General features: G+C 67.7%; 56 protein-coding genes (2 of these 56 running past the window's edge). 24 read left to right on the top strand and 32 right to left on the bottom strand.

The window, feature by feature from the left end:
- Window positions 1-785: the 5' end (the start) of a single-stranded-DNA-specific exonuclease RecJ gene (gene recJ / locus KUG43_RS10905; protein WP_216908885.1), read on the bottom strand. 1132 nt of this gene lie to the left of the window's left edge; the window shows 785 of its 1917 coding nt (coding positions 1-785); it begins with the start codon at window positions 783-785; its stop codon lies off the left edge, out of view.
- An 88-nt stretch (window positions 786-873) separates the two neighbouring features.
- Between recJ and KUG43_RS10910 the strand changes: the two genes are divergently transcribed.
- The 3 genes from KUG43_RS10910 to KUG43_RS10920 are packed head-to-tail and all read left to right on the top strand — an operon-like array spanning window position 874 to window position 2907.
- Window positions 874-1635 (top strand): HAD-IA family hydrolase, encoded by a 762-nt coding sequence (locus KUG43_RS10910; protein ID WP_216908887.1) that lies wholly within the window; start codon window positions 874-876, stop codon window positions 1633-1635.
- Window positions 1632-1979 carry a DUF565 domain-containing protein gene (locus tag KUG43_RS10915; protein ID WP_216908889.1) on the top strand — a complete coding sequence of 116 codons (348 nt, stop codon included), beginning with the start codon at window positions 1632-1634 and terminating at the stop codon, window positions 1977-1979. The genes KUG43_RS10910 and KUG43_RS10915 overlap by 4 nt, the downstream gene beginning before the upstream one ends.
- Complete coding sequence (locus KUG43_RS10920; RefSeq protein ID WP_216908891.1) at window positions 1969-2907, top strand: hypothetical protein; 939 nt, start codon at window positions 1969-1971, stop codon at window positions 2905-2907. Before KUG43_RS10915 ends, KUG43_RS10920 begins: the two co-directional genes overlap by 11 nt.
- Here KUG43_RS10920 and rpmF read toward each other — a convergent pair.
- A complete protein-coding gene (gene rpmF / locus KUG43_RS10925) occupies window positions 2865-3047 on the bottom strand; it encodes a 50S ribosomal protein L32 (RefSeq protein ID WP_216908893.1) in 183 nt (60 codons plus the stop codon). The genes KUG43_RS10920 and rpmF overlap by 43 nt on opposite strands.
- A gap of 137 nt (window positions 3048-3184) precedes the next feature.
- On the opposite strand from rpmF, the gene ftsH reads away from it, so the two are divergent.
- A complete protein-coding gene (gene ftsH, locus KUG43_RS10930; protein ID WP_216909089.1) occupies window positions 3185-5011 on the top strand; it encodes an ATP-dependent zinc metalloprotease FtsH in 1827 nt (608 codons plus the stop codon).
- On the opposite strand, the gene KUG43_RS10935 is transcribed toward ftsH, so the two are convergent.
- From KUG43_RS10935 to thrC, 3 genes are all read right to left on the bottom strand, one after another.
- Window positions 4949-5947, bottom strand: a complete 999-nt coding sequence (locus tag KUG43_RS10935; protein WP_216908894.1) for a cupin domain-containing protein — start codon at window positions 5945-5947, stop codon at window positions 4949-4951. The genes ftsH and KUG43_RS10935 overlap by 63 nt on opposite strands.
- Window positions 5948-6034: 87 nt before the next feature.
- Complete coding sequence (locus KUG43_RS10940; protein WP_216908895.1) at window positions 6035-6310, bottom strand: MoaD/ThiS family protein; 276 nt, start codon at window positions 6308-6310, stop codon at window positions 6035-6037.
- Between the two features lie 43 nt (window positions 6311-6353).
- On the bottom strand, window positions 6354-7634 hold the full coding sequence (gene thrC / locus KUG43_RS10945; protein WP_216908896.1) for a threonine synthase: 1281 nt from the start codon (window positions 7632-7634) through the stop codon (window positions 6354-6356).
- A 175-nt stretch (window positions 7635-7809) separates the two neighbouring features.
- Between thrC and KUG43_RS10950 the strand changes: the two genes are divergently transcribed.
- On the top strand, window positions 7810-10698 hold the full coding sequence (locus KUG43_RS10950; protein ID WP_216908897.1) for a UPF0182 family protein: 2889 nt from the start codon (window positions 7810-7812) through the stop codon (window positions 10696-10698).
- Window positions 10699-10765: 67 nt separating this feature from the next.
- Here KUG43_RS10950 and fba read toward each other — a convergent pair whose 3' ends face one another.
- The 10 genes from fba to KUG43_RS11000 form a co-directional block, all read right to left on the bottom strand.
- On the bottom strand, window positions 10766-11839 hold the full coding sequence (fba, locus tag KUG43_RS10955) for a class II fructose-bisphosphate aldolase (protein WP_216908898.1): 1074 nt from the start codon (window positions 11837-11839) through the stop codon (window positions 10766-10768).
- A gap of 105 nt (window positions 11840-11944) precedes the next feature.
- Window positions 11945-13027, bottom strand: coding sequence for a Gfo/Idh/MocA family protein (locus KUG43_RS10960; protein WP_216908899.1), 1083 nt, complete (start codon window positions 13025-13027; stop codon window positions 11945-11947).
- Window positions 13014-13436, bottom strand: a complete 423-nt coding sequence (locus KUG43_RS10965) for a hypothetical protein (RefSeq protein ID WP_216908900.1) — start codon at window positions 13434-13436, stop codon at window positions 13014-13016. The genes KUG43_RS10960 and KUG43_RS10965 overlap by 14 nt, the downstream gene beginning before the upstream one ends.
- The gene (accD, locus tag KUG43_RS10970) at window positions 13433-14323 is read right to left on the bottom strand and encodes an acetyl-CoA carboxylase, carboxyltransferase subunit beta (protein WP_216908901.1); all 891 of its coding nucleotides are present in this window, start codon (window positions 14321-14323) and stop codon (window positions 13433-13435) included. Before accD ends, KUG43_RS10965 begins: the two co-directional genes overlap by 4 nt.
- Before the next feature lie 36 nt (window positions 14324-14359).
- On the bottom strand, window positions 14360-15211 hold the full coding sequence (locus KUG43_RS10975) for a prepilin peptidase (protein WP_216908903.1): 852 nt from the start codon (window positions 15209-15211) through the stop codon (window positions 14360-14362).
- Window positions 15208-15570 (bottom strand): hypothetical protein, encoded by a 363-nt coding sequence (locus KUG43_RS10980; RefSeq protein ID WP_353618005.1) that lies wholly within the window; start codon window positions 15568-15570, stop codon window positions 15208-15210. Before KUG43_RS10980 ends, KUG43_RS10975 begins: the two co-directional genes overlap by 4 nt.
- Window positions 15571-15622: 52 nt before the next feature.
- Entirely contained in the window at window positions 15623-16525 is a 903-nt protein-coding gene (locus KUG43_RS10985; protein WP_216908904.1) for a phosphoribulokinase, read from the bottom strand.
- Between the two features lie 79 nt (window positions 16526-16604).
- The gene (gene leuB / locus KUG43_RS10990) at window positions 16605-17687 is read right to left on the bottom strand and encodes a 3-isopropylmalate dehydrogenase (RefSeq protein WP_216908905.1); all 1083 of its coding nucleotides are present in this window, start codon (window positions 17685-17687) and stop codon (window positions 16605-16607) included.
- Between the two features lie 29 nt (window positions 17688-17716).
- Complete coding sequence (lpxD, locus tag KUG43_RS10995) at window positions 17717-18745, bottom strand: UDP-3-O-(3-hydroxymyristoyl)glucosamine N-acyltransferase (protein ID WP_216908906.1); 1029 nt, start codon at window positions 18743-18745, stop codon at window positions 17717-17719.
- A 57-nt stretch (window positions 18746-18802) separates the two neighbouring features.
- Window positions 18803-19525 carry a polysaccharide deacetylase family protein gene (locus tag KUG43_RS11000; protein WP_216908907.1) on the bottom strand — a complete coding sequence of 241 codons (723 nt, stop codon included), beginning with the start codon at window positions 19523-19525 and terminating at the stop codon, window positions 18803-18805.
- Window positions 19526-19629: 104 nt separating this feature from the next.
- On the opposite strand from KUG43_RS11000, the gene KUG43_RS11005 reads away from it, so the two are divergent.
- The 6 genes from KUG43_RS11005 to KUG43_RS11025 all read left to right on the top strand — a co-directional run bounded on the left by KUG43_RS11005 (window position 19630) and on the right by KUG43_RS11025 (window position 26695).
- Window positions 19630-21981: a S8 family peptidase gene (locus KUG43_RS11005; RefSeq protein ID WP_216908908.1), complete on the top strand. Its 2352-nt coding sequence runs from the start codon at window positions 19630-19632 to the stop codon at window positions 21979-21981.
- 216 nt (window positions 21982-22197) lie between these two features.
- Complete coding sequence (locus KUG43_RS11010) at window positions 22198-22596, top strand: cupin domain-containing protein (protein WP_216908909.1); 399 nt, start codon at window positions 22198-22200, stop codon at window positions 22594-22596.
- A gap of 1249 nt (window positions 22597-23845) precedes the next feature.
- Window positions 23846-24130 carry a sunset domain-containing protein gene (locus KUG43_RS17475; RefSeq protein ID WP_502988603.1) on the top strand — a complete coding sequence of 95 codons (285 nt, stop codon included), beginning with the start codon at window positions 23846-23848 and terminating at the stop codon, window positions 24128-24130.
- Window positions 24131-24278: 148 nt separating this feature from the next.
- Window positions 24279-24896, top strand: coding sequence for a hypothetical protein (locus KUG43_RS11015; RefSeq protein ID WP_216908910.1), 618 nt, complete (start codon window positions 24279-24281; stop codon window positions 24894-24896).
- 117 nt (window positions 24897-25013) lie between these two features.
- Window positions 25014-25430, top strand: coding sequence for an ester cyclase (locus KUG43_RS11020; protein WP_216908911.1), 417 nt, complete (start codon window positions 25014-25016; stop codon window positions 25428-25430).
- Between the two features lie 53 nt (window positions 25431-25483).
- Window positions 25484-26695 (top strand): cytochrome P450, encoded by a 1212-nt coding sequence (locus KUG43_RS11025; protein WP_216908913.1) that lies wholly within the window; start codon window positions 25484-25486, stop codon window positions 26693-26695.
- A gap of 4 nt (window positions 26696-26699) precedes the next feature.
- Here KUG43_RS11025 and KUG43_RS11030 read toward each other — a convergent pair whose 3' ends face one another.
- Window positions 26700-28124 (bottom strand): mechanosensitive ion channel domain-containing protein, encoded by a 1425-nt coding sequence (locus KUG43_RS11030; protein WP_216908915.1) that lies wholly within the window; start codon window positions 28122-28124, stop codon window positions 26700-26702.
- 125 nt (window positions 28125-28249) lie between these two features.
- Here KUG43_RS11030 and KUG43_RS11035 point away from each other — a divergent pair, with 125 nt between their 5' ends.
- Window positions 28250-28645 (top strand): hypothetical protein, encoded by a 396-nt coding sequence (locus tag KUG43_RS11035; RefSeq protein ID WP_216908917.1) that lies wholly within the window; start codon window positions 28250-28252, stop codon window positions 28643-28645.
- Between the two features lie 35 nt (window positions 28646-28680).
- On the opposite strand, the gene KUG43_RS11040 is transcribed toward KUG43_RS11035, so the two are convergent.
- The 3 genes from KUG43_RS11040 to KUG43_RS11050 are packed head-to-tail and all read right to left on the bottom strand — an operon-like array spanning window position 28681 to window position 33461.
- Window positions 28681-29526: a hypothetical protein gene (locus KUG43_RS11040; protein ID WP_216908919.1), complete on the bottom strand. Its 846-nt coding sequence runs from the start codon at window positions 29524-29526 to the stop codon at window positions 28681-28683.
- A 16-nt stretch (window positions 29527-29542) separates the two neighbouring features.
- Window positions 29543-30364 carry a hypothetical protein gene (locus tag KUG43_RS11045; RefSeq protein WP_216908921.1) on the bottom strand — a complete coding sequence of 274 codons (822 nt, stop codon included), beginning with the start codon at window positions 30362-30364 and terminating at the stop codon, window positions 29543-29545.
- A gap of 58 nt (window positions 30365-30422) precedes the next feature.
- Complete coding sequence (locus KUG43_RS11050; RefSeq protein WP_216908923.1) at window positions 30423-33461, bottom strand: CHAT domain-containing tetratricopeptide repeat protein; 3039 nt, start codon at window positions 33459-33461, stop codon at window positions 30423-30425.
- A 79-nt stretch (window positions 33462-33540) separates the two neighbouring features.
- Here KUG43_RS11050 and KUG43_RS11055 point away from each other — a divergent pair, with 79 nt between their 5' ends.
- From KUG43_RS11055 to KUG43_RS11080, 6 genes are all read left to right on the top strand, one after another.
- A complete protein-coding gene (locus tag KUG43_RS11055) occupies window positions 33541-34257 on the top strand; it encodes an SDR family NAD(P)-dependent oxidoreductase (protein WP_216908925.1) in 717 nt (238 codons plus the stop codon).
- Between the two features lie 50 nt (window positions 34258-34307).
- A complete protein-coding gene (locus KUG43_RS11060; RefSeq protein ID WP_216908927.1) occupies window positions 34308-35069 on the top strand; it encodes a phosphatase PAP2 family protein in 762 nt (253 codons plus the stop codon).
- Window positions 35066-36292: a hypothetical protein gene (locus KUG43_RS11065; protein ID WP_216908929.1), complete on the top strand. Its 1227-nt coding sequence runs from the start codon at window positions 35066-35068 to the stop codon at window positions 36290-36292. Before KUG43_RS11060 ends, KUG43_RS11065 begins: the two co-directional genes overlap by 4 nt.
- Window positions 36292-37164, top strand: a complete 873-nt coding sequence (gene bla, locus KUG43_RS11070) for a class A beta-lactamase (protein WP_502988604.1) — start codon at window positions 36292-36294, stop codon at window positions 37162-37164. The genes KUG43_RS11065 and bla overlap by 1 nt, the downstream gene beginning before the upstream one ends.
- Window positions 37165-37667: 503 nt before the next feature.
- Window positions 37668-37970 (top strand): sll1863 family stress response protein, encoded by a 303-nt coding sequence (locus tag KUG43_RS11075; protein ID WP_216908933.1) that lies wholly within the window; start codon window positions 37668-37670, stop codon window positions 37968-37970.
- 74 nt (window positions 37971-38044) lie between these two features.
- Window positions 38045-39118, top strand: coding sequence for a PfkB family carbohydrate kinase (locus KUG43_RS11080; protein WP_216908935.1), 1074 nt, complete (start codon window positions 38045-38047; stop codon window positions 39116-39118).
- Window positions 39119-39200: 82 nt separating this feature from the next.
- Here the strand turns inward: KUG43_RS11080 and proB are convergent, their stop codons facing one another.
- The 6 genes from proB to KUG43_RS11110 form a co-directional block, all read right to left on the bottom strand.
- A complete protein-coding gene (proB, locus tag KUG43_RS11085; RefSeq protein WP_216908937.1) occupies window positions 39201-40340 on the bottom strand; it encodes a glutamate 5-kinase in 1140 nt (379 codons plus the stop codon).
- The gene (locus KUG43_RS11090) at window positions 40340-40849 is read right to left on the bottom strand and encodes a YqeG family HAD IIIA-type phosphatase (RefSeq protein ID WP_216908939.1); all 510 of its coding nucleotides are present in this window, start codon (window positions 40847-40849) and stop codon (window positions 40340-40342) included. The genes proB and KUG43_RS11090 overlap by 1 nt, the downstream gene beginning before the upstream one ends.
- Window positions 40849-41397 (bottom strand): DUF3727 domain-containing protein, encoded by a 549-nt coding sequence (locus KUG43_RS11095; RefSeq protein ID WP_216909093.1) that lies wholly within the window; start codon window positions 41395-41397, stop codon window positions 40849-40851. The genes KUG43_RS11090 and KUG43_RS11095 overlap by 1 nt, the downstream gene beginning before the upstream one ends.
- A gap of 19 nt (window positions 41398-41416) precedes the next feature.
- Entirely contained in the window at window positions 41417-41935 is a 519-nt protein-coding gene (gene ruvX, locus KUG43_RS11100; RefSeq protein ID WP_216908941.1) for a Holliday junction resolvase RuvX, read from the bottom strand.
- Window positions 41936-43042, bottom strand: a complete 1107-nt coding sequence (locus KUG43_RS11105; protein WP_353618006.1) for a hypothetical protein — start codon at window positions 43040-43042, stop codon at window positions 41936-41938.
- A 97-nt stretch (window positions 43043-43139) separates the two neighbouring features.
- Window positions 43140-44318, bottom strand: coding sequence for a F420-0:Gamma-glutamyl ligase (locus KUG43_RS11110; protein ID WP_216908943.1), 1179 nt, complete (start codon window positions 44316-44318; stop codon window positions 43140-43142).
- A gap of 85 nt (window positions 44319-44403) precedes the next feature.
- Between KUG43_RS11110 and KUG43_RS11115 the strand changes: the two genes are divergently transcribed.
- Window positions 44404-45783 (top strand): PhoH family protein, encoded by a 1380-nt coding sequence (locus KUG43_RS11115; protein ID WP_216908945.1) that lies wholly within the window; start codon window positions 44404-44406, stop codon window positions 45781-45783.
- A 422-nt stretch (window positions 45784-46205) separates the two neighbouring features.
- Here the strand turns inward: KUG43_RS11115 and KUG43_RS17345 are convergent, their stop codons facing one another.
- From KUG43_RS17345 to hisA, 6 genes are all read right to left on the bottom strand, one after another.
- Window positions 46206-46637, bottom strand: coding sequence for a prepilin-type N-terminal cleavage/methylation domain-containing protein (locus tag KUG43_RS17345; RefSeq protein ID WP_353618011.1), 432 nt, complete (start codon window positions 46635-46637; stop codon window positions 46206-46208).
- 233 nt (window positions 46638-46870) lie between these two features.
- Complete coding sequence (gene fumC, locus KUG43_RS11125) at window positions 46871-48253, bottom strand: class II fumarate hydratase (RefSeq protein WP_216909097.1); 1383 nt, start codon at window positions 48251-48253, stop codon at window positions 46871-46873.
- A complete protein-coding gene (locus KUG43_RS11130) occupies window positions 48250-48843 on the bottom strand; it encodes a thylakoid membrane photosystem I accumulation factor (RefSeq protein ID WP_216908949.1) in 594 nt (197 codons plus the stop codon). Before KUG43_RS11130 ends, fumC begins: the two co-directional genes overlap by 4 nt.
- A gap of 22 nt (window positions 48844-48865) precedes the next feature.
- Window positions 48866-50545 carry a DUF3685 domain-containing protein gene (locus KUG43_RS11135; protein ID WP_216908951.1) on the bottom strand — a complete coding sequence of 560 codons (1680 nt, stop codon included), beginning with the start codon at window positions 50543-50545 and terminating at the stop codon, window positions 48866-48868.
- Window positions 50546-50571: 26 nt separating this feature from the next.
- On the bottom strand, window positions 50572-50961 hold the full coding sequence (locus tag KUG43_RS11140) for a Fur family transcriptional regulator (RefSeq protein WP_216909099.1): 390 nt from the start codon (window positions 50959-50961) through the stop codon (window positions 50572-50574).
- A gap of 212 nt (window positions 50962-51173) precedes the next feature.
- Complete coding sequence (hisA, locus tag KUG43_RS11145) at window positions 51174-51935, bottom strand: 1-(5-phosphoribosyl)-5-[(5-phosphoribosylamino)methylideneamino]imidazole-4-carboxamide isomerase (protein ID WP_216908953.1); 762 nt, start codon at window positions 51933-51935, stop codon at window positions 51174-51176.
- Window positions 51936-52001: 66 nt separating this feature from the next.
- Between hisA and KUG43_RS11150 the strand changes: the two genes are divergently transcribed.
- The 4 genes from KUG43_RS11150 (at window position 52002) to KUG43_RS11165 (ending at window position 54965) form a co-directional block, all read left to right on the top strand.
- Window positions 52002-52235 (top strand): hypothetical protein, encoded by a 234-nt coding sequence (locus KUG43_RS11150; RefSeq protein WP_216908955.1) that lies wholly within the window; start codon window positions 52002-52004, stop codon window positions 52233-52235.
- A gap of 89 nt (window positions 52236-52324) precedes the next feature.
- A complete protein-coding gene (locus KUG43_RS11155; protein WP_216908959.1) occupies window positions 52325-53074 on the top strand; it encodes a COG3650 family protein in 750 nt (249 codons plus the stop codon).
- 44 nt (window positions 53075-53118) lie between these two features.
- Window positions 53119-54036, top strand: coding sequence for an NAD-dependent epimerase/dehydratase family protein (locus KUG43_RS11160; protein WP_216908961.1), 918 nt, complete (start codon window positions 53119-53121; stop codon window positions 54034-54036).
- A gap of 236 nt (window positions 54037-54272) precedes the next feature.
- Window positions 54273-54965 carry a VanW family protein gene (locus tag KUG43_RS11165; protein WP_216909101.1) on the top strand — a complete coding sequence of 231 codons (693 nt, stop codon included), beginning with the start codon at window positions 54273-54275 and terminating at the stop codon, window positions 54963-54965.
- Window positions 54966-55015: 50 nt separating this feature from the next.
- Here the strand turns inward: KUG43_RS11165 and KUG43_RS11170 are convergent, their stop codons facing one another.
- Window positions 55016-55567, bottom strand: a complete 552-nt coding sequence (locus KUG43_RS11170) for a CDP-alcohol phosphatidyltransferase family protein (protein ID WP_216909103.1) — start codon at window positions 55565-55567, stop codon at window positions 55016-55018.
- 30 nt (window positions 55568-55597) lie between these two features.
- Between KUG43_RS11170 and KUG43_RS11175 the strand changes: the two genes are divergently transcribed.
- A protein-coding gene (locus KUG43_RS11175) for a CBS domain-containing protein (protein ID WP_216908963.1) crosses the window boundary here: on the top strand, window positions 55598-55690 show its 5' portion. The gene runs 375 nt beyond the window's last position; only the first 93 of its 468 coding nucleotides appear in the window; the start codon lies at window positions 55598-55600; its stop codon lies off the right edge, out of view.

Genomic DNA, 55690 nt, shown 5'->3' on the forward strand with positions numbered 1-55690 from the left:
AGGGGGCTGCAGCCGAGATGGGGCAGGCCATCCAACAGCCAGCGGCGGTTCACCCCCTGCAGGGGCGCCATGTCGGCAATGGTGCCGATGCAGAACAGGTTCAGGGCGATCTCCAGCCCCTGGCGGTTCTTCAGCCTCCGGCAGAGGGCGGTGGCCAGCACGTGGGCCAGCCCGACGCCCGCCAGGCCGCGGTAGGGGGAGCCTTCCGGAGTGACGGCCGGGTGCAGCAGGGCCAGGTGCGGCGGCAGTTGGGGCGGCAGGGTGTGGTGGTCGGTGAGGATCACCTCCACCTCCAGGGCGGCGGCGCGCTCGAGGGCCTCGGTGGCGGCCACCCCGTTATCCACGGTGATCAGCAGCCTTACCCCCTCGGCCGCCAGCCGCTCCACCATCGCCGCGTTGAGGCCGTAACCCTCCTCCATGCGGCTCGGGATGGCGGCGCGGGGCCGGGCGCCGAGGCGCCCCAGCACCCCCACCAGCAGGGCGGTGCTGGTCATGCCGTCGGCGTCGTAGTCGCCGCAGATGGCCACCGACTCGGCCGTCTGGCAGCACCGCACCAGCCGCTCGACCGCCAGCTCCAGACTGGGAAAATGGGCCTCTGGCTCGGGGGCAACCTCGGGGTCGAGCAGCTCACGCACTGCCGCCGTCGTCAGCAGGCCGCGACGCCGCAGGATCGCCAGCAGTTCCTCGGGCAGCTCGCCGCCGGCCTCCCAGCCGGTCGCCGCCGGGTCATCGCCGTCCAGCGGAGTGGGCAGCAACCAGCGGCGCTCGTCGACGGCAGGCAGCAACGAACGACGGGCGGGGCCTTCGCATTGTGGGAGGCGGGGCAGCACGACGCACCCCTTAGCCTTCCGAAGGCAACACGTGTGGCATCCGATGGCCCCGGCCCTGACGGCCCTGCTCTGGGACGTGGATGGCACCCTGGCCGAAACGGAGTTCGAGGGCCACAGGGTGGCGTTCAACCGCAGCTTCGCGGCCGCCGGTCTCCCCTGGCGATGGGACCAGCCCACCTACGCCCGGCTGCTGACGGTGAGTGGCGGCCACGAACGGATCACCCATTTTCTGGAGCAGGCAGAAGGCCGCGCCCCCGAGCCAGAGCGGGTGGCGGAGCTGCAACGCCACAAGCAGGCCCTGTACACCGATCTGGTGCGCCAGGGCGGTCTGGCCCTCAGGCCGGGGGTGGCCCGCCTGGTGATGGCGGCCGCGGCGGCGGGCCTGCGGCAGGCGATCGTCACCACCAGTGGCCGCCGTGCCGTGACCTCCCTGCTCGAAGGCGCGCCGCCCGGGGTGGCCGGAGCCTTCGAGTTCTGGATCTGCGGCGAGGACGTGGAACGCAAGAAGCCTGACCCGGAGGCCTACCGGCTCGCGCTGGAACGCCTGGAGGCCGGTGATCAGGGGGTGCTGGTCCTGGAGGATTCCCCGGCCGGCCTGGCAGCCGCCAGCGGCGCCGGCCTGCCCTGCCTGGTCTGCCTGAGTGTGGCGACCCGGGAGCAACCGGCCAGCGCCTTCAGGGCCGCCCGGGCCGTGGTCGAGAGCCTGGAGGAAAGCGAGGGGGCGGTGGTGGTGCACCAGGGCCCGGCTTGCCCCGGCCATCAGGTGACGCTGTCGTGGCTGCAGCGCCTGCTCGATCAGCCATGACCCGCCTCCCCGTACAGCGCACCCGTTTCCAGGGCTTGATCAGCCACCTGGGGACAAGGGTCGCCGGCCAGGTGCGGCGCAGCTGGCGGACCGGCAGCCTGGCCGCCCTGGCCCTGCTAGTGGGATTCTTCTCCGGTCAAAACCTCACCAGCTTCCTGCTGTTCGCCTCTCCGGGGGGGAGGCCGGCCGTGGTGCTCGGCCTGCTGCTGGTGATGGAAGCACTGGTGCGGTTGCGAAGCCGCCTGGTGCGGGGCGAGCCCCCCCTGGGCTGGGTGATCGTCGACAACCTGCGCATCGGCGTCACGTACTCGATCGTGCTGGAGGCCTTCAAGGTTGGGACCTGAGCCGGCGGCCGCCTGGGAACGGCGGTTGGAGCGGGCCGGCGACCTCGGCCCGGTGCACCCCAGCCTGCTGCGGCACCTGGCCGTGCCGCTGCTGCGGCGTCTCGAGGACGGTCTGGGCTGCGGAACCGACCAGCGGCGACCGGTCCTGGCCCTGAATGGGCCGGTGGGTGCCGGCAAGACCAGCCTGGGCCGCGCCCTGGAGCGCCTCGCCGACCTGGGCGGCCTGCGGCTGGTGGTGGCCTCGATCGACGACCTGTACCTGCCCGCCGAGCAACGGCGCCAGGTGCTGGCGGGCAATCCCTTCGGCGTCAGCCGGGTGCCGCCTGGCAGCCACGACCTGCCGCTGCTGCTGGCGGCGCTGGCGGCCTGGCGTGCCGGGGGTCCGCTGCGGCTGCCCCGCTTCGACAAGACCCTGGCCGGAGGCGAAGGGGAACGTTCCGGCTGGCGGGAACAGCCCGCGGACGCCCTGGTCATCGAGGGCTGGCTGATGGGATGCCGAGCTCTTGGTCCAGAGGCCCTGGAGGCATGCCTGCAGAGCGGGGCTGGTCTCGAGGAGCTGACGGCCGACGAACGGCGGTGGCTGCCCATCTGGGACCACCATCTGGCGGGCTACGGGGACCTCTGGGACGCCTGTGATGGGCTCTGGCTGCTGCGTCCACAGTGCTGGAGCCTGCCGCGCCGCTGGCGCTTTCAGGCCGAAGCCAGACAACGGCGAAGAGGTGGCGGCTGGCTCACGGCCGACAAGCTCGATGGCTTGGTGCGGGCCACGGTCCGCTCGGTTCCACCGGCGCTCTACCAGGACCCGCTGCTCAAGCAGCAGCAAGCTCTGGAACTGGAAGGCGGTGTGATCCTCGATGGCAGGAGGCGTTGCCGCCCCCTGGGGACTCAGCTCTCTTCGCTGGCTTCGGCGTCTTCGGCGATCGGGTAGACGAAGCCCTGGGCGCGACCGCTCAGGACGGCCTTGCCCAGCGACATGGCCTTCTGGGCCGCCACACCGGCCTTGGCCTTCCAGTGGGCGTGGCGCTGGTTGCGCTTGCCTTTGGAGGTTTTCTTCTTGGGTACGGCCATCCGGCTATCTCGTTGCCAAACGATGATCCTGCGCCGCCGACTCGCCTTTCGTCAAATGGCTACAGTCCATTTCTGATAAGGATGCCAGGCCTGTGAGCAGCAGTTCTCCTCCGGAGCCGGCCAAACCAGCCCCACCGGTGCAACCGGGCTTCAGTTTCGGGGGCCAGACGGCCGCTGCGCCCTCCTACAGCCAGCTGCTGCGGGACATCGAAGCCGGAAAGGTGAAGAGCCTGGAACTCTCTCCCACCCAACGGGTGGTGACGGCCACGTTCGCCGACGGCCGCAGCCGCCAGGTGGCGGTTTTCAGCGACAACCAGCAGCTGTTGCGCACCGCCGAACAGGCCAGGGTGCCCCTGGCGGTGCGGGATGAACGGCGCGACGACGCCATGGCCGGGCTGGTCACCAACGGCCTGCTGGTGGCTCTGCTGATCGCCGGCCTGGTTCTGCTGGTGCGGCGCTCCGCCCAGGTGGCCAACAAGGCGATGGGATTCGGCCGCAGCCAGCCCCGTCTGCAGGAAGAAGGGGCGATCACGGTGCGCTTCGAGGACGTGGCCGGCATCGCCGAGGCCAAAGAGGAGCTGCAGGAGGTGGTGACCTTCCTCAAGACCCCGGAACGGTTCACCTCCATCGGCGCCCGCATCCCCAAGGGGGTGCTGCTGGTCGGTCCCCCAGGCACCGGCAAGACGCTGCTGGCCAGGGCCATCGCCGGGGAAGCCGGCGTGCCCTTCTTCTCGATGGCCGCCACCGAATTCGTGGAGATGTTCGTGGGCGTGGGTGCCAGCCGGGTGCGGGATCTGTTCCGCCAGGCCAAGGCCAAGGCCCCTTGCATCATTTTCATCGACGAGATCGATGCCGTGGGACGCCAGCGGGGGGCGGGGATCGGCGGCGGCAACGACGAACGGGAGCAGACCCTCAACCAGTTGCTGACGGAGATGGACGGCTTCGAGGACAACTCGGGGGTGATCCTGCTGGCCGCCACCAACCGCCTCGACGTGCTGGACACGGCCCTGCTGCGTCCCGGTCGCTTCGATCGCCGCATCAGCGTCGATCTCCCGGACCGCTCCGGGCGCGAGGAGATCCTCTCGGTCCACGCCCGCACCAGGCCCCTGGCCGAGGAGGTGTCGATGGCCGACTGGGCCCGCCGCACCCCCGGTTTCTCCGGTGCCGACCTGGCCAACCTGCTCAACGAGGCGGCCATCCTCACGGCCCGGCGCCAGAAGAGTCAGGTGGATGACCAGGCCATCGGCGACGCGCTCGAACGCATCACCATGGGGCTGACCGCCGCCCCGCTGCAGGACAGCGCCAAGAAGCGTCTGATCGCCTACCACGAGATCGGCCACGCCCTGCTCACCACCCTGGTGCCCCACGCCGACAAGCTCGACAAGGTGACCCTGCTGCCCAGGGCCGGCGGCGTCGGCGGTTTCGCCCGCACCATGCCCGATGAGGACATCCTCGATTCCGGGCTGATCAGCAAGGCCTACCTGCGGGCCCGTCTTGTTGTGGCCCTCGGCGGCCGGGCCGCCGAACTGGTGGTGTTCGGCCCCAGCGAGGTGACCCAGGGGGCCAGCAGCGACCTGCAACTGGTGCGGCGCATCTGCCGCGACATGGTGATGCGCTACGGCTTTTCCAGCCTCGGCAGCTTCGCCCTTGAGGAAGAGGGGGAGGAGGTGTTCCTCGGCCGCGACTGGATCCGCTCCAGCCCCCACACCTCGGTGCGCACCGGCAACCGCATCGACGAGCAGGTGCGTCAGCTCGCCTGCGAGGCCCTGGAGAGGGCCATCGCGGTGCTCACGCCCCGCCGTGAACTGATCGATGAGCTGGTCAACCGGCTGATCGAGCTGGAAACCATCGACGGCGACAGCTTCCGCGCCCTGGTGGAGGCCTATGAAACGTCTGGCGGTTCAGCCCTCGCCGCCCAGGCCGGAGGCAAAGCGGATGTCGAGGCTGCGCAGGTGGGTGTGTAGGCCGGCGTCCTGAATCGGCAGCAGCCGTGCCATGCGGCCACTTTCATTGCCATGGGAATGCCAGTGGCCGGGCGGCGTGATAAAGGCGCCCCCGGGCTCCCAGTCGATACGGGTGGGATTGAGGATGGTGCCGTCGGCGCGGAGCTCGGTGCCCACCAGGCTGTAGCAGCCGGGGTCGCAGTCGATGATCAGATCGAGGGCCACCGACTGGTGCCGGTGGGGCGGCTGGACGGCACCATCGGGCACCACCCCGAGCATGGCCCAGAGGGTGTGGCTCACGGTGCGGGTGGCGGGCAGATCGGCGTGGGCCAGCAGGATGCTCAGCCGGTTGGACCGGGCGGCGCTGGGGTCGGCCAGCAGCTGCTGCAGGGCCTCCTCCTGGCGGGCGGCCGGGTAGTGGACGGCCGTGAAGCGGGGGGCGGCGGGCAGCACCCCCAGGTAGCGCAGCAGGGGGGCGTCATGCACCCAGTACAGAACGCTCTCTTCGGTGGCGTGCAAAAGCGGATCGGCGCCGGCGGGCAGCACGAACAGATCGCCCCGGGCCCAGCTGAGGCTGAGCGGGGCGCCGAGGGCATCCGCCGGACGCTCCAGCGTGCCGGCGCCACGCAGCACGTAAAACAACGAGCTGGTGGCGGCGGCCGCCGCCTTGAGCCCCTCTCCGGCCAACAGGCGCAGGAAGTGGGCCGCCAGGCCAGGGCTGGTGGCGGGACCTTCGCAACCAAGGGCACCGCTCAGATCGAGGGGCAACACCGCCGTCGGCCCCTGGCCATGGAGCTCGGCGCCCCACTGGTGGTAGCGAATCGGCTCGGTCAGCCCCGGCCGCACCGGATTGGCAGCCTGGCGGTAGTCGTAATAGAGGCCGGCCGACAGCCAGTCGTGGGGGGGACCGCTGCTTCCGGCAGAAACCGTGGGGCTGGAGGCCTGGATCGGTTCCATGAGGAGGAAGCGGATGGGTACAAAAGCTTATGGACATCCGAAGCCCATCGGCGAGCCCCTTCCCCTTGCTGGGGCCCGACTCCGGACTCAGCCGCCGGCAACCGCCGGAACGATGCTCACCTCGTCGCCATCGCTGAGAACCGTTGCCTGGTTGTCCAGGAAGCGGATGTCCTCGCTGTTCACGTAGAGGTTGAGGAAGCGGCGCAGCTTGCCGTTCTCATCACACAGGCGGGCCTGGATGCCGGGGTAGCGACCTTCGAGGGCCTGGAGCAGGCCGTCGATGCTGGCGGCCTCGAGGTTGACGCTGGCCTCGTCGTTGGTGAACTTCTGCAGCGGGGTGGGAATCAGAACCTGGATGGCCATGGAATGCGTCGGTGGGGCAGGAATGGATGGGAAACGGGCGACTTCAGGCCGGCGCGGCCTTGCTCCCATGGGAGGCCTGGGACTGGGCCCAGGCAGCATTGAAGCTGGCAAGCTGCGGCTCGATGGTGTACGGCGCACCGATGCAGGAGGCGATCGCTTCGGTGGTCTTGAGGCCGTTTCCGGTGATGTAGGCGACGGTGGTTTCCGAGGGGTCGATCTTGCCCTGTTCCACCAGCTTCTTGAGCACGGCGATCGTGGTGCCACCGGCGGTCTCGGTGAACACCCCCTCCATCTCGGCCAGCAGCTTGATGCCATCGATGATCTCCTCATCGGTGACCGCCGCGATGGTGCCGCCGGTACGGTTGGCGATGTCGATGGCGTAGGGGCCGTCGGCGGGGTTGCCGATGGCGATCGACTTGGCGATGGTGTTCGGCTTCACCGGGGTGATGAAATCGCGGCCGGCGGCAAACGCCTGGGCGATGGGCGAGCAGCCTTCGGCCTGGGCACCGCTGAAGCGCACGGGCTTCTCCTCGACCAGGCCCACCTTGATGAACTCGTCGAAGCCCTTGCGGATCTTGGTGAACAGGGAGCCGGAGGCCAGGGGGGCGACGATGTGGTCGGGAAGCTGCCAGCCCAGCTGCTCGATCACCTCGTAGCCGAGGGTCTTGGAGCCTTCGGAGTAATAGGGGCGCAAGTTGATGTTGACGAAGCCCCAGCCATAGGTGTTGGCCACCTCGGAGCAGAGCCGGTTGACCTGGTCGTAGTTGCCCTTCACCGCCATCAGGGTGGGGTTGTAGACGAGGGTGCCCAGCACCTTGCCGAGTTCGAGATCACTGGGGATGAAGACGCAGCACTCCAGGCCGGCGTGGGCGGCGATGGCCGCGGTGGAGTTGGCCAGGTTGCCGGTGGAGGCACAGCTGACGGTGGTGAAGCCCAGCTCCCGGGCGCGGGTGAGGGCCACCGAGACGACGCGGTCCTTGAAGGACAGCGTCGGCATGTTGACGCCGTCGTTCTTGATGTAGAGCGAGGACAGGCCGAGACGCCTGGCCAGACGGTCGGCCTTGAGCAGGGGGGTGAAGCCGGTGCCGACGTCGATGGGGTCACCTTCGACGGGCAGAAATTCGCGGTAACGCCAGATGGAGGTGGGACCGGCCTCGATGGTGGCACGGCTGACCCGGCTGCGGATGGCGTCGTAGTCGTAGACCACCTCAAGCGGGCCGAAGCAGACGTCTTCGCAGACGTGGCGCGCCCCAGCTTCATAGGGATGACCGCATTCCTTGCAGCGCAGGCCCGTGAAGGTGGAGCGGGAAAGGGTGGCGGTCAAGTCGGTCCCGGTCACTGGGAACAACGCTAACAGCGGCGGCCAGCGCCTGCCTCTAAAGCCGACATCCGAGATCGGGTATGAAGTTGGCCGTCCGGATCCGGCCGTTACCGCGGCGGAAGGCGATGGCCTGGAGGCGGCACCTTGTCGCCAGCAGGGTTCTGCCTACGCTCCGCTTGTGCCCGATTCCTCCCCCCAGCCGGCCCGCGTGGGGCCACGCCTTGCCGCCGGCCTCGCCATTGCCTTCGGGCTGCTGCTGGCCCTGTGGGCCGCGGCCCGGCTGGGCATCGAATGGCTCTGGTTCGCCCAGTTCGACTTCCAGGGAATCCTGCTGCGGCGCTGGATGCTGCAGATCTCGGCCTTCACGTTGGTCTTCGGCCTCGGTTCAGCGCTGCAGCTGGCCCAACTGCAGCGCTGCTGGCGCCTGCGGCAGCAGGGTGCCGAGGCGCCCCGGCCGGGGGAGCCCCTGCTGCGGCTGGGGAACGGCGCCCTGGTGGTGGTGCTGATCGGCCTGGTGCTGCTGCTGGCCGGTGGCCTGAGCTACCTGCTGGTGCAGGCCCGGGGACTGATCGCCAACCCCTTCAATGGCGATGTGATCACAGGCTTCTCCGTGCTGCGCGATCTGCCGCCCCTGCTGGTGGCCGGCCTGGCGGGGGGCCTGCTGCTGCCGCTGCTGCTCTGGCCCCTCACCACCCTGCGGATCACCCTGGCGGCCTCCCTCGCGGGCTCGGCCACGGCGGTGGCGCGGGGCTGGAGCCTGTGGCTGCCGGCCCTGCTGGCCACGCCCTTCGGCGAGGGGGATCCGATCACCGGTTTCGATCTCTCCTTCACCGTGCTGCGGCTGCCAGCCCTGCGGCTGCTGCTGAGCGTGCTGCTGGCCCAGGGGGTGGTGGGGCTGGCGGCCTGCCTGCTGCTCACGATCGGCAAGAGCCGCATCCTGTCGGATCTGCGCTTCGACGGGCTCAGCAAGGCCCAGCAACGGGTGCTGCAGCCCCAGGTGGCCGCCCTGGCCGTGGTGATGGCCCTCAGCAATGCCCTGGCCCCCTTCGATCTGATGGTGCAGGGCAGCGGCGTGGCCTCAGGGGCGGGCTACGTGGATCTGCACGTGCGCCTGCCCCTGCGGCTGCTGTTCGCGGTGCTGCTCCTGCTCACGGCCTGTGCCCTGCTGGTGCCCCTGCCCCGGGGCTGGGTGCGCCGCGGCGCCCTGCTGCCCCTGGCCGGCACGGCCCTGCTGGTGCCGATCAGCGAATGGGTGATCACGCCCCTGGCCCAGCGCTTCTGGGTGCAGCCGCGGGAGCTGGCGGTGGAGGCCCCGTACCTGGAGCGCAGCATCCGGGCCACCCGCCGCGCCTTCGGCCTCGAGAATGTGCGAACGCTGCGGCTCGAACCCAACCAGGCTCTGACGAAGGCGGATCTGGCCAGCGCCCCCGGCACCCTCGACAACATCCGCCTCTGGGACAGCCAGCCCCTGCTGGCCGCCAACCGTCAGCTGCAGCAGTTGCGGCTCTACTACACCTTCCCTTCGGCGGCGGTGGATCGCTATCCGCTGCAGGGCAAGGCGGCCCGCAACGGCTCCCAGCAGGTGCTGATCTCGGCCCGGGAGCTGGACAGCAGCGCCCTCCCCCCCGGCTCGCGCACCTGGCTGAACCGCCATCTGGTGTTCACCAACGGTCACGGCTTCACCGTCTCGCCGGTGAACGCCTTCGGCGCCGACGGCCTGCCCCTGTTCTTCGTCAAGGACCTTGGCAGCAGCGGCCGGGTGCAGGGGATCCCCAAGCTGGGCATCACCGACCAGGAGGCCCGGGCGGCCCTGCCGGTGGGCAGCCCGAGCCTGTACTTCGCCTCCGGGCCCTCCCCCTACGCCATCGCCCCCACCAAGGTGAAGGAGTTCTCCTATCCGGAGGGCGAACTGAACGTCTACACCCATTACACCGGCACCCGGGGCATCTCCCTTGCCCATCCCCTCAACAGGCTGGGCGCGGCGATCTACCTTCGGGAGCCGCGGCTGCTGTTCACCGGCTCCTTCACCGACCGGTCGCTGCTGCTGCTGCGGCGGCAGGTGAACCAACGCCTGACGGCCCTGGCGCCGTTCCTGCGTTTTGAAAGCCAGCCCTACCTGGTCACGGCGCGGGTGGCCGGCAGTGCAGGCTACCGGCCGGAGCAATACCAGTACTGGCTGCTGGATGGCTTCACCACCAGCCGCTCCTATCCCTACAGCGATCCCAATCCCCAGGGACTGCGCTATTTCCGCAACCCGGTGAAGGCGGTGGTGGATGCCCACGACGGCCGGATCTGGTTCTACGTGAATGACGCCAGGGATCCGGTGCTGCGCACCTGGATCCGCGCCTTTCCCGAACTGTTCCGGCCGCTCTCGGCCATGCCGAAGGCCCTGCTCGCCCACATCCGGGTGCCGAAAAGCCAGTTCGACATCCAGGCGGAGCGGCTGCTGCGGTACCACGTCACCGACGTGCGCACCTTCTACAACGGCGACGACGTCTGGGCGGTGCCCACCGAGATCTACGGCGAAAGCAGCGTGCCGGTGTCGCCGTACCACCTCACGATGCAACTGCCCGGGCAGCAGCGCTCCGAGTTCGTGCTGCTGCTGCCCTTCACCCCCCTGCGGCGCTCCAACCTGGTGGGCTGGCTGGCGGCCCGCAACGATCCACCCCACTACGGGGAGCTGATGCTGGTGCGCTTCCCCCAGCAGCGGCTGCTGCTCGGCCCCCAGCAGATCACCGCCCTGATTGATCAGGACCCGACGATCAGTTTCCAGTTCGGTCTCTGGAACCGGCTCGGCTCGCGGTTGTTCCGCGGCAATTTGCTGGTGTTGCCAGTGGGCGAGGGTCTGCTCTACGTGGAGCCGATCTACCTGCAGTCAAAGAGCAACGATCTGCCCACCCTGGTGCGGGTGGTGGTCACCGACGGCCGGCGCTTCGTGATGGAGCGAAGCCTGCGCCGGGCCCTCGACCGACTGGTGGACGAGGCACCCACCGGCAAGGAGGCCGGTGACGCCAGCAAGCCCCTGCCCCTGCCGGCTGGAGCGCCGGTGCCCCTGCCCCTGCCCTGAGCGCCATGAAAAAGGGCCCCTGAGGGGCCCGGAAGGATCGTTGGAGATCGTTGGACGCAGACGCCGATCAGGCGGCCACGGCGGTCTTGGGGTCCAGGGCGCCTTTGGCGTAGAGGGCGGCGTAGTAGTTGATGTCGCGCTGCTTGATCTTGCTGGCGTTGCCGGCGCACCAGAACTGCTGATAACGGTCGAGGCAGACCTTCTTCATGTAGGCCCGGGCAGGCTTGTTGAAGTGGCGGGGATCGAAGTTGGCGGGATCCTTGGCGGCGGCTTCCCGCACAGCAGCGGTGAAGGCGAGGCGGTTGTCGGTGTCGATGTTCACCTTGCGCACGCCATTGCGGATGCCTTCCTGGATCTCCTCAACGGGAACCCCGTAGGTTTCGGGGATGGCACCGCCGTACTTGTTGATCATGTCCAGCCATTCCTGGGGAACGGAGCTGGAGCCGTGCATCACCAGGTGGGTGTTGGGGATGGCCTTGTGGATCTCGGCGATCCGGGAGATGGCCAGCACTTCGCCGGTGGGCTTACGGGTGAACTTGTAAGCGCCGTGGCTGGTGCCGATGGCGATGGCCAGGGCATCCACCTTGGTCTTGGCGACGAAGTCGGCCGCCTCGGCGGGGTCGGTGAGGAGCTGGGAATGGTCGAGGGAGCCCTCGAAACCATGGCCATCCTCGGCTTCACCCTTGCCGGTTTCCAGGGAACCCAGACAACCCAGTTCGCCTTCCACACTCACGCCGATGGCGTGGGCCACGTCCACCACTTCCTTGGTGACGGCCACGTTGTAGTCGTAGCTGGCGGGGGTCTTGGCGTCGGCCTCGAGGGAGCCGTCCATCATCACCGAGGTGAATCCGTTGGCGGCGGCGCCGTAGCAGGTGGCGGGGCTGTTGCCGTGGTCCTGGTGCATCACCACCGGGATGTCGGGATAGGTTTCCACCGCGGCCAGGATCAGGTGGCGCAGGAAGCTTTCGCCGGCGTACTGACGGGCGCCCCGGGAGGCCTGCAGGATCACCGGGCTGTCGGTTTCGTAGGCAGCCTCCATGATCGACTGCACCTGCTCCAGGTTGTTGACGTTGAAGGCAGGAATGCCGTAGCCGTTTTCTGCGGCGTGATCGAGCAGCAGACGAAGCGGTACGAGCGCCATGGGAAATCTCGCGGTTTTTGGGTGGGTACGGTTGGGGAGAACCGTGGTCGGAGGACGGCTGGCGGGGTCGTCCCGCCGGGTCTGACGGGGAGTCTAGGGGATGCCCTACGGGCCTTCTGTTCCCAGGCGGGCCCAGTCGCAGCAGCGCTGGCTGGTCACGGCCTCAGCGAGCCCCGGCACCATTGGCCGGCGCTCCCGAACCGCCTGCGACCACCAGCCCAGCAACCGCCGCACCGGGGCGATGCGGCCGTCCTCCCAGGTGCGGCCATAGGCCAGGGCCGGATCGGCCGGGACGGGGCGCAGGGCTTCGCCCGGACGGGCCATCCAAAGCTGCATGCCGTGCACATAGTCGGCCTGGTTGCTGGAGCCCAGCACCAGCGTGGCCTCGCTGCCATAGAGCTCGATCCAGAAGCCCCGTCCCGCCCTGGCCACCGAGGAGAGGGTCAGCTGGGCGGGAACGGCCCGGCCCCGGACGTCTTCGAGATCGAGCTGGATCAGGGCGCTGTCCTCGGCATCCACCAATCCCATGGCGCCGGAGCCGGGGATGGGGCGCTCGCCGATGGCGGTGCTCAGCCGGGCGCTGAGGCCGCGGCTGGGGCCGACCAGCCAGTGCAGGGTGTCGAAGGCGTGGGTGCCGAGGGCACCGAGCACGCCGCCGCCGGCCGCCGCCTGGGAGTACCAGGTGTGGGGCCGGCGGGGATCGGCGCGGCTGCTCATCAGCCAGTCGAACGTCACCAGCCAGGGATCTCCCAGCACCCCCTGGCCGACCAGGGCCGCCAGCTGCTGGACATGGGGCACGGCCCGGTATTCGAAGTCGACCGCCACCACCAGGCCCCGTTCGATGGCAAGACGCTGCAGCTCCTCCACCTGCTCGACGTTCAGCGCCACCGGCTTTTCCAGCAGCAGGTGCTTGCCGGCCTCGAGGGCCGCCCTGGCCAGGGCGAAGCGGGGCTCGGGGGGGGTGGCGATCACCACCGCCTCCACGGCCGGATCGGCCAGCAGGGCCGCGAAGTCGTCGAAGGCGGGCAGCTCGGCCGCCTGGCCGGCGGCGGCGGCCCGCTCGGGGCGGGGATGCCAGAGGGCCACCGGTTCGGTGATCGGGCAGTCGCGCAGGGCCGGCAGGATCACCTTCTCGCCGAAGCCGAGGCCGGCGACGGCAACCCGCAGGGGTGGATCAGGCCGTCGCATCGCTCTCCTGGGACAGGCGGGCGGCCGCGCAGGCGGCGTGCAGCACCCGGATCGTGAGGTTGTCACCGGCGGCGGTTTGCCAGGTGGCGCCCCAGCGGGGCAGGCCGTTGACGGCCGTGTCGCGGTAGAGCTCCTCGTCGCAATCGAGCTGCATCACATACAGCTGGCCGACGGGGGGGCTGGCATCTTCGGCCGCATCGGCGGCGGCGGCGGGCTGGAAGCGGCTGAGCACCGAGAGGCGGCCCTCGCGATCGAAGCGGAGGCTGCCGGAATCCCACCACTGCCGGCCCTCAGGGCTGGCCTCCACCTCCTGCCAGTCGACCGGACCGGCCCAGACGGCAGCGGGCGCAGCCAGCCAGAGGCCGAGCACCAGCAGGGCCGCCAGCAGCCGGCCCACAACGCTTCTCATGGTGCGACCGACAGGGGTGTGCGCACGCTGCCATGCAGGCGCAACAGGGTGGCCAGGGTGCCGCGCAGCTCGGGCCGGGAGACGATCGTGTCCACGAAGCCGTGATCCTGGAGGTACTCGGCGGTCTGGAAGCCATCGGGCAGCTTCTCACCCAGGGTCTGCTCGATCACGCGCCTGCCGGCGAAGGCGATCATCGCCTTGGGCTCCGCCAGAATCAGATCGCCGAGCATGGCGAAGCTGGCCGTGACCCCACCGGTGGTGGGATGGGTGAGCAGGGGCAGGTAGAGCAGTTCGGCGCTGCGGTGGCGCTGCAGGGCACCGGACACCTTGGCCATCTGCATCAGGCTGAGCATTCCCTCCTGCATGCGGGCGCCACCGGAGGCGCAGACGATCAGCAACGGGTAGCGGCGGGCGGTGGCCAGTTCCACCAGCCGGGTGAGCTTCTCGCCCACCACCGAGCCCATCGAACCGCCCATGAAACGGAAGTCCATCACCCCCAGGGCCAGTGGCATGCCCTCCAGGCGGCAGAGGCCGGTGACCACCGCATCACGCAGGCCCGTGGCCCGCTGGGTGTCCCGCAGCCGGTCGGCATAGCTGCGGCGGTCCTTGAAGGCGAGGGGATCGGTGGGAGCCAGATCGGCATCGATCGGCTCGAAGCTGCCCTCGTCAGCGATCAGACGGATGCGCTCACTGCTGTCGATGCGGTGATGGTGGCCGCAACCCTTGCAGACGCTGGCATTGGCGATCAGATCCTTGCGGTAGACCACCAAGCCGCATTCGGCGCACTTGCTCCAGAGGCCATCCCCCTCGTCGGCTTCAGGCCCCTTGCTGGCCCGCACGGCCGGGGCGTTCTTGCGGCGATCGGCGAACCAGTCGAACAGGGACATGGGGCGACGGAAGCAAGGGTGACGGCTGACCAGTCATTAAAGACCCAGGCCCCACAGCCGCAGCCAGGGGGCGTGACCACCGATCCAGACGGCCAGGGCACCGGCGGCGAGAAAGGGGCCGAAGGGAAAGGGCTGCTGGCGGCCGAGCCGACCGGTGAGCCGGGCCAGCCCGCCGATCAGGGCGCCACCGAGAACGGACAGGCTGACGGCCAGGCCCAGACCCAGCGGTCCGAGCCAGGCCCCCATCAGGGCGGCCAGCTTGGCGTCCCCCAACCCCAGGGCCGGCCGGCCCATGGCCTTCTCGGCCAGGGCGCTGAGGGCCTCGAAGCCCAGCAGGCCAGCGGCCACGGCCAGAAGATGGGAGAACAGCAGGGTGCGGCCCACGTCGGCCCCCTGCTGGAAGCCGACGGCGGCGGTGACCGCCAGGCCGAGCAGCACCCCCCAGCGGCAGAGGGGTTCCGGCAGCCAGAGGCTGTCGAGGTCGATCAGGGCCAGGGGCAGCAGCCAGCTGGCCAGCAGCCAACCCGCCACCAGCAGCAGCCAGGGGCTGGGATCGGGGCCCATGGCAGCAGGACGGGCGAAAAGCATCGCCACCCAGAGACCAGCGGTGAGCAGCTCCACGAGGGGGTAGCGGATGGCAATGGCGGCGTGGCAGTGGCGGCAGCGGCCACGCAGCAGCAGCCAGCTGAGCAGGGGCAGGTTCTCGAACCAGGCCAGGGAGGCGCCACAGCGGGGGCAATGGCTGCCGGGGAAGACAAGCGACTCCTCCCGCGGCAACCGCCACACCACCACGTTCAGGAAGCTGCCGATGCAGGCGCCGGCCAGGGCCACGAAGGGGGCCAGCAGGGCCGGAGGGATAACCAGGGTGAAGATGAGGTCGGTGCTCATGGCAGTGGACGATTGGGTCCCCCCCGACCAGCACGAGGCCGTGTTGGCCTGGGCCGCAGCAGGTCGAGTGGCACGAATTGTTCGTCCGGCAGGAGGATCGGCGCTTCGAACACCACCCGTCCCTGGGGGCCGGCGCCGAGAAGCACCACCCCCAGCGGCTCAGGAGCGGTGGGGCAGGACTCCAGGAAACGGAAATAGACGCGGCGCCCGTGGCGCAGCAGCTCGGCGCTGTTGATGCGATCGAGGCGCAGGGAGCTCTGGTACGGGGTTGCCGAGGACTCCCCGCCGCGGATCTGGAAGGAGGGACTGCCGGATCCGGACGGGGTGATGGTGGGGGGCTGGGCGGTGATGGGATTCACCGGTTCCTTTCGGGCGATCTTAGGGCCGAAAGGAAGATCAAGAGACTGATCTTCAGCTGAGTTTCTTCTGCTCCTCGATCATCTTGTGGATGATCGGAGTGAGGATGATCTCCATCGCGAATCCCATCTTGCCGCCGTTCACCACGATGCTTGTGGGGCTCGACATGAAGGAGCCGTTGATCATGCGCAGCAGGTAGGAGAAGTCGATACCCCACTTCTCGCGAGCGCCCTTGCGGAAGTGAATGATGACGAAGCTCTCGTCCGGGGTGGGGATGTTGCGGCAGATGAACGGGTTGGAGGTGTCCACCGTGGGCACCCGCTGGAAGTTGATGTCGGTGAGGCTGAACTGGGGGCAGATGTGGTTGATGTAGTCGGGCATGCGGCGCAGGATCGTGTCGACGATCGCTTCGGCCGAGTAGCCGCGCTCGGCGTTGTCGCGGGAGATCTTCTGGATCCATTCCAGGTTGGCGATCGGCACCACACCGATCAGCAGATCCACCATCGAGGCCACGTCATAGCCGTCGCCCACCACGCCGCCGTGCAGGCCTTCATAGAAAAGGAGCTGGGTGTCGGAGGGGATGGGCTCCCAGGGGGTGAACTGGCCGGGCTCCAGGTTGGTGCCCAGGCGGGCGTTGTGCTCAGCCGCCTCCTCCACCGAGTGGAGGTAGTAGCGGCGGTCGCCGCTGCCGGTTTCGCTGTAGGTGCGGAACAGCTCTTCGAGCTTGTCGAAGATGTTGGCCTCGGGGCCGAAGTGGGAGAAGTTCTCGCCGCGGGCCTGGGCCTCGGCCATCGCCTGCTTCATCGGGCCGCGCTCGAAGCGGTGGAAGCTGTCGCCTTCCACCACCGCCGGGATGATGCCCTCGCGGGAGAAGATGTGCTCGAAGGCCCGTTTGACGGTGCTGGTTCCCGCTCCCGAGGAACCGGTGACTGCCACGACCGGGTGACGCTTCGACATCGACGCAGGGGGGTTCAGAGGGTGTGAGTTTGGCAGGTCGCCGGTCCGCACCCCCCGCCGCCGTTACCTGACGGGGACTTCAGGCGGGCAGGGCCGCCAGCAGCTGCTCGCCCATCGCCTGGCAACCCACCCGGGTGCAGCCCTCACCCATCAGCAGGTCGCCGGTGCGGTAGCCGGCAGCCAGCACCCGGTCGACGGCGGTCTCGAGGTCGGCGGCGGCGGCCTCCTGCTGCAGGCCCACCCGCAGCAGCATGGCGGCCGACAGCACCATGGCGATCGGGTTGGCCAGGTCCTGGCCGGCGATGTCGGGGGCGGAGCCGTGCACCGGCTCGAACAGGCCTGGGCCGTCAGAACCGAGGGAAGCCGAGGGCAGCATGCCGATCGAGCCGGTGAGCATGGCGGCCTCGTCCGAAAGGATGTCGCCGAAAAGGTTGCTGGTCAGCAGCACGTCGAACTGGCGCGGTTCGCGCACCAGCTGCATGGCGGCGTTGTCGACGTACATGTGGCTGAGCTCAACCGCGGGGAACTCGGCGTGGATCGCCTCCACCCGGTCGCGCCACAGCTGGCTGACATCGAGCACGTTGGCCTTGTCGACCGAGCAGAGCCGGCCGCGGCGGCCTGCCGCCAGACGGAAGCCCACCCGGGCGATCCGGTCGACCTCATGGTCGCTGTAAACCATGGTGTTGAAAGCCCGCACGCCGCCATCCACCGCGATGCGCCCCTTGGGGGTGCCGAAGTAGATGCCGCCGATGAGTTCGCGCACCACCAGCAGATCCACCCCTTCGATCACCTCGGGCCGCAGGCTGCTGGCACCGGCCAGGGCCGGGATGATCTTCACGGGCCGCAGGTTGGCGAACAGGCCAAGGCCGGAGCGCAGGGCCAGCAGGCCGCTCTCGGGGCGCTGCTCCCGGGGCAGGGCATCGAAGCGGGGGGCACCGATGGCGGCGAGCAGCACCGCATCGGCGGCCCGGCAGGCCTCCAGGGTGGTGGCGGGCAGGGGCTCACCGGTCGCGTCGATGGCGGCACCGCCGACGGGCTGTGGCTCAAACGCGAGGCTGAAGCCATGGCGGCCGCTCACCGCCTCGAGCAGGGTGCGGGCCACCGCGGTGATCTCCGGACCGATGCCGTCCCCCGCGAGCAGGGTGATCCTGTAGCTGGTCATCGCGAGGGGGGGCCGCTCAGCAGGCGAGGCTACTTCTGCAGCTGCCGCAGGGTGCGGGCCATGTCGGGCAGCTTGTTGAAGACGGCGGAGCAGCGCAGCCAGAGCCGGTTGGGGATGGCGGGGTAGCCGCTGACCACCTCGCCGGCGGCGATCTCGCCGTGGATGCCGGACTTGGAGGAGGCGATGGCCCGGTCGCCGATCACGGCCCGGTTGGCCACGCCCACCTGGCCGGCGAGGATCACGCCGTTGCCGAGCACGGCGCCGCCGGCGATGCCCACCTGGGCGGCCAGGGCACAGCCTTTCCCTGTGACCACGCCATGGCCGACGTGCACCAGGTTGTCGATCTTGGTGCCGGCGCCGATGCGGGTCTCACCGACGGCGGGGCGATCGATGGTGGAGCCGCAGCCCACCTCGACGCCGTCCTCGAGCACCACCCGGCCGGTCTGGGGCATCTTCACCCACCCCGAAGCGGTGGGCACGAAGCCGAAACCCTCGGCGCCGATCACCGCCTGGGACTGGACAACGCACCCCTTCCCGAGGCGGCTGCCGGGGTGGAGCACCGCCTGGGCATGGATCTCGCAACCCTCGCCCAGCTGAACGTCCTCATAAAGGACGACCCCGGGATGGAGCACACAGCCGCGGGCCACGACGCAACCGGCGCCGATCACGACATGGGCGCCCACATGGACATCGGCCGCCACAGCCGCGCTCGACTCGACCACGGCGCTGGGGTGGATCCCCGGGGGCTTCGGGGTGGGCGGATGCAGGGCGGCGAGGGCCTCGGCGAAGCCGAGCCGGGGATTGGCAAGGGCCACCCAGGCCAGGCCCCGCTCGCTGGCCAGCTGCTGCAGCTCCGCATCAGGGGGCAGCAGCAGGGCGGCGGCACCGCTGGCCGAAAGGGCGGCGGCCAGGGCATTGCCGGGTTCAAGGAAGGCCAGCTGGCCGGGGCCGGCGCGATCGAGCGCTTCGGCGCCCGTGATCTCCGGATCCCCTGCCAGGTGCCGCGGGCTGCCGTCCTGCACGGCGCCGATCCGGGTGAGCAGGCTGCTGAAGCGCATTCCCCAGGGGGCGGACGGCCCGGATCGTAGGCCCCACGCCCACCAGCGGACGACGGATCAGGCGGCCGGGTCGAGCAGCTCCTGGAGGGGCACGAAGCGGTAGCCGCGGCGGCGCAGGTCGGGGACGATGCGGCGCAGGGTGTCCAGGGTGCGGCCACTGAGGGCCGGGGTGTCGTGCAGCACCAGGATGCCGCCGGGGTGGGCATTGAGGCGCACGAACAGGCGCACGAACCAGAAGGGCGGCCGCAGGGTGTCCCAGGGAAAGATCGAGCCCAGCACCAGGCGGTAGGAGCGGGCCGCCAGGGCGTCGAGCATGGGCCGATGAAACCAGCCCCGGCCGGGCCGGAACCAGCGCCAGCGCAGGCTGGCGGGGGCAGCGGCCCGGGCGATGGCCCGCTCGGCGTCGGCGAGCTGCTGCTGGAAGAGCGGCGGCGGCAGGGAAACGGAGGACTCGTCGCGCCAGAGGTGGTTGCCGAGATCATGGCCCCGCTGCAGGGCGCGGCGGGGGAAACGGTGGTCGCGCTCCAGGTGGGAGCCGATCAGGAAGAAGGTGGCCGGCACCTCGAGCTCCCGCAACAGGGCCAGCAGGGACTCCGATCCGGGGCTGGGGCCGTCATCGATCGTGAGGGCGAGCCGCTTCCCGCGGCCCGGGCCGCACCACACCACCTCCGGACACAGGGGCACCAGCAGCAGGCGGATCAGCAGCGAGGGCAGCAGCACCACCAGCACCACCACATCGAGCAGCAGCACCACGGACAGAACGGACAGCAGCAGGGTCATGGGCGGGTGCGGCCTCAAGAACGATGACAGCGGCGGCAGGCCGTGACCCGTGGGCGGCCGGGCTGGCTAGGGCGGGGGTCGGTTCCCTTCTTCTCCGCGACACCATGACCGCCCCGAAGAAAGCCGCCGCCACCGGCAGCGCCAGCACCCCGGCCGCGCGGGGGCAGGCCCGCACGGTGATCTACTGCCACGGGATCTCCAACATGCCCCCCGAGGGGGTGCTGCGCTCGGAGTGGGACCGGGCCCTGTTCGGCGCCGACCAGGGGGAGCGCACCCGCATGGCTTACTGGGTCGACCGGGAGCGGTACCCGGAGACGGCGGGCTTCTCCACCCGGGCGATCGGCGAGGACCGGGCGACGCTGCAGCCGGAGGCGCAGGGGCTTCTGGCCGCCTCGATCCAGGAGAGCGACGCGCCGGCGGAATCGCAGGCGTTCGTGGACGCCCTGACGGCGCAGCTGGAGGCGGCCGCCCAGACGGCGGCCCATCGGGGGGCTCCGATGGGCGGCCCGGCGACGCTCTCGGTGGAGGCCAAGGGGCTGTGGAGCCCGGTGACGGCGATGTTCACCCAGGCGTTCCTGGCGGATGTGAACGATTTCCTGTTCAACAAGACGAAGCGCCAGCGGATGGTGCAGACGGTGAAGGACCGGATCAGCACCGGCGGCGGCCCCTTCGTGGTGGTCGGCCACAGCCAGGGGAGCATGGTCACCTACCAGGCGCTGATGGAGCTGGGCGCCGCCCTGGAGGTGGATCTGTACGTCACGATCGGCTCACCGCTGGGACTGCCCCAGGTGACCGACGTGCTGCAGACATGGCACGGCAAAAAGCTGCCGATCCCAGCCGGTGTGAAGCGCTGGGTGAACATCGCCCAGGACGGCGACATCGTCTGCCTCGACCAGAGCCTGGCCGACGAGTACAGCGCCGCCGGCAAGCCGAAGATCATCGATGAACGGGTGATGGGGGTGGTGTGGCCGCCCAGCAAGGCCCATTCCGCCAGCCGCTATCTGTCGCGCCAGTCGACCCAGGAGACGGTGATGGCGGCACTGGACCGCTCCCGCTTCCAGCCCGTGAGTCCGATGACGGTGGCCCGCAGCCTCGCCGATGCCCTGGATGTGGAGGCCACGGCCCGGGTGCCGGTGCTGATCGAGCTGGCGGATCGCTCCACGGCAGGCCCGGAGGGGGGCGATTCGCTCCAGAAGGCACGGGAGGCGGTGCTGGAGTGGATCCGGGCGCATGTGCTGCAGGGTCCGATCACCGCCGAGACGGTGTTTCTGGAGGACCAGCTGGATCGCTACGTGGCGGTGAACCTGACCCGAGCCGAGGTGGAGACGCTGGCGGGGGCGATGGGCCGGCAGTACGGCAACACCTCGCCGGCGGTGTACCGGATGTTCAGCAACAGCCGCAAGAAGGCGCTGATGCACGATTCGATCCACACGGTGCAGGCCCGCACCGCCCAGCTGGGCTACAACGCCTGCGGCCAGGGCATCACCTGGGCCGTGCTCGACACCGGCATCGACAGCCGCCATCCCCACTTCCACAACCCGAGCTTCGCTCCGGACGGCACGATCGCCGCCGAGTGGGACTGCACAGAGCGGGGGCCGGTGCAGAAGGGCAGCGGCAACGATGCCAACGGCCACGGCACCCATGTGGCGGGGATCATCGCCGGCGGTCTGCTCTCGGTGGGCGGCGAGGGCGGCCCCGACCTGCTGGCGATGGCCCCCCGGGCCCGGATCGTGAGCTACAAAGTGCTGGCCGACAACGGCGGCGGCTACGACGCCTGGATCATCAAGGCGATCGACCACATCTGGAAGCAGAACCAGGAGGGACGGCGCCTGGCGATCCAGGGGGTGAACCTGAGCCTGGGAGGGCCGTTCGATCCGGCCAGCTTCGGCTGCGGCGATTCACCCCTGTGCGCCTCCCTGCTGCGGCTGGTGCGCCAGGGGGTGCTGGTGGTGCTGGCGGCGGGCAACGAGGGCAGCGGCGACATCGTGGTGGATGGCTTCAGCGCCACGCGCTCGTTTGATCTGTCGATCGGCGATCCGGCCAACCTGGATGAGGCGATCGCCGTGGGCTCGGTGCACCCGACCCTGCCGCACCGCTACGGCACCTCCTACTTTTCCTCGCGTGGTCCCACCGCCGATGGCCGCCTCAAGCCCGACGTGGTGGGTCCGGGAGAAAAGATCCTCTCCTGCCGCAGCAGCAGCGACCCCAAACGCTCCCACAGCCGGGACAAAGGCAAGAGCCTCGATGAGCTCTACGTGGCCCTTTCCGGCACCAGCATGGCGGCGCCGCACATCTCCGGCCTGCTGGCCGCGTTCCTCTCGGTGCGCACCGAATTAATCGGCTATCCCGACCGGGTGAAGCGGATCCTGCTGGAGCACTGCACCGACCTGCAACGGGACCGCTACCACCAGGGAGCGGGCCTGCCGAATCTGTCGAAGATGTTGCTGGAGACCTGATGTGTTCACGGGTCCGTGAACCACGGCTACCATCCTGCTGCAAAAGGATTGAACAGGCTTGCCCGTGGGGTTTTCATCTATCGCTGCAGGTTGTTGGCTTGTGGTTCACGGAATGGGCTGGGCGACAGGAGGGGTTCACGGAAACCGTCTAAGAACAAGTTTGTCTGTGATTTCTTCTGATATACTTCCACTCCATGGTGACTAAGGGCAATTTCCATGGGTGCACGCGACATTATTGCTCATCCAGTGCATCTGGGTCTTGGCGCAACTGCCGAGGTTGAACCATTATTCACCGGTGCAATGGATTGGTACGAGGAATACGTCAACCGGCATGCCGAGGATGGCGCTGAGGGGCGTCTCGTAAGCATGCACAAATTCAACGTGTCGTGGGAAATGTGGGAAATGCACCCGCATGGAAGCGAAGTCGTTCTATGCACGTCCGGATCAATGATCCTCTACCAAGAGGATCCTGATGGTGCCCGTTCGGCCGTAACTTTGGGTCCTGGCCAGTACGCAGTCAATGCTCCTGGCACCTGGCACACGGCTGACGTGGAGCACGAGGCAACAGCAGTGTTCATTACCGCAGGATTGGGCACTAAGCACCGTCCGCGATAAGAAGTTTGTCTTACACATGCGGAATTTGTTCCATGGTCGATTCAGGCGAGAAATCAAGTGCCGTATAACATCAAGATACACCTGACACGCCTCCTAGGGGGCTTTGATTTCTACCTGAGATTCTTTCATTCAGGTGATCTTGGCGTTGGGCAGGCCTAAGCTGTAGAGGTGACTTGGCGGATTTGGCAGCTCTTTGATGGAATGGTTAACGCTGCTATCTCTACTAGCTGCAGTCACTGCCGCTTATCTTTCTTGGCGCCAACTTCGTACGCAGCAAGAACGATGGGCGATTGATGACGCTCGCATTCGCCCTAGAGGGTATGTAAGCTCTAGTGAGGTAATCTTAGATGAAGGCTGGTTTCACGGAGTATGGCAAGTCACTAATCGCGCGCCCTTCGAGATCGAGGTGATTGAGGTTGTTGCGACATTCCCCGAGTCTCTAGAGATTGCCGAGCTTGAGCCTGGCTCTGATGGACCTGTACAGCTCATGAGAGCCATAGATCGAGGGAAGATTCTTAAAGTAAACCAGATTATGCCTCCCTATGAATCTCCAGTGAAGTTCGGCATTATCGGCTCAAACTTTATGTTTCGCATCTCAGGGTCGCCAAAGTCTAATCGAGGCAGGTCGATTCGCTTGCAGATTAACTGCAGAGAGCTTGATAACCCGAATCAAACATACTCGGTCAAGTGTGAAGCAATTGTCCCTCAGCAACTATAGCCGCCTACAAGCGTCTAAGCACGTCGTAATAGTTTCCAGTTTTCATGCTCGGCGTACTTCAAAGAAGCTTACTGCTTGTTGGCCTGTTCAACACCACCATCCACCTGGGCCGCCTCCGAATGGTCTGTGTGTATCCCTCGATCTGTCTGCGGCCAGGTGATGGCGAGCGTTGGGCTGCTTCATGCCTTAGACACGAGTTTTGGGAACATTTCCAAAGAATCTCGACCTAGTCGATTGCGGTGATATGTCATCCAATGATTCAAATACGGTCAAGGACCTTCCTTGAATGATTGGAGAGCATGTTAAGTCAAATCAAGGCGAAGGCTGTGCCAGTACAGGAACTGAAGCCGAGTTAAAAGGCAGTTGAGGCTTTATCTATACAGGAGATACAGGAATGCGGAAGTCGCCCTAAGCATCGGGCCAGACTACGGCTGATGACCACCTCTAGAGCTGGTACAGTTACCAGGAGCCGAGAATGTGCCTCGACTTCGGCCCTCATCCCAACGTTCATACAATACGACCAACATCAGGATGATCTCATTCTTGCAAAGGATTGGAAGTTTAGCGTTCGTCGCCGGTCTTATTGCTCTTGGTCTCCGGTTCTGCTCAGGATATAATCCAGGAATAGTGGAATCAATAACAAAGCCTGGATGTCTTGTGAAAGGGAATGTATCCATTGAATCCGGCAGGAGAATTTACCATGTAGTTGGCATGGAGGATTATGAGATCACAAAGATCAGCCCTGAGAAGGGAGAGCAGTGGTTCTGCACCGAACAAGAGGCGATCTCGGCTGGATGGATTAGAGCACCCAGATAGGTCGAACAGTCCAACATCCCACTACAGCAGATGGGAAGCGCTACTGCTTGATCCGAATAAAGTTCTTGAACTTGACATTTCTGCCCGCGGCTGAGTGGGGTGTTAGGCGTCGGAATCCACTACTCAGCCATTCCGTCATTGGAGAACCATGATCGGACCAGACCGTGCGGCATTCACCGCTGACCCCATTGGATACAGTGGCCTTGCCTGGCATAAGTGGCAGACGGCGTTACTGTTCGCTGGCATGATCGAACGGCCAAGCGAAGAGCCAACGAGGGAAGACCTTAAGTCACCGATTCTTTGGCTCAGTCAAGCAAATGCACTTAGCGAAGCGGCAAAGGTACTTGTTCAGTTCGAGCCGACGTGGGAATCGATGCCTCTGTCTATCCGTGGAATGTGCGATTGCCAGTACTCCGCAGTCGCGCTCATGCTTGTTGGCTATAGCCTCGAAACATGCCTCAAAGCAATGCACATATTGAGGCATGGCGCCGAAGAGTTCATCGCGCGGGAGAAAGACTATTTTCACCACGACTTGGTTGAACTTGCCGAGTTCCTGCCGCAGGTTACTGACAAAGAGCGAGCTACGCTCAAGGCGCTAACGCATTTCACAACCTGGGCCGGTCGATATCCGGACCCGGGCTCGCGACGGATTGATCATGCTGAAGAAGTGTTCGCTCTTTCCGAGAGCCATCAAATCTCTGGACACGATCTCTTCGCGCTTGCAGCCCGTGTCATGAAACATGTTCAGACCTTCACTGCGGAGTAAGCTCTTGTCGCCGACGCCTAACCCCTCGGTCAACCGGAGTGCCAATGGCAGGCCACCAGCGCCCGGTTACCTCGAACGTTAGGCCACGTTAGCGGTTCCATAAAGGAGTAAAGCCACATGTCAGAGGAGAACAAAAACATCATCCGCCGACTCATCGCGGAAGGATGGAACGCGCGCAATTTCGCAGTGATTGATGAGCTTTGCTCGGCCACCTTCACCATGCACGATCCATCGGCTCCCCATCTTGCGAACGGGCCAGAGGCCGCCAAGGCCTACATCGGAGCGCTCGTCGCAGCGTTTCCCGACCTGCACATGCAGGTCCACGATCTGCTCGGAGAAGCAGACCGAGTCTCCCTGCGCTGGTCGGCCGAAGGCACCCACCAAGGGGAATTCAACGGAATTCCACCAACAAACAATCGCGTCTGCGTGTCCGGTCAGGCGATCTACCGCATCGCGAACGGCAAGATTGAGGAAGACTGGATCATCGTGGATACCTACGGGATGCTTCAGCAGCTCGGCGTGATTCCAGGCTGACCGAGCAACATCGGGGAAGATCTCGATACCGTCATCCGTGAGTGTCATCAACCATGACGACAGACCTGTTCAGCCCGGCGATGCTGGTCGATCCCTACCCGACCTACGCCGAGTTGCGCCGGACCGACCCGGTCCACTGGCATGAACCATTCGGGGCCTGGGTGCTGACGCGCTACGACGACGTGGTGGCGGCGACGCACGACCCCCGGCTGCGCTCCGATCGCGCCGGCGGCATGGGCGAGCGGGCCGGACGCCCCGAACTGCAGCCCCTCTTCGAGGTCATCGGGGCCCAGATGAACATCACCAATCCGGAGCGCCACCACCGGCTGCGCGCCCTGGTGGCCAAGGTGTTCACGCCACGGGCCGTGGAGGCCCAGCGGTCGGCCGTTGAAGCCATGGTTGGCGAACTGCTGGATCGGCTGCCGGAGCAGGGCCGCTTCGATGTGATCGCCGACTTCGCCTTCCCGCTGCCGGCCCGGGTCATCGCCCGTCTGCTCGGCCTGGAAACTGGAGAGCTGGATCAACTGAAGCGCTGGTCGGACGACTTTTCGGCGATCTTCGGCACCGATCCCTCCGCCGTGACCCCCGAGCAGTACCAGCGGGCCCTGCAGAGCACCCACGAGCTGACCGCGTTCTTCCGCGCCGAATTCGAAAAGCGCCGGACCTTGCCCGGCGACGATCTGCTGAGCCTGCTGGTGCACGCCGACATTGACGGCGATCGGCTCAGCGAGACGGAGCTGATCGCCAACGCCAATCTGCTCCTGGCGGCCGGCCACGAGACCACCACCCACCTGATCGGCAACGGCCTGCTGGCCCTGCTGCGCCACCCCGATCAGCTGCAGCTGCTGCTGGATGACCCGTCCCTGATTCCCAGCGCGATCGAGGAGTTTCTCCGCTACGACGGCACCGTCCAGTTCATGTACCGCGAGGCGGGGGAGGATCTGACGATCGGCGGCCGCTCGATCCGCAAGGGCCAGCTGGTGTACCTGATGTTCGCGGCCGCCAATCGCGACCCGGACCGCTTCCCCGACCCCGACCGGCTCGACGTGCGCCGCAGGCCCGACGTGCACCTGGCGTTCGGCCATGGACCCCATGTCTGCCTCGGGGCGGCCCTGGCACGGATGGAGGCCCAGGTCGCCTTCACGGCGCTGCTGCGGCGCTGCTCAGGACTGCGCCTCACCGGTGAGCCTTTGGCGTATCAGGACAACCTGGAGCTGCGTGGGCTCAAGGCGTTGCCCGTGATCTTCCAGTACCGTTCGGCCTGAGCGCTCAGCCGGCCTCCGTTTCCACCGACGCCGCCGCGGGGCGTCCGGCCAGTACCCGCCGCAGCCGCTCGCGGAACCACTGCAGGGGGTGGCCCATGTCGGCGTCCTCGAGCAGGCCGCGCTGGCGCAGGCAGTCCTCGTAGCTACGCAGCACGTCGCTGCGGCGCGCCACCTCCCGGGCGACGGTGTCGGCGAATTCGGGCCGTGAGGCCAGCAGGGCGCGGAAGCTGCCGCTGGGAACGACGAACAGCGTCGTGTCCTCGGTCGCCACCATGGTGGTGGGGTAAGGCACCTGCAGCAGCAGCGGCAGTTCGCCGAAGAACTCCCCGGCGGTGAAGGTGAACAGCTTGCGGCTCACCCGGTCGGTTTCGTGGATCGCATCCACTGCGCCGCTCAGCACCAGATGGAAGGAGCGGCCCTCCTCCCCCTGGCGCACCAGCACCGTGCCGGCGGGCACCAGACGGCGGGCGCCGCTGCCCACCAGTTCCCGCAGACGCCGATCGTCCATGCTGCTGTAGCAGGGATGGTCTGGCAGGGAGGTCCGCAGGGGGCGCCAGTCCGGGCCGGCTCGCTCCTCTTGCCCGGCGCGCCTGGAGGAGAGCAGCTGGATCTGCTGGCGGGAGCCGGCCAGTTCGATGCGGCGCTCGCGCAGCCCCTGCTCGATCGCGTAATTCAGCGAGCTGCGCAGGCTGAGGCTGGCGTGGATCGCCGAGGTCCAGGCCCAGAGCTCGAACGCCATCCCCTGGCCCTGGAGCCCGTGCAGCAGCACCTTCGGCGGCGGATCGGCCAGCACCGTCGGTTCGGCCAGGGCGGCATCCAGCAGCACCTCGGTCACGGCCAGGGGGTCGCTGCCGTGGGCCACCGTCACCTCCACATCCACCCGGCCATCGGAGCTCAGGTAGCTGAGGTTCTTCACCGGCGCATTGGTGATGGCAGAATTGGGCACCACGATCTCGGCGCCCTGGAAGGTGCGGATCACGGTGGAGCGGATCGAGATCTCACGGATGAAGCCGCTGGTGTCGCCGAACTCGATCTGATCGCCCACCTTCAGCTTCCCCTCCATCAGCAGGGTGAGGCCACTGGTGAGGTTGCGGGTGAGCTCCTGCAGGCCGAAGCCGATGCCCACCCCGAGGGCCCCGAAGATCACGGCGAGGGCGCCGATGTCGAGCCCCATCCCCTGGGCCACCACCACATAGCCCAGGGCCGCCAGCCCCATGGAGAAGAGGGTGGCCACCGCCTCGCGCCGCCCCTCCGGCAGGGAGAACCAGCGCAGCACCCGTCCGGCCAGCAACCGCTTCAGCCACCGCGCCGCCAGGCTCACGGCCAGCAGCAGCAGCAGCACCTCCACGACCCAGAGAAGGGAGAAGCTCTGGCGACCCAGCGGCAGCAGCGGGGCCGTGAACAGCTTCTGAAGGCGCTCGAGATCCACCCCTTGTGCTCCTCCTTTGCACCCTTCTAGCCCGAGGGGCCGGGATGAGGCTGTCCGCGGCGGGCGGCTGCACGGACGACCGCCCCTACAGTCGCCCTGGACGCCAGTCATCTCCGGAGCCGCCCATGCGACGCCGACTTCTCACTGCGGCAATGGTTCTGACGCTGGGCTCAACGCCCTCCTGGGCTGCCCCGGCAACACCACCCTGTGAGGCGGCGCTGGGCACGTGGGACTACGTGGCCCCCAGCAAGCCCGGCAGGGCGGTGGTGACGAAGCTGGCCGACGGTCGCCATCACCTGGTGTGGATCCTGTCCGAGGCCGGTGCCACCGCCGCCGGCGCCTGGGAGGGAACCTGCGAGGGCTCCCGCCGGACCTGGCGGATCCTCTTCCCATCGGATCCAGCCACCCTTGGACGGAAGATCCTCGAGGAGTTTGAGGTGAGCGGCGATGCCATTCGTTTCTGGCTTCTGGGGCCCGATGGCAAGCGTGGACCAATGGGTGGCGCCCGTCGCCTGCCCTAGAGCAGCCGAAACGGGCGTGCTCACCTGGACCTGGCCTACAACCCGCCTGGCAGCCCCACCTGCACACTCTGCTCATTCAAAAAGTAGTTCGGATCAAACGCCTTGAGCTTTCGATCCATCTGAACGTGCTGCTTCTCAGAATCATCCAGACGAAGACAGTCGCTTGGGTTGCCTTCCATGCAAAGCAATGGAATGACGACATCATTCTTGTCGTAGCCCCATTCCAAACTTCTGCCACCCAACAGACCGTTCCCCTTGGGTGGCTGCCGCGTCAGGACGGGAACCAAAACGTCGACTTGGGCGGCATAGGACCCAGAGGGCAGGGAAACGATCAGGGACCGATGAATCGTTTCACCGGGATTGATGTGGTCGTCCACGAACAACTTCCCAGCTGCTTCGGTTGGGTAGGGCTGCAGCTCGGCGCCCCGCTCCACCTGAATGACATCAAAAGGTCCTTTGGCCCGATCAGTAAAGGTGGATCGATTCAGCACCTGGCGGCGAATCGGGAACAACTCCCAGAAACTGTTGAGCAGATAGAGCCTGCGATTGCTGGCATTGGTGGCACTGACCTTCAGCTCCCGTTGCAGTGATGGTTGCGGTCGATCGCCCTGCCCATCAGCGGCGATCGGCGTCAGGCTGATCTGAAGACTGATGCTGGCTGGCGCCTGGGACGGCACATAGATCTCCTTCCAGACAAAGGTGTAGATCCCCCAGGAAGCGGCGATGATGATGCCCAGGGTCCTGACCCATTCGTGCAGCGATGGCGAGCGCATCCAGGCAGGGATACGGAACGGGCCCGCTCCGGCACCGGCGCCGGGCATCCCTTTCTTGGGCAGCTTCTCACTGTCTCTCGGTGACTTGATCGGGGATTCGCTGCTCACGGGCTGGGGTGTTGGCTTACTTCTGGCCAGTGAAACTGGGCACTCGCCTTGGGCAGGGCGAGTTGGGCAGCCTCCTGCAGCGCCGATTCATCACCGCCATCGTGTTGAACGCAGCCCGATCCCTTCCCTTGGCCAGCTCGCTCAGCAGCGCTGGATCGGGCACCTGGTCCTTGGCGAGCTGGGCCATTGATCCGTCGGAGCAGCTGCCCAGATCCGTCACCCCGAGGCCGGTGAGCAAGGCATAGGAGCGCTGGCTGCGGGTCCCCATCTGCTCGGCCGCGGCGGTGCCGTAGGCCCCGTTGGCCGGGGCAATGAGCTGATCTGGCATGGGGGGATCCTGGGGCTTGGGTTGCAAGTTGGTGCCACCGATCAACACCCCCGCCAGGCAGTTGGCCTGAAGGTTGGCGGCGGCAGGTGGCAGAACCGACGCGGCCCGGTTGCCAAGGATGGCCTTGCCCAGGCCGACCCCGACCCAATAGACCACCCCCCACTCCCCATGGCGGCTGGCCTCCTTCGCCAGCCTGGTGCGATCCAGCAGTACTTTGCCGCTGGCGGCGCAATACAGGGCCGGAGTCTGCGCTCCCGTTGCCACGATGGCCGTCGCGGTGGCCCCAGGGCAGATCGGTAGAGGCGTCTGGCCGGCGGGAAGCACGTCGATGGCCGGCCAGGGCAGCTTCGCGGTGGCTGGATCCGCTTTCCAGCTCTGGCGGAGCTGGCTGGCGATGGACGCCACCGTGCTGTCCAGTTCAGCGGCAGCGGCTCCAGGGGCCACCGACACGAGCTGCGGTGCTGTGATCAGCAGAGCGCCCAGTGCCGCAGACCCCCGTTGGTTTCGCATGGGTGAAAACAACCGCTGCCAACCGTTGCATCAGTTTGCCTGGTGTGCAGAGCTTGGCTCACAATCCAGGAACCGCCCCCCCGTCGCCCGTGAGCTGCCAGGCGGCCCAGAACTTGTGGTCGGCCCAGTCCGGCTCTGGCGGATTGCTGCGGAACTCCTGCTGCACCGTCGCTAGCGCGTCCATTCGACCGATCCCCTTCTTGAGCAGGGCGACGTACCGCTGCATGAACGCCGCCGTGGCGTCATCATCCACTTTCCACAGGGACAGCAGGGTGGAGCGGGCGCCGGCCACGGTGAGGGCCCGCTGCAGGCCATAGACCCCTTCGCCCGTCTGCAGGCTGCCGGAGGCGGTGTCGCAGGCGGAGAGCACCACCAGCTCGGTGCCATCAAGCTGCAGCTGGGCCGCCTCCTTGGCGGTGAGATAGCCGTCATCGTCGGCCGTGCGGTTGCGGTTGGCGCCCGCCAGCACGATGCCGCTGTTCAGCAGCGGGTCGCCGCTGCCCGTGGTGAAGAACCCGTGGCTGGCGATGTGCAACACCCTGGGGCCGCGCGCCTGCTGCAACACGCCGGTGGTGGCGGCGGATCCCTGATAGAGCGCCGCCCCGAGCCGTTCGGCAATCCAGCTCCCCTCAGAGGCCGTGGCGGGCAAGGGCTGCCACTTGCCTGGGCCACCGAAATCAGGATCGGCGAGTACAAGGGAACGCTGGCCGCCTGGTCCGGGGCTGGGCAGGCTGAGCAGATCACGGCCGCTGGTGAGGATCCGCAGCTGCACGCGCTGGCCCAGGGTGGCCGATGAATCGGCTTCAACTCCGCTCAAGCTGTCAGCGGGAGCAGGCAGCGCCGTGAACGGGATGCGGCTCAGCTCACCATCGGGTGAAACAAACCAACGCCGCCGCCCCACCAGCTGCGGCAGCAGGGGCCCCAGCACCTTCTGGCTCACCCGGGCCCAGAACGGTCCAGCGGGGCGGTTGCGGGCCAGGCTTTCGGCCAGGGCCTGCTGGATCAGGGGATCGGTGGCCGCCGCCGGGCCGAGGTCCACCGCACGGGTCGCCCCATCGGGGAACAGCAGCATCGCCAGATAGCGCGCTTCTCCCCAGCTCCTGGCCTCCGGTTGACGGGCGTCGTAGGGGCGAAAGCGCTGGAATTCGATCAACACCCCATCAGGCGGCAGGGCAGCGGCCACCTGGGCGGTGTCCACCAGTCGCGGGGTCAGGGCCGGTAGCTGGCGGTAGAGCTCCTGCTCCAGCCGATCACGCTCCTGCTGCAGGCTCTGCCGCTGCGGCTCGCTGAGGTTCACATCGGCCAGCCGGCCTGTCATGGCCGTTATCTGGCTCACAAGCTTCTGCTGGCCAGGGGAGCCGCGGCCAAGCTGGGCCTGGCGCCGTTCAATGTCCTGCAGCAGGCCATGGCGGTTCAAGCGCGTGAACAGGGCCAGTGGGGCGCCGGCCGGAGCTCTGGCCACAAGGGAAAAGGGGATTTCCCAGACACTGCCGAGGGCCTTGATCTGTTGCAGTCGCCGCGCCTGGGGCAGCAGGGGAGCCTCCCGTTGCAGAAACAGGGACTGGCTGCCGATTCCACGGCGCAACAGCGGCTCCGCCTTGGCGTCGGCCCCCTGGCTCAAGTGCAACTTGGCGAGGTTGCTGAGGCTGGTGGCCGTCGTGGGGTGATCACGCCCCAGCACGTTCTCGTAGATCGCCAGGGAGCGGAGAAACAGGGGCTCAGCCTTGGCATCGGCGCCCTGAAGACGATAAAGATCCGCAAGATTATTGAGGCTACCGGCGGTATCGGGATGATCAGGACCCAGCACCTTCTCCCGGATCGCCAGAGCGCGAAGGTGGAGCGGCTCGGCTTTGTTGGAGAAGCCCTGATTGTCGTACAGCACCGCGAGGTTGCTGAGGTTGGTGGCCGTGGTGGGGTGATCGGGCCCCAGAGCCTTCTCATGGATGGCAAGGGCACGACGCAGCAGGGGCTCGGCCTTGGCGTAGGTGCCCGGATCGTCGTAGATCATGGCGAGGTTATTGAGGCTGGTGGCTGTATCGGCGTGGTCGGAGCCGAGCGCCTTCTCTTTGATCGCCAGGGCGCGACGTAGCAGGGGTTCCGCCTTGGCGTAGGCGCCCTGGCTCCGGTACAGCGCGGCGAGGTTACTCAGGCTGGTGGCGGTTGAATGATGCTCGGGTCCCACCGTCATCTCATTGATCGCCAGGGCGCGGAGGTAGAGGGGTTCGGCCCTAGAAAAGGCGCCCTGGATTTCATACAAGAAAGCAAGATTGTTAAGGCTGGCCGCGGTATCGGGATGATTGGCTCCCATTTCCTTCTCGCTGATCGCCAGGCTGCGCCGAAACAGGGGCTCAGCTTTGGGATAGGCACCCTGGGCGATGTACAGCTTCGCAAGGTAGTTGAGACTGACGGCCGTTTGGCGGTGATCGGGGCCCAATGCCTTCTCACTGATCGCCAGGGCGCGGAGATAGAGGGGCTCAGCCTTGGCGTAGGCGCCCTGCCTCTCATACAGAGCCCCAAGGCTGTTCAGGCCAAGGCCGATACCATCATGGTTAGGCCCGAGCACCTTTTCGGCGATCACCAGGGCGCGTAGATAGAGAGGCTCGGCCTTGGCGTAGGCGCCTTGGTTGGAATACAGCTGAGCAAGATTGTGGAGGCTCAGGGCGGTCAACGGGTGATCAGGTCCCAGCACCTTGTTCCTGATCGCCAAGGAGCGGATTAGGAGGGGCTGGGCTTTGGCGTAGGCGCCCTGGTTGCTGTGCAGCCGCGAGAGGATGTCGAGGCTGGCGGCCATGTCGAGGTGATCGGGACCTTGCACCTTTTCGCGCCAGGCCAGAATCTTTTCCCACAGCGCCGCCGCCTGCCCATAGAGCCCCTTGGCCTCCAGGGTGTTGGCCTGGTCGATCCAGTCCCACACCTGCTCCGGGATCTGGGTGTAGCGCTCGCCCAACGGCTGGGCGATCCAGTCCTGCTGCCGTGGCCGTGGTGACTGGCCTTGGTGATCGACGGCCGCCGACGGCTGTCCATCGGCCAGCAGGAGCATGGCGAGGGCGGTTCCCCAACGGAACAGGGCCACCAAGGAACGAGCGGACCGCGTCATGGGCGTACGGGGGGTTCCCAGCTTCCGGTACGGGATCCAGCATGGTCTGGACATCGACAAACCCTGCTGGAACGGGTCCATGAAACTGATGGTGGTCGGGGCCAGCCGCGGGCTTGGCCGTGCCTTTGTCGAGGGTCTGGGCAGTGCCGGCGACACGGTGATCGGCGTCTCGCGGCGACGGCCCGATGGCCTGAGGCTGCCGGCGGACGTCGAGCTCGCCTGGATCGAGGCGGATCTGGCGGAGCCGTTGCCGGCGGTGCGGTGGATCGAGCAGCAGGCCCCCGCCCAGCTGGATGTGCTGATCTACAACCTCGGCGTCTGGGAAGCGAACGCCTTCAGCGAGGCCTACAGCTTCCTGGAAGATCCCGACGACAGCATCGCCACCATGGTGGCCATCAACATCACCGGTGCCCTGATGCTGCTCCGGCGGCTGATTCCGCGGCTGCTCGACTCCCCCAGGCCCCAGCTGATCCTCACGGGCTCCACCTCCGGCCTGCGCCAGAGCGGGCAGCCGGAGGTGACCTTCGGCGCCTCAAAGTTCGCCTTCACCGGCATCGCCGATGCCCTGCGGGAGAGCTTCCGGGACCAGCGGCTGGCGGTGACCTGTCTGCAGCTGGGCTACCTGAACACCGACGACGGCCTGGAGGTGCCGTCCGAGGCGGCCGCCGGGCGCGGTGAGGGCCGGCAGATTCCGCTCCACGACGTGATCCGGATCGTCTCGGCCCTGCTGCAGCTGTCCCCGGCCTCCTTTGTTCGCGAGCTGGTGCTGCCCGCCATCGGCGACGAGCGGTTCTGACGTCCGGAGCGCCCTTACGGTGCGGCCACCCCAGCGACGGCACCGGAGCCATGAACACCCTGCGCCCGGGACATTGGCTGTCCAGCCTCCTGCTGCTGCAGACCGCCCTGCTGCCGGGTTCGCTGGCGCTGGGGGGGCCGGCGTCCGCCCAGCCGGCGGACCCGGCGGCGGGCCTGGTGCTCCAGCCGGCCGCCTACCGCGCCGTGATCGGCCAGCCACCAGCCCCCGGCAGCCGCCTGGCACTCGATGATCTGGCGATCCTGCGCTGGAACCAGCGCACCCGCACGCCGGCGGGAATCGTGCACAGCTGGCGCTTCCTGAACCGCCATCTCAGCGTCTTCGATGCCGCCGTGGGCGCCGACCTGGCGCGGACCGCCCCCCTCCTCTACGCGGGCCTGCCGGCCTTTCTGGAGCGGGCCGATGGGCTGAAGGATCAGATCAAGGATGGGGTGGCCCGTCCCCGCCCCTTCCTGAGCCACCCGGATCTGAAGCCCTGCCTGCCCCTGGAGGGCTCCTGGTCATTCCCCAGCGGCCACGCCACCTGGTTTGGCACCGCATCCCTGCTGCTGGCCGACCTGCTGCCGGAGCGCCGGGAGCGGCTGCTGCCGGTGGGTCTTCAGGGGGGATACGTGCGCGCCTACTGCGCCCTGCACTACCCCAGTGATGTCCTGGCCAGCCAGCGCCTCGCCCAGGCGGTCAGTCAGGAGGTGATCGCCTCCCCCCAGTGGCGGCGCTTCAAGCAGCAGGTGGCCGGTGAGCGCCTCCTGCTGCTCACGGTCCCACCGGCCGGCCTGCCCCTGCTGGCGGATTGATCGCGTTCCACGCCACGGTTCGCGGCGCCCGGCGCAACGGACTGGGCCTGCTGCTCACCCCGCTGGTGCTGCTCCGCCGCGTCGTGCAGGGGTTGGCCCTGGCCCTCGAGCGCATGATCTGGCGGGAGCTGATCGAGGACGAGGCCCCCGCCAACCCGCTCGTCAGCCTGCTGGCCTTCCTGCTGTTCTCCGGCCTCTGCCTGCTGGCCAGCCTCCAGGGGGCCGTGGCCTATGTGATCGCCCTGCTGCTGTTCCTGCTGCCGATGGAGTGGCTGATGGCCAGCTTCGGCTACGCCGCGCCGGTGCAGCGACGGGTGCTGCTGCAGAGCTGGGGCCAGCGGATCCGCCTGTTCGCGGACACGGCCGGGGGAAGCGAGCGGCTGGAGTTGGACCGGGCCGCCATCACGGCCGTACGGATCCGCCGGGCCAACCTGGAGCTGCCGCCGCTGGGGGAGCGGCCCCTCGGCTGGGATCTGTGTCTGGCCATGGCCGATCCCGCCGCGGAGCACCTGCTGGCCCGCGCCACAAGCTTGTCCGGCGCCTGGCAGCAGGCCCACGCCCTGGCCGCCGACCTGGGGGTTCCCCTGCACCTGGCCGGCGCCCTCAACGCCCGGCAGCTCGCCGCAGCCCGGCCGGGCGGGCCGCAGCCGGACGATGTCTGGAGGCTGGAAACGGGGTCTTCCGCCACACGCCTGGTCCGCAGCCGCCGCGGCGTGGGCGCGGCGCAGTGGTGGCGCTCCTTTGCCCAGCAGGGCAGCTACCTGCTGTTCGTCGCCGTGCTCAACACCGTGATGGTGAAGTACGGCGGCTTTCTGGTCTGGATGTTCGGGCCGCGCCTGGGCCTGAGCGAATCCACCACCCTGGTGCTGGATCTCTCCCTGCCGGGCCTGCTGTCACTGGCCCTGCCGGAGTGGACCGTGATCCAGACCCTGCTGGTGGTCGCCGCCCTTGGCGCGGCAGGCATCGGCAGCTACCGGCAGTGGAGCCCGCAGGAGCTCTGCCTGACGGACGACCAGCTCAGCCTCCGCCGCCCTGGCCAGCCCAGCCGCAGCCTGCCGCTGCGGCTGATCACCGGGGCGCTGCTGCTGCCGGGTCCGCCCCCCCGGGTGATCCTCTGGAGCGAGCGCCGGCCCCCGATCGTGGTGGACGGCCTCTCCGGCGAGCGGGAGGCCGCCGAGCTGCTGGAGAAGCTGGAGTCCGTCCTGGGTCCGCCGCAGGGATGATGAACCCGATGGAACCCCTCAACACCCTGGCCCTGGCCGCAGCCCTGGTAGCGGCGGCGCCCGCCACGGCGGAAACCGGCCTGGCGGCCCTGGAAGCCCGCTCGGGCGGCCGGCTGGGGGTGTTCGCCATCGACACCGCCAGCGGCACCCGCATCGGGCATCGGGCCGACGAACGCTTTCCCGTCTGCAGCACCTTCAAGGCGATCCTGGCGGCGGCCGTACTCCACAGGAGCCAGCGGGAGCCCGGCTTCCTGGAGCAGCGGATCCGCTTCGGCCGCCAGGATCTGGTGACCTACTCGCCGATCGCCGAGCAGCACCTCGAGGACGGCCTGACAGTGGCGGAGATGGCCGCCGCCACCGTCCAATACAGCGACAACACCGCCGCCAACCAGCTGATGGCACGCCTGGGCGGCCCCGCGGGCCTGACCGCCTTCGCCCGCTCCATCGGCAACCGGACCTTCCGGCTCGATCGCTGGGAAACCGACCTCAACTCCGCCATCCCCGGCGATCCCCGCGACACCGACACCCCCGCCGGCATGGGCAGCAGCCTCCAGGCCCTGGTGCTCGGCACCGCCCTGGGCTCGCCCCAGCGCCGTCGACTGCAGGACTGGCTGATCGGCAACACCACCGGCGACCGGAGGGTGCGGGCCGGGGTGCCGACGGGCTGGCGTGTGGGCGACAAGACGGGCAGTTGCGGCGTGTACGGCACCGCCAACGACGTGGCCGTGGTCTGGCCGCCGGACCGTGCGCCGATCGTGCTGGCGATCTTCCATACCCAGGCCGATCCGGCCGCCCAGGCGCAGGAGGGGGTGATCGCCGCAGCCGCCACGATCGTGGTTGAGGCGTTCACGCATTCGCAGACCCCGCACTGAAACCCAGGCATGGGTCAGGCTCTGGACGCGAAATGTTTGTTGCTGCAATGGACCTCAGCGATGTCGGCATGCGGAACCAAGCCAGAACAGGGGCATTGATCAGATCTTCTGACCAGTCGTCGCAAGATCCTTCGAATCCATTTGAGAGCTTGTGATCTGAGCCATCGAACCTATTGGATCTTCGAAAAGATGACCCAACACACTGCTAGTAATCCGCTCCATCGTGATAGGATTAATTGACTGGAACAATCCAGCTTGCACGATGGTCGTCCTCAGGACTTCCAGGCTCAGGAAACAGCTCTTCCTTGCCTTGATCACGTGCTCTGCCCCTTCCTTTACGAATTCGTCTTTCGTTTCGCTTGAGCATTTCGCCTGTCGTCGTGAGCAGGCCAACGGCCCTTAAGGCCATTGCGAAAGGGGTGTCGGTCGTTCCGGTTGTCATATCGCAAGAGAATCCATCCATGACCACCCAACAACCCACCATCAACCACTCTTCCCAGGAGATGGCCAACGTCGACGAACGCCTGCGCCAGGCCATTCTCGACAAGCGGCAGTCCCAGATGAAGGAACTGTCGGACAAGATCGATCAGCTGCAACACCAGGCCAAACAGCTGACAGAAAGCATTCGCGACGAATCCGAGAGCAAGCTCGAGGAGCTCAGGGCCGCCCGCGATGCGGCCAGCTCACAGTTGCAGGAGCTGCAACACAGCACCCAGGACGCATGGTCCAACGTGCTTGAGCAGACCGACGAGGCGTTGCAGTCCGTGTCCGATCGCTTCCACGCCTACGTCAAGAGCCAGAGCTGATTGCGGATGTCGCTCGTTCTCTCCAACTTGCCATCCGATCTCCGAATTTCGCCCACCCACTCCACGTCTTGCCTATGTCCAACATCACAACCACCAAACCCATCACCATCCATCCCCTGAGCCTGGAATCCCACGACCAACCCCGTGTGCTCTGCTTCGGCGAAGCCCTGATCCATCGCATCAACAGGCCCGATACCGAGAACAAAGCGAACACACTGGATCGTCCGGGAGGCTCCGCGGCCAGCGTGGCCTGCGGGGTCACCCGCCTGGGTACCCCGGCCAGCTTCCTGGGCCGGATCGGCGACGATCCGCTCGGCCGGCAACTGCTGGAGCTGTTCGAACGACGACAGGTGAGCACGCCGGCGCTGCAGACGGATCCGAAACGTCCAACACGGGTAGCCCGGCTGCAATGGAAGCCAGGTGGGGAGCTTTGCCTCGACGACTTCCTGGGCGACAGGGGCCAGGGCTTCGCCGACAGCGCTGTGGTTCCCGCCACACTGGCTGAATCGGTGAAGCCCCTGCTCCGGGAAGCCCGCTGGCTGCTCATCAGCACCAATGCCCTCGTCAGCGGCCCGAGCGCCATGGCACTGGATCTGCTGCTCAAGCGGGCCACGGCCCAGGGACTTGGCATCGCCCTGGACATCGATTGGTGCCCCGGTTTCTGGGGCCTTGCTCCGGATGCGGCCCCATCGGCCGAAGTGCTGCGCCGTTTCCGGCCCCTCGGCGAGAAGGCCACCCTGATCCTGGCGTCCGCCGGGGAGGCCAAGGCCTTCTTCAGCAGCGCCGATCCCGCAACCATTCATGGCGCGCTGGCCAAGCGCCCGGCCGTTCTGGTGACGGGGTGCAAGGGAACCGTGCGCTGGTGCCTGGGCGGTCGCCAAGGCACCCTGTCGCCCGCCGAGGAGCATGTTCCCAGCCATCCTCTGGGCGTCCGTCAAGCCTTCACGGCAGCCCTGCTGGATGGCCTCTGCCGCCGGCCTGAGCTGCTCGAAGCTCCGGCACCGGGCGGTGCTGGCGTCGCCGGACCTGGTCCGATCGAAGACCTGCTTCGCTTTGCCTCGGCCTGCGCCACCCTCGTGGGCCGCACCGAAGGGGCTATCGAGCCCCAGCCCAGGCGAGAGGCCGTGAAGGCGTTCCTCAAGGCCTGATCTCCAACCTCCCTCAAGGCGCTTCGCAACGCGCTTTGTCCCCGGCCCCCTGGCTACGCCGGGGGCTTTGTTGCGGGAAGCCTCAGGCCGGCAGGCAGGTGAGCACCAGCTGATCACGGTGCACCACCGCATCGCCCACCGGCCCCAGCTGGCGGCGCACCTCCTCGCTGCTGAGGCCCATGATGCGGCGCAGCTCCTCGCTGCTGAGGGTGCTCAGGCCCCGCCCCAGTTCGCGACCATCGCTGGCCAGCACCCGCACCGCATCGCGCCGGGAGAAGTGACCCTCCACCGCCCGGATGCCCACCGCCAGCAGGGAGGCCCCCTGCTGCAGCAGGGCCCGCTCGGCGCCCGCATCCACCCGCACGCTGCCCTTCACCAGCAGGGCATGGGCGAGCCAGCTCTTGCGATCGGCCAGGGGCGTGGTGCTCGGCTGGAACACCGTGCCCACCTTCTCGCCGGCGAACAGGGCGTCGAGCACCGCCGGATCGCGGCCATCGGCCAGCCGCACCCGGATGCCGCTGGAGGTGGCAATGCGGGCCGCCGCCAGCTTGGTGGTCATGCCGCCGGTGCCCCACTGGCCGCCCCCTTCGGCCACGTGGCTGAGGCGCTCCAGTTCGGCCAGGTCCCGCACCTCTTCGATCGGGCTGGCGTCGGCATCGGTGCGGGGGTTGCCGGAATAGAGCCGATCCACATCCGTGAGCAGCACCAGTTCATCGGCGCCGATCGCCACCGCCACCAGGGCCGAGAGGGTGTCGTTGTCGCCGAAACGCAGTTCATCGGTGGCCAGGGTGTCGTTCTCGTTCACCACCGGCAGCACGCCCCACTCCAGCAGCTGCTCCAGGGTGCGGCAGGCGTTCTGATAGCGGCGCCGGGAGGCCAGATCGCTGCGGGTGAGCAGCACCTGGGCCACTGCCAGCCCCCGCACGGCGAAGGCGTCCTGGTAGAGGGCCATCAGCCGGCCCTGGCCCACGGCGGCGGCGGCCTGAAGGGCCACCACTTCGGTGGGGCGCTTGCTGAAGCGCAGGGCCTCGCAGCCCAGCCCCACCGCCCCACTGGTCACCAGCGCCAGGCGATCCCCCTGGCGCTGCTGCCGGCTGAAGCTGGCCGCCAGGTCGGCGATCACCGCCGCCGTGGGCCGCTCGGGGCTGCCCCTCAGCAGGCTGGTACCCACCTTGATCACGCGCCGCAATCCGCCGGCGGCGGGTGTGCCGGAGGTCGCCATCAGCCCGGAACCGAGCCCACCCAGCGGGCCATGCGCAGCTCCAGGTTCTGCAGCCGATCCTGGCGGCAAGGCTCGCCGTCAGGATCGATCGGCTTGACCAGCACGGTGAACAGGCCCATGCGGTTGCCCACCAGCACATCGGTGAACAGCCGATCCCCCACCAGGGCCACCTGGGCGGGGGGCAGATCGAGATCCAGCAGCACCTTGCGCAGGGCGGCCCGGCGCGGCTTGCCCGCCGAGGTGGTGTAGGGAAGTCCCATGGTGTCGGCCACCGCCCCGATGCGGCGGCGGGAGGGATTGTTGCTGAGCAGATGCAGGGGCATCCGCTCGCGGGCGTGGCGCAGCCACAGCTCAGCCTGGACAGGCATGGTGGCCTGGCGGCGGGGCAGCAGGGTGCGGTCCACGTCGAGGACGAGGGCGCGAATGCCACGCTCGACCAACTCCTGCAGCGGCAGGTGGGCCAGGGACGTCCCCGGCAGCCAGTCAGGCGTGAGCAGATCGCGCAGCATCAGTCGTCGCTCTCCCGCTCGTCGAGTTCGGCTTCGATGCGGGGCTGGACCCGCTCGAACTCCTCTCCCTCCACCATCACCGCGTCGGCCCCCTCCATGCGGGCCACCACGAAGAAAGGATCCAGGGGGATGTACAGGCCGTACTCCTCATCGCCGGCCATGAAGCTCACCAGCAATTCGTAGGTTTCGCTGTCGTCGTCGCCTTCCTCATCCTCGAGTTCATCGGGATCGGGCTCCTCCAGCTCGCCGCTGACGGTGAGGGTGACAGCCGAACGCACCAGGGTCAGGTCGTGTTCCTGCAGCACCACATCCGCCACCGAAAGGATCGGCTCGGTGGCATTGAGGGTCTCGACCAGCTCGGGATCGTCGTCGTCGCTGAGGCGAAACAGGCAGACCGGGGTGTCCACCGGTGTCAGCAGGGCGTAGTCGTGGCCATCGAGGGGGATCAGCTGCTCCAGGAAACACAGCAGCTGGCGGCCGCTGCCGTCCCGCACCTGCACGGTGGGCACGTCACCGGAGCCCGTCATCGCAGGGGGGTCGGAGGCCATCAAGGGGAAGCGGGTGTACTCAGAATGAATCAGCACCGGCCCGAGTGCCCACGGCGATGGCCGCCGGGGCGACCGGATCGTGGCTCAACGCCGTCAGGTCCAGCGGTTCGGGGCCTTCCCGCTGCCATTGCTCCAGCAACAACACGGCCGCGGCGCTGTCGAGACGGCCGCTGCGGTCGCCGTGCAGAGCAAAACGCTCGCCCGCCGCCCAGCTGCTGGCGTGCTCATCCACCCAGGCCAGGGGCAGGGGCTGGCCGAGGGCCGCCAGGGCCCGGGCCAGCCGCAGTCCGTAACGTCGGCAGTGGATCCCCTGGAGTGTGGGCCGCTGGCCGGCATCGAGGGGCAGTCCCACCACCAGCGCCTCCACCCGCCGCTGTCGCAAAAGGATCACCAGCCGCTCAAGGTCGGCCTGGAACTCCCCACGCGCCAGCGCCGGCAATGGTGTGACGGTGACCCCCAGCGGATCGCAACCGGCCAGGCCGATGCGGCGGCGCCCCACATCGATGGCCAGCACCGATCGCGGCCGGGGAGGGGCCATTCAGCGGGGCAGCAGGGACGCCGTGGGCAGGCTGCCGAGGGGACCGCTGGGGGTGGGCATGGGCCGCCGCCGGGGCTGCAGCTGCTCGAGCACCGCTTCAAGGCGCCGCGCCGCCCGCTTGGCCGGCTGGCCCTCCTGACGCCGCCAGACACTGCGGGCCATCAGCACCTCCTCGCCGTGGGCTTCGGCCCCCAGGGCCTGCAACCAGCCCTGGCGCTCAGCGTCGCTCACCTCACAGCGCAGCCACAGGCTGGTGCCCCCCTTGGCGAGGCGGTGCAGCAGGCCTTCCGCCGCCGTTTCGAGCAGGTGGGCCCAGCCGGGATGGATGCTCAGCTCCACCGCCTGGCCGCCACCGGGGTGCTCGTCGAGCCAACGCACGCCCGCCACGGCCTCGTTGCGCACCGCATCCACCAGCATCCAGCCATGGCTGCGGCTCTGGTCGAGCAGGTCTTCGATGCGGCGATCCTGGAGCTGGCGCAGGTGGGCCGGGCAGGTGGCCTGCTCCAGGTGCCACAGCAAAGGGGCCGTGCGGCGGTTGAGCTGGCGCAACTGCAGCTCAACCGGCAGGGGCGGGACAGCGCGATCCGCCGCTGGTTGCCAGCGCCAGAGGCGATCGGTGCGTTGGGGCTGGAAACCCTGCTCCCGCAGGGTGGCCAGCCGGGAGGTGTCGAGACTGGAGGCGGTGGCGATCCAGCTGGCGGCCCCCTTCACCCGGCCGATGGCCTGGCGCAGCAGATCCCCGGCCAGGGCTGCCCGGCTGGGTGACGATGCGTCTGGAGCGGTGACTTCGGTGGCGGCCAGGGCCAGGCGAAGGTGCTGCACCTGCCAGCAGGTGCCGCTGCGATTGAGACGGCGGGAAACGATCAGCCCGAGGGCCTGTTGGCGGCTCAGGCCCTGGCGCTGCAGGGCCACCAGCACCTGGGCGGCCAGTGGGCGGCGGCTGGTCACCGCCGTCAGCAGCTGCTCCGGCAGGGCCAGCAAAAGGGAGCGCTGCAGCAATGGCTGCAGCGGCAGAAAGGCAGGATCATCCAGCAGGGGCAGGTGCCAGCCCTGCAGTGCCTCCACCGTCCAACTGGGGGAAGGTCTGCCCTGGGCAGGCACTGGCACGGCAGGCACTGGCACGGCAGACGACGGAAGAATGGGGAGAGGTGCGGGAACGCGTCAAGGCGTGGACGGCGATTGACACGCCATCAACATTGCCATTCTACGCGGGACGCACCAGCACGAGGGGGGTGCGCTCGTTGGCATTGCCGGCGGGGTTGGGTCGCAGGGCCCGCATCAGCAAGGCCTCGTCGGTGCCGTTGCTGGCGGCCAGCACCTTCACCCGCCCCAGGTCGTTCACGTCCACCACCGCCACGGCCACCCCGAGGGCCGCCGCCATCTGCTCGCACCAGGCCGCCGGAGCCTCAGGGCCAAGAACGATCGTCTGGTCATAGGGAGGCGTGGTACCGGTGATGTCGTCGATCAGGCGAGCCTGCTCCCCGGCCAGCCGATAAAACCAGCCCTTGCTGCCCACCAGCTTCAAGGTGGTGCCCACCAGCCAGGCCCCCAGCACCCGTGCCGGGCCCGACACGTCGATCAGGCTCTGCAGGCCGCAGGCGGTGGCCAGGGAGCTGGTGGGGTGGAACACCCGACACAGCAGGCGGGCCAGGAAGGAGGGCTCCACCGTCGAGGGGTGGTGGTAGCGCCCCTGGATCACCGCCAGGGGGGTCTCGCCGATGGTGAGCACATCGCCGGGCTGCAGCAGGCCGTCGGTGTAGTGCCGCAGCACTTCCAGGGAATCGTCGAGCACCCCGAGCAGATGGGTGCGTACCGGCAGCACGCGGCAGCCCTCCCCCTCGCGCCAGCCGGGAGCGGCCGGATCACCCGGTTGCGGCTTCTGCAGGGGCATCAGGATCCCCTGGCGACGCTGCAGCCGTCCGAAAGGTCCGTAGTTCACCCAGTGGATATCCATCCAGAGGGTGTCGAGCACGCTTTCGAGATCCACGCCGGCGGGACCGGTGAGGTTCAGACGGATGTGGGCGGCGGTGGTCTTGCGCCCCTTGACGATGTAGGCGGCCCAGTAACCGTCGGGGCGGGCTTCCTCGTCCGGGTGCAGCGGTGTGATGTGCAGCTCATGGCGCACCTGACTCGCATCACTGCGACCCAGCACGGTGGGCACCAGCGTGATCTCCGGCACCATCACCTCCATGCGGGGGTGGGGGTTGCGGATGCGGATCTCGCCGGTGATCTCCAGTCCCTGGGCCCGGCGCCGCACCTGGAAGGCACCAGGCAGCAACTGCAGGGGGGAGGCGGGCCGCAGGCGATGACGCAGTTCGAGCACCACCAGCCCCAGGCCGAGGAGCAGCAGCAGAACCAGCAGGAAGGAAACGGGGAACGGCAAGCCGATACGTCAGGGAATGTCCGGCCGGAGCGTAGATGCACCCGTGGACCTAGCTTCAGCCCCATGCAACCGGCAGGGCCCTGGCATGCGCAAGACCTTCGTGCTCGACACCAATGTGCTGCTGCATGACCCCCAGGCCCTGAACCGCTTCGAAGACAACCAGGTGGTGGTGCCGATCGAGGTGGTCGAGGAGATCGACCGCTTCAAGCGCGACCCCTCCGAAAAGGGCCGCAACGCCCGTCAGGTGTCTCGCCTGCTCGACCAGTTGCGCGAGAAGGGCAACCTGGCCGAGGGCGTGCCGATCAATGGCAACAGCGGCGGCACCTTGAAGGTGGTGTTCTGCCGCAGTGAGACCCTGCGCCAGCTGCCCCCCGAGCTGAAGGCGGGCAATGGCGACAACAACATCCTGGCGGTGGCGCTGGAGCAGCGGCTGCAGGAGGTGGTGGGCGGGCAGGCGCCGGTGGTGCTCGTCACCAAGGACACCAACCTGCGCATCAAGGCCGATGCGGTGGGCCTGATCGCCCAGGACTACACCACCGACAAGGTGGACATGGCCGACCTGTACCCCGGCTTCAGCGAACGCTGGCTGGGCGCCGAGCTGATGGACCAGGTGAAGGCCGGCGAGGGCCTCTCGGCGGACGATATCCCCTCCCAACCGATCCCCGTTTCGCCCCTGCAGGCCAACGAGGGGGTGACCCTCGTCGACATGGCTCAGCCGGCCCACACCCTGCTGGCCCGCTACAACGGCCGCACCGGAACCCTGCAACCGCTGCAGAAGTCAGCCAAGGCCAAGATGGGGCGCATTCAGCCCCGCAACCGGGAGCAGGCCTTCGCCCTCGATCTGCTGCTCGATCCGGCGGTGGCCCTGGTGACACTGGTGGGCAAGGCCGGCACCGGCAAGACCCTGCTCGCCCTGGCCGCGGGCCTCCACCAGGTGGCCGATGAGCACCTCTACGAGCGCCTGCTGGTGACGCGTCCGGTGATTTCCCTGGGCAAGGAGATGGGCTTCCTGCCCGGGGATCTCGAGGAGAAGATGGCCCCCTGGATGCAACCGATCGTCGACAATCTCGACTTCCTGCTCGGTGGCGAGGATCCCCAGCCCGCCCGGGGCAGCCACCGGGCGCCGCGCAGCAACTGGAGCGACCTCAAGGGCATGGGCCTGCTGGAAGTGGAGGCGATCAGCTACATCCGCGGCCGCTCGATCCCCCGCCAGTTCATGGTGGTGGATGAGGCCCAGAACCTCACCCCCCATGAGGTCAAGACGATCGTCACCCGGGTAGGTGAAGGCACCAAGATCGTGCTCACCGGCGACCCCTACCAGATCGACAATCCCTACGTGGATGCCGAAAGCAATGGACTCACCTGGCTGGTGGAACGCTTCAAGGGGCAACTGCTTTCGGGCCACATCACCCTGATGCGGGGGGAACGCTCCGAACTGGCGGAACTGGCGGCCAATCTGCTCTGAGCCCAAGCCAGTTGGAACACTGCCGGGCCGGAACCATAAGAAGGGCGGGAACGGCAACGAGTCAGAAGAAGTCGGTGGGCATCGGGCCATTAGCGGCGGCCGCAGTTTCCGAGCAGGTTCGGCCGTTGATCTGACGACGGCCAGCCCGTGGCAGCGAAGGGCGGCTCCGGGGAGGCTGCTTCATGGTCACGGCAATCATCGACTTGTTGGCCCCAAGAATGGGGGGGGGTTGGCTACGCGGAAGGACGCTTGTGCTTGGCATGAGTCATTCTTCATGACGGCAACACAATGGCGTCGAAGGTTCCCGTGATGGCAATCAAGATCCTCAGCGGAATACAGTGAACCACAAGGAAGCCTTAGAGACAAAAAGCGTGCTCCCTAATTGCGAAAGAAGGATTCACCAAACAGCTAGATGATGAAGCTTACAGAAAAAGACACACAACCGATCCCGCCGAAGTGACAGTTACTCGCGCAAGAGAGTTTAAGCTTGTCGCAGTCACTCCCTGACATAGCACGCCTGAAGCATCACCCGTCCAGGAGCGACTGAAGATTCTTGTCGTACGGGTGCCATCGCAGGAAAGCTGACTACCGGTGTATGGATCCTCCATAGTCATGGCGACACGGCTGCGCATCCCAACGGCACACAACTTGGCGAGGGCCATGACTTCATTGATGTTTGCTGACGCCTGGCTGACCGATCTTGCCCGTAAATACTGAGGCAAAGCCACAGCCGAGATGATTCCGACGATGGATACCACTATCATCAATTCAATCATTGAGAAGCCTCTTGCCTGAGAGCTCCCGTGCCGGCGAATGGATGATTGGAGAATTCTCAAGGCTTCATAGAGAGGCATTTTGAACAGTGGAGTCTCCAAGAGAACCGAGGAAGAATACCTGGCTTAGGGCAGTTGCACATGATGCAAACTGCCAAGCTTTAGTGCGATGAATCATCGATGTGTCGACAAGGAAGGGAAGGACCCAATAAAGGCAGATCAAGAAGAGCCATTTCCATGAAAGCTAACGAAAGGCAGTCCATCAAGCCCCTCGCATGCCTTTCAGCGGACACCTACGTCGTGGAGGGGGCGTTTCATACCATCTGCTCGGGCCTGACCCAGCGATCGAACTCCTCGCCGCTGATCTCCCCCAGCACCAGGGCCGCCTCGCGCAGGCTGAGCCGGTGCTGATGGGCATGGCGGGCGATGGCGCAGGCCCGGTCGTAGCCGATCGCCGGCGTCAGGGCCGTCACCAGCATCAGGCTGCGGTCGCGCTGGGCTTCGATGTGCGCCACATCCGCCCGCAGCCCTTCGATGCAGAGTTCCCGGAACGTGCCGCAACTCCCCGCCAGCAGGTCGATGCTCTCCAGCAGGTTGTGGGCGATCAAGGGCTTGAACACATTCAGCTCAAAGTTCCCCTGACTGGCGGCCATCTGGACGGCGGTGTTGTTGCCCATCACCTGCACGGCCACCATCGTCAGGCTCTCGCACTGGGTGGGATTCACCTTGCCGGGCATGATGCTGGAGCCCGGTTCGTTCTCCGGCAGCACCAGTTCCCCCAGGCCACAGCGGGGCCCGCTGGCCAGCCAGCGGATGTCGTTGGCGATCTTCATCAGGCTGCCCGCCAGCACCGTCAGGGCCCCATGGGCCGCCGCCAGCCCCTCCTGGCCGGCCAGGGCCTGGAACTTATCGGGGGCACTGGTGAACGGCAGATCCAGCCGTTCCGCCAGCCGGGCCGCCACTGCTTCACCGAAGCCGGCCGGGGCATTCAGCCCGGTACCCACCGCCGTGCCACCGATGGCCAGTTGCAATACCTGGGGCAGGGTGGCGCGCAGGCTGGCCAGCCCCAGCTCCAGCTGGGAGGCATAGCCACCGAATTCCTGTCCCAGGCTGAGGGGCACCGCATCCTGCAGGTGGGTGCGCCCGATCTTGATCAGGCCGGCGTAGGCCCCAGCCTTGACCCGCAGGGCGGCGATCAGGGCCTCCAGGCTGGGGATCAGGCGCTGCTGCAGCGCGATCGCCACCGCGATGTGCATCGCAGTGGGAAAGGTGTCGTTGCTCGACTGGCTCAGGTTGACGTGGTCGTTCGGGTGGACCGGCACCTTGCTGCCCAGCACGCCACCGGCGGCGGCGATGGCCCGGTTGGCGATCACTTCGTTGACGTTCATGTTGGTCTGGGTGCCCGATCCGGTCTGCCAGACACGCAGCGGGAACTCAGCATCGAGCCTGCCCCCGCTCACCTCATCAGCTGCCGCCACGATCAGGGCCGCCAGGTGGCCTGGAAGCACGCCCCGGGCGGCGTTCACCTCGGCGCAGGCGGCCTTGAGCTGGCCGAAGGCGTGCACCAGCGCGATCGGCATCGGCGCGCCGAAGGGGAAGTTGCGCAGGGAACGCTGGGTCTGGGCGCCCCAGTAGTGCTCGGCCGGCACCTCCACCGGTCCAAGGCTGTCCGTTTCGGTGCGGGTGGCCGGCATCAGCGGGACGCCACCACTTCGCTGTTCAGTTCGTTGAAGCTCAAGGTGGCGCTGTTGCCGGAGCCAGGCGCCATAGGGATGCCGGTGGCCTCGCTCACGGCGGCGTTGATGGCATCGACGCTCACCTGACCGTGGCGATCGAAGACCACCCGGCCATCGCTGTTGATCACCACCACCTGGGGGATCAGGCCGTCCCAGTAATGGGCCGGATCAGCCACGCCGCCATCGGGCCGGTTCTGGAGCGGATCGGTGACCAGGGGGATCAGGTCGACGGCATTGCCCCAGACCCGCTGCAGCTCCGACACCACCGGCGAGAACTGTTTGCTGACGCTGCTGTCGTCGAGGTAGTAGACGATCACCGCCACCCGATGTTCCGCCAGGGACTGGGCCAGGCTGCTGCGGGGCGGAACCAGGGAGCCGTTGCCGGCGTAGAGGGCGAAGATGTTGCCGTCGTAGCGGTCGTTCTCGAGGCTGGCTGCCGCCTCGCCCGGGGCCCAGAGCAGCCCCAGCACCACGGTCAGCAGCAGGGCCCAGAGGCCGGCGAGGGGCCGGGACAGCGAACGGGGCAAGGGGTGGCGGGCGTCTCGGCTCATTGTGCCCTGCACAGCGGCCACCTCAGCCGCGGTTGAGGCCCCGCCCCATCCCCTGGACGATGCCGCGACCCACCAGGCCGATGGCCTTGCCCAGCACCTGGGTCAGCAGCACCACAAGCAGATCCCCCAGGCGCTTCAGCAGGCTCTGCAGCTGGGGGGCCAGGGCATCGCGGGCCTCCAGGGCCAGAGTGACCGCCTGCTGCACCCAGCCGAGCTGGCGCAGTTCGGCGTCGCGGGGCTCGGTGAGATCCACACAGTCGATGGCTCCGGCCCCGAGGCGAAACAGGGGACGCCGACTCTCATAAAGGTGGATCGGACGGTCGAACCAGCTGGTCCAGCGCTGCTGGGCATTGAGCTGGTTGCGCAGTCGCTCCAGGTTGCGGGTGGCCAGCAGCTCGGGACGCAGAAGGTAGCGGCGCAGTTCGGGCCATTCGGCGCAGGCCGCCAGCACCTCGGCGCTGATCAGTTCGGCGCTGCGCACCAGCCAGTTGCTGAGCAGCAGCTCCAGATAGAGGACGGCCTGGGGCTCATCCGGAGCCAGCAGCTGGCCGTCCACCAGCAGCGGACGGGCCTGCAGCAGCGGCGTGAGCATGGCCACCGGATCGGGCAGTTCCTGGTCGTCGTCGGCAAAGGCGCTGCGGTGCAGGAGGGTCTCCGCCACCGGGCGGAGCTTGCCGTCCATGGGCAGCTGCACGTAGGAGCCCGCCATGTGGCGCAGGGCCTGCTGACGCAGTTCCGGCTGGAGCTCCTTCCAGAGCCGCTGCAGCTGTTCACCGTGGGGGTCGTCCTGCAGCAACCGACTGCGCAGCCGGTCGAACTGCTCCAGCAGCCCCAGCAGCAGATCGCTGCGGCGGGAGGCGTGCAGACCATCGAGGGCCAGAAGCTGGCCGCTGTTGTTGCTGGGTCCGGCGGCGGCGGCCTGCTTCAGCCGTTCCCGCAGGGCCTCCCAGAGGCCCTCGGCGGTGCGCTGCCGCAGGGTGATCGCCACCCCCCCTTGGCCCATGGCGGCGGACTGGCTGTCTGTAGCGACGGGGGCGACCGGTTCAGGGCCGATCGGCTCGCCCCAGGCCAGGCTGAGCGGACCCCAGAGCCACAGCAGCAGACGCCGGGCCTGGCGCAGCTCCCGCACCCGGCCCTCCAGCAGCAGCAAAGGCAGCAGCTGGACCGGCGGTGGGTCGAGCAGCCGCAGACAAAGGCGCAGTTCGGCATCGATCTGCTGCAGCCCGCTCATCAGCAACCACTGGCCCAGGCCCATGGGCACGGTGGAGGTGGCCGCAGAGGCCTGGTGGACGGCACCGATGGCCAGCACCCGGCCACCGGCCAGCACGGTCGTGACGGCCTCCCGCAGGCTGTCGGCGTCGGCCTGCTCGATCAGGCCCTGGGCCGGCAGTTGCAGCAGAACATCGCTGGCGTAGGGATGGTGATCCGGCAGCAGCAGCAACAGCGGCGCCGGATGCCAGCGTTCCAGCAGACGGCGGCTCTCGGCATCGAGCGCCTGGGGTTCCGGGAGGACGCCGAGGCACCAGATGATCAGCTGGGGTGAGCCCTGCAACGCGTCAGCGTCCACCACCCGACAACCGCTCCAACCGCTGGCCTCGCCGCCGGTGGCGGGGGCCTCAAGCCAGCTGGTCAGGCCCGCACGCTGCAGGGGTTCGGCGAACAGCAGCAGCTGGGGGAGGGGCTGTGCCGGACGTCGAGGCACGTTGTCAGGGGAAGAATGGGCCGACCTTAACCAAGCCGGCCGCTTTTCTCCAGTGCTGGCCGGGGATGGCCGGAGAGATGCAGGGTGTACGACTCGATCGCGAACCCGGTCTGCGCTTCGATCTGCTGCAGGAGGTTTGCGGGAAGCAGCACATCGAGATCAAGAATCTCGCCTGATTGGGTGCAGGTGAGATGGCTGTGGGGGTCGGCGCGGTAGCCATAAAGCCGGCCATTGGCCCGCTCGAGGCATTCGATCACACCGGCCGATTGCAAGGCCTCAAGATTCTGATAAACGGAGGTGTGGCCGATGTGGCGCCCCTGGTCGTTGAGCTTCTCGAAGATGTCCCGGGCGGAAAGATGGCTTTTCTCGGCCCACAACAGATCGAGCACCATGCGCCGCTGGCGACTCAGCCGCATGCCCAGATCTCGGCAGCGCTGATACACCTCTTCCACATGGCTAAGAGCTGGGGTCAGCGTCTGACGACCACCGCCTTCGCCGCGGCTGGCGCCGCCCGTGGTGGAGGGGGTGGTCGTGGTGGGATGCAACCGCTGCCGCCATAAACGATGGTTCTGTTATAGGGCAGTTGCACCAACACCGGCACGGGCCACCCTCCCGGCGGCGGCGGGGTTCAGGCGATCGGCAGCTGCAAGGGATCCTGCAGCCGCTGCTCCCCGATGGCCTGCAGGGCTTCCGCCAGATCCACCCGGCCGTCGTACAGCGCCCGTCCCACGATCACCCCCGTCACACCGTGGGATTCCAGGCTCAGCAGGCTCAGCAGATCGGTCAGACACCCCACACCGCCAGAAGCGATCACCGGCAGGGAGGAGGCATGGGCCATGGCCCTCAGGGCCGTCAGGTTGGGTCCCTCCAGGGTGCCGTCGGTGGCGATGTCGGTGCTGATGATCGCCGCCACGCCCGTGCCCTCCAGGCTGGCGGCCAGCACGGTGGCTTCCACCGTGCTCTGCTCGATCCAGCCGCGGGTGGCCACCATGCCCTCCTTGGCATCGATTCCCACCACGATCCGGCCGGGATGGCGGCCGGCCAGGTCGCGCACCAGCTCCGGGTTCTCCACGGCGACCGTGCCGAGGATCACCCGGTCCACACCCCAGCCCAGCAGCTGCTCGGCCCGTTCCACCGAGCGCACGCCTCCCCCCAGCTGCACCGGAATCGAGAGGGCCGCGGCGATGGCCTGCACGGCGCCGTCGTTGCAGGGAGTTCCGCTCCTGGCCCCGTCGAGATCCACCAGGTGCAGCCGCGTGGCCCCCTGGCGCTGCCATTCCAGGGCCTGGGCCACAGGGTCGTCGTTAAAGCGGGTGACACGGTCGTAGTCGCCCTGATGCAGACGCACGCAATGCCCATCGAGCAGATCGATGGCGGGAATGACTTGCATGACCAGGGGACAGGGCCGCTCTGGGATCCATCCTGTGCCATGACGCTGCCCAAGGGCCCTGACCCGATGACGCTCTCCCCTCCCGCGCTCGCAGCGGATGACTGGCGCCGCCTCCGGGATGCGCTCCGCTACCAGGGCAGAGATCTCCATCACCGCTCCTATGCGGTCACGTCCCGGCGGCGAGAGCTGCTCTGGGAGGAAATGGACCGCTGCCTGGCGTTGGCCGATCGCATCGAGGCCCACCTGGAGCAGCTCAGCACGGCCGCCCTCGATCCGGAGGTCGAAACGACCGGCGACTGAGAGGGGCAGCGGCAGCGTCCTGGCTCGGAAGGACGTAACTTGCCTCCATCCGCAGGCGACGGCACTCGCCAGGCCTCCGTCTCTCGCCGATGTCGCCGCTGCGGCCGCTTGTTGTTCTGCTGCTGATCGGCTGCTGCAGCCCTGCCCTGGCCCAGCCCCTGCCCCCCCCGCCGGTGGCGGCGCCGTTGCCACCGCCCCGCTCCCTGCTGGGTCCTGATGGTCCCGATCCCCGCGACAGGCCTCCCCCCCTGGCGCCACCCGGTTCGGTGATTCCACCGATCAACCGTGCCGATGCCCGCCTGGAGGCGGCGCTGCGGGCTCGCCTGTTCGCCGGGCCAGTGGCGGCCAGCCCGGCGGCGGCCGGCGATTCGGATCAGACCGAATGGGAACAGGCCCGCGCCACGGCCCTGCGCCCCGTCTGCGCCGACGTGGGGCCCCTGCGCTACCTGCACAACCGCATCGATCTGGACGGCGACGGCCGACTGGAGACCGTGGCGGTGGTGGTGGGCTCCTTCGCCTGTGCCAGCGGCGGCTGCAGCCTGCTGGTGTTCCGTGACGTCGACGGCAGCCTGGAGCTGGTGGCGGAGAACGGCCTGTTCCAGTCGCCCCTGACGGTGATCAGCAACCGCCACCGGGGCTGGCTGGATCTCACTTTGCCCGCCAGCCTCCATGGCGCCCCCGACGGCCTCAAGGAACTGCGCTTCGATGGCCGCACCTACCGGCCCGTACCGCTGCCGGGGACCGAGGGCAGCAGCACGGGGCCACCGGGAACGGTGGTGCTGGAACTGCTGCCCCTGCCCTTCGAACGCCTGGGCCACCCCCTGCCCTGCGGCCCCTGATCCCGGCCGGCCGCTTGAATGGCGCTCACCGACGCGGCATGGCGATGAGGATCCTGGTGATGGGCGGCACCCGCTTCGTGGGTCGACCCCTGGTCAACCGCCTGCTGGACGCGGGCCATGAGCTCACGCTGTTCACCCGCGGGCGCCAGCCCGTGCCGGAGGGGATCGAACATCTGCAGGGCGACCGCAGCAGCGCCGAAGGCCTGGCGGCCCTGCAGGACCGTCCCTTCGATGTGATCGTCGACAGCTCCGGCCGCACCCAGGAGGACACCCGCCAGGTGATCGAGCGCACCGGCCCCCCTTCCCACCGGCTCGTGTACGTGAGTTCGGCCGGTGTGTACGCCGACAGCGAGCTCTGGCCCCTCGACGAGGACTCCCCCACCGATCCCCAGAGCCGTCACGCCGGCAAGCTCGACACCGAAGCCTGGCTGCGCCAGGAGGGCATCCCCTTCACCAGCTTCCGGCCCACCTACATCGTGGGGCCAGGCAACTACAACCCTGTGGAGAGCTGGTTCTTCGATCGCATCGTGCACGGCCGGCCGGTGCCCCTCCCCGGTGACGGCAGCACCATCACCCAGCTGGGCCACGTGGCCGACCTGGCCGCTGCCATGGCCCGCTGCATCGAGGTGGAGGCCGCCGCCAACCGCATCTACAACTGCACCGGCTCCCAGGGCATCAGCTTCCGGGGGCTGGTGGCCGCCGCTGCTCGCGCCTGCGGCACCGATCCGGAGGCAGTGGAGATCCGCAGCTTCGATCCCGCCGGCCTCGACAAGAAGGCCCGCAAGGCGTTCCCGCTGCGCCTGGCCCATTTCCTCACCGACACGCACCGGGTGCGACGGGAGCTGGCCTGGGAGCCGGCCTTCGACCTGGAGGCCACCCTCGCCGACAGCTACACCAACGACTACGCCCTGCGGATGCCCACCACGCCCGACTTCAGCGGCGACGAGGCCCTGCTGGGCTGAGGAATTGACGATGTGTTGCGGAACTGGACGGTTCCCCACACAGTTCTGATCCAATTCGCCTGTGGGCCCTCAGGACTGCCAGATTTTGTTCACCCACGCAGGGGAGGGCCAGTCGCATGGGTGTGGCCAGTGTGGTCCGTGGTCGTGCCCAGCCAGACCACCCCGCCGATCGCTGCGGGATTCACGCCAGCCAGTGAAGACGATATGGGGTCATGAGACGTCTTTTACCCTTGGCGATGCGTCAGGAGATCCGCCATGGCTGGCGCCTTTGGAAGGATCGCCTGAACGGGATCACGTTCGACCAAGCAACGGGCCCCCTGGAGAGGCGCTCCGCCGTTGGTCTCACCCAGCCGATCCTGCCGAGCGACTTCTTTGAAAACAAGATCGCCAACATCAACCGGGGTGCCGCGTTGCTTGATGGCTCGCTGATTGGTGCCAACAGGAGCTGGTCCTTCTGGCACCACATCAGCCGTCCCAATGCAGCCAATGGATTTCTTCCGGGGCGAAACATTGTCAAGGGCAAGCTCGTTGCCCTCAGCGGTGGTGGGCTTTGCCAGCTGTCCTCGATGGTCTACCACCTGGCCCTGCTGGGTGGGTTGACCGTGCTGGAACGCCATTCCCACAGCCTGGATATCTATGAAGAGGACCAACGCTTCACGCCGTTGGGTGCCGACGCCACGGTGGTGTGGGGATTCAAGGACCTGCGACTTCACAATCCCCACTCTTTTCGTGTCGCCTTTGGATTCAGAGTCGAGCGAAACCGCTTGATTGGCGAGCTCCTCGCCGATGCCAACCTGACGGCCCGCCACGTCGAGTTTGTTCGTGTCAACCTCGAAAAGCCCTGGATTCAGGTCAACACGATGGTCAACCAGCGCCTTCAGGTCTCCACGGTGTACGAACAGAAACAAGGCCTGCAGGTCGTCACCTAACCCCAGGGTCTTGTGCTCTTCGCTGTCATCGCTGACGACATGCGCCCGTCTCAGCGGCGCGCATCGGCCCGCAGGTACCCCAGTGCCGAGCTGAGCGCCAGCAGCAGCGACGGCCAGAACAACCACCAGCCAGCGCCATGCAGCAGGCGCACCAGCGGCGCGCCCTGACCCAGGCCCCAGGACGGCGGCCAGAGCAGCAGCAGCAGGGAAAGGAACTGCAGGATCGTCTTGGCCTTGCCCCCCAGGGAGGCGGGGCCGCCGCTGCCCTGGCCGGCCCGCCAGCCGGAGATCAGCAGCTCCCTGGCCAGCAGCAGCCATACCGCCCACAGGGGCAGGCCTCCGGTGTGGGCCAGCCACAGCAGGGGGGCGCTGATCAGGATCTTGTCGGTAAGGGGATCAAGCCTGGCCCCCCACACCGAGCCACCGCCGGCCCGGCGGGCCAGGGCGCCGTCGGCCCAATCGCTCAGGCCGCCCAGCAGCAGCAGCCCCCAGGCCAGGGCGGGCTGGCCGCCGGCCAAGGCCAGCAGCAGCGGCAACCCCAGCACGGCCCGGGCAAGCGTCAGCAGGTCAGCGAGGCGTCGCAGGGGAGGGGTCCCGTTCAGCAGCAGAATGCCATCACCGAGGAGATCCGCATGGTCGTCGAGCGCAGCGTGGCCGAAGTGATGACCAGCCCCGTGCTGAGTGTCGCCACCACCACGCCCCTGCAGGAGGCCGTGCAGCTGATG

Source organism: Synechococcus sp. CCY 0621 (assembly GCF_019038465.1).
Lineage (GTDB): Bacteria > Cyanobacteriota > Cyanobacteriia > PCC-6307 > Cyanobiaceae > Cyanobium.

Coding starts and splice junctions, on each gene's coding strand:
- KUG43_RS10935 (WP_216908894.1), bottom strand. CDS start 5,947: ATGGAACCGATCCAGGCCTCCAGCCCCACGGTTTCTGCCGGAAGCAGC.
- KUG43_RS11155 (WP_216908959.1), top strand. CDS start 52,325: ATGTCGCCGCTGCGGCCGCTTGTTGTTCTGCTGCTGATCGGCTGCTGC.
- KUG43_RS11055 (WP_216908925.1), top strand. CDS start 33,541: ATGAAACTGATGGTGGTCGGGGCCAGCCGCGGGCTTGGCCGTGCCTTT.
- KUG43_RS10940 (WP_216908895.1), bottom strand. CDS start 6,310: ATGGCCATCCAGGTTCTGATTCCCACCCCGCTGCAGAAGTTCACCAAC.
- KUG43_RS11050 (WP_216908923.1), bottom strand. CDS start 33,461: ATGACGCGGTCCGCTCGTTCCTTGGTGGCCCTGTTCCGTTGGGGAACC.
- fba (WP_216908898.1), bottom strand. CDS start 11,839: ATGGCGCTCGTACCGCTTCGTCTGCTGCTCGATCACGCCGCAGAAAAC.
- KUG43_RS11015 (WP_216908910.1), top strand. CDS start 24,279: ATGATCGGACCAGACCGTGCGGCATTCACCGCTGACCCCATTGGATAC.
- accD (WP_216908901.1), bottom strand. CDS start 14,323: ATGTCCCTGTTCGACTGGTTCGCCGATCGCCGCAAGAACGCCCCGGCC.
- KUG43_RS11010 (WP_216908909.1), top strand. CDS start 22,198: ATGGGTGCACGCGACATTATTGCTCATCCAGTGCATCTGGGTCTTGGC.
- KUG43_RS11095 (WP_216909093.1), bottom strand. CDS start 41,397: ATGGCCTCCGACCCCCCTGCGATGACGGGCTCCGGTGACGTGCCCACC.
- KUG43_RS10915 (WP_216908889.1), top strand. CDS start 1,632: ATGACCCGCCTCCCCGTACAGCGCACCCGTTTCCAGGGCTTGATCAGC.
- KUG43_RS11130 (WP_216908949.1), bottom strand. CDS start 48,843: ATGAGCCGAGACGCCCGCCACCCCTTGCCCCGTTCGCTGTCCCGGCCC.
- bla (WP_502988604.1), top strand. CDS start 36,292: ATGAACCCGATGGAACCCCTCAACACCCTGGCCCTGGCCGCAGCCCTG.
- rpmF (WP_216908893.1), bottom strand. CDS start 3,047: ATGGCCGTACCCAAGAAGAAAACCTCCAAAGGCAAGCGCAACCAGCGC.
- lpxD (WP_216908906.1), bottom strand. CDS start 18,745: ATGCGCTTCAGCAGCCTGCTCACCCGGATCGGCGCCGTGCAGGACGGC.
- ruvX (WP_216908941.1), bottom strand. CDS start 41,935: ATGGCCCCTCCCCGGCCGCGATCGGTGCTGGCCATCGATGTGGGGCGC.
- KUG43_RS11060 (WP_216908927.1), top strand. CDS start 34,308: ATGAACACCCTGCGCCCGGGACATTGGCTGTCCAGCCTCCTGCTGCTG.
- KUG43_RS11075 (WP_216908933.1), top strand. CDS start 37,668: ATGGCCAACGTCGACGAACGCCTGCGCCAGGCCATTCTCGACAAGCGG.
- KUG43_RS11035 (WP_216908917.1), top strand. CDS start 28,250: ATGCGACGCCGACTTCTCACTGCGGCAATGGTTCTGACGCTGGGCTCA.
- KUG43_RS11025 (WP_216908913.1), top strand. CDS start 25,484: ATGACGACAGACCTGTTCAGCCCGGCGATGCTGGTCGATCCCTACCCG.
- KUG43_RS11165 (WP_216909101.1), top strand. CDS start 54,273: ATGCGTCAGGAGATCCGCCATGGCTGGCGCCTTTGGAAGGATCGCCTG.
- KUG43_RS10910 (WP_216908887.1), top strand. CDS start 874: ATGGCCCCGGCCCTGACGGCCCTGCTCTGGGACGTGGATGGCACCCTG.
- hisA (WP_216908953.1), bottom strand. CDS start 51,935: ATGCAAGTCATTCCCGCCATCGATCTGCTCGATGGGCATTGCGTGCGT.
- KUG43_RS11140 (WP_216909099.1), bottom strand. CDS start 50,961: ATGCGGCTGAGTCGCCAGCGGCGCATGGTGCTCGATCTGTTGTGGGCC.
- KUG43_RS10960 (WP_216908899.1), bottom strand. CDS start 13,027: ATGCGACGGCCTGATCCACCCCTGCGGGTTGCCGTCGCCGGCCTCGGC.
- KUG43_RS11115 (WP_216908945.1), top strand. CDS start 44,404: ATGCGCAAGACCTTCGTGCTCGACACCAATGTGCTGCTGCATGACCCC.
- KUG43_RS11080 (WP_216908935.1), top strand. CDS start 38,045: ATGTCCAACATCACAACCACCAAACCCATCACCATCCATCCCCTGAGC.
- KUG43_RS11045 (WP_216908921.1), bottom strand. CDS start 30,364: ATGCGAAACCAACGGGGGTCTGCGGCACTGGGCGCTCTGCTGATCACA.
- KUG43_RS10985 (WP_216908904.1), bottom strand. CDS start 16,525: ATGTCGAAGCGTCACCCGGTCGTGGCAGTCACCGGTTCCTCGGGAGCG.
- proB (WP_216908937.1), bottom strand. CDS start 40,340: ATGGCGACCTCCGGCACACCCGCCGCCGGCGGATTGCGGCGCGTGATC.
- KUG43_RS11000 (WP_216908907.1), bottom strand. CDS start 19,525: ATGACCCTGCTGCTGTCCGTTCTGTCCGTGGTGCTGCTGCTCGATGTG.
- KUG43_RS17345 (WP_353618011.1), bottom strand. CDS start 46,637: ATGCCTCTCTATGAAGCCTTGAGAATTCTCCAATCATCCATTCGCCGG.
- KUG43_RS11090 (WP_216908939.1), bottom strand. CDS start 40,849: ATGCTGCGCGATCTGCTCACGCCTGACTGGCTGCCGGGGACGTCCCTG.
- KUG43_RS11150 (WP_216908955.1), top strand. CDS start 52,002: ATGACGCTCTCCCCTCCCGCGCTCGCAGCGGATGACTGGCGCCGCCTC.
- KUG43_RS11160 (WP_216908961.1), top strand. CDS start 53,119: ATGAGGATCCTGGTGATGGGCGGCACCCGCTTCGTGGGTCGACCCCTG.
- leuB (WP_216908905.1), bottom strand. CDS start 17,687: ATGACCAGCTACAGGATCACCCTGCTCGCGGGGGACGGCATCGGTCCG.
- KUG43_RS11005 (WP_216908908.1), top strand. CDS start 19,630: ATGACCGCCCCGAAGAAAGCCGCCGCCACCGGCAGCGCCAGCACCCCG.
- KUG43_RS10975 (WP_216908903.1), bottom strand. CDS start 15,211: ATGAGCACCGACCTCATCTTCACCCTGGTTATCCCTCCGGCCCTGCTG.
- KUG43_RS17475 (WP_502988603.1), top strand. CDS start 23,846: ATGATCTCATTCTTGCAAAGGATTGGAAGTTTAGCGTTCGTCGCCGGT.
- KUG43_RS11020 (WP_216908911.1), top strand. CDS start 25,014: ATGTCAGAGGAGAACAAAAACATCATCCGCCGACTCATCGCGGAAGGA.
- KUG43_RS10965 (WP_216908900.1), bottom strand. CDS start 13,436: ATGAGAAGCGTTGTGGGCCGGCTGCTGGCGGCCCTGCTGGTGCTCGGC.